Consider the following 57,671-nt stretch of genomic DNA (forward strand, 5'->3'; position numbering starts at 1 on the left):
AGTAGGTGATACCATGTCTATTGCCATGCGTGTAGAAGACGGTAATAAATGGTTTGGTGCTGCGCCACCTGATTTATCCGTTATTGCACGTGCTAAATCGGTAAACTTAGGTGCTAGCGGTACAGACTATATTTACTCCTACCTACGCACTTTCTACCGCGATGTTTCTCGCCCTACTGGCTGGAACAACTTGGTTTATCCAAGTGTGGCTATGCCTCACGTTATGTGGAAAGAGCAAGGTCCGGTTGCTATGCAAAACGTCAAAATTGCTAAAGAAGAACTTGATGGCAAAGAGCAATGGGTACGCACTACCACTACCTTTAACCAACATGGTTTCCAAGAGGTAGACGTAGAGCCGTTAAGTGACTACTCTGGTCCTGCCACTGAATCAAGTCTTATCGTGCCTTTAGATGAGGAGCGTCAATTACAATTTGATAAAGACGTAGCTGATCTAAGCAACTTTTTAGGCTGGATGGCTGAACCTGTACAAACACTGCGCAAACAGATTGGTGTAGGCGTGATGTTATTCTTATTTTTCTTCTTCTTTGTGGCTTGGCGTTTAAACAAGTCTTACTGGAAAGACGTTAAATAACATCACCTAAACACCCTTTCTTTTCATGTGCGTGCCTGCTCCTTTTTAGAGCAGGCCGCATTTCCGTTTAAGCCTTCTGGCTTTTTTGATTTTTTCACGACTGGAATCCATACTATGATGGTGCTCTACTCTGGAACCACTTGCCCCTTTTCACAGCGTTGTAGATTTGTGCTGTTTGAAAAAGGCATGGACTTCGAGGTTCGCGATATCGACTTGTACAACAAGCCTGAAGATATCTCGGTGATGAACCCTTACGGCCAGGTGCCTATTCTGGTCGAGCGCGAACTCATTTTGTACGAGTCTAATATCATTAATGAATACATTGATGAACGCTTCCCGCATCCGCAGCTTATGCCTGCAGATCCCACCATGCGTGCTCGTACCCGATTATTTCTATTTAGCTTCGAGCAAGAGCTCTTTTCCCAAGTTGCAGCCTTAGAAGACCGCAATCAAGCTGATGCTAAAACACAAGAGCAAGCGCGTCAAAAAATTCGTGATGGCTTGTCTTTAATTGCTCCTATTTTGGCAAAAAACAAATATTTACTCGGCGAAGAGTTCTCCATGCTAGATGTGGCACTGGCTCCTCTACTATGGCGCTTAGATCACTACGGCATCGAATTACCTAAGTCTGCTGCTCCTATTCAAAAATACGGTGAGCGTGTATTTTCACGCCCTGCCTTTATCGAAGCGCTCACCCCTTCTGAAAAAGTGATGCGTCGTTAATATGCCTGAAAGTTCTACCAAACCCTATTTATTACGTGCTCTACATGAGTGGTGTACCGACAAAGGCTACACCCCCCATATAGTGGTGCAAGTAGACGAAAATACGGCTGTGCCTGTAGCTCATATTCAAGATGGTCAAATCACCCTTAACATTGGTTTGTTAGCCACTAATCAATTAGTTTTAGGTAATGAATACATTGAATTTCAAGCAAGATTTAACGGCGTTACAGAAGATGTTTTTGTTCCTGTAGCAGCCGTTTCAGCCATATTTGCACGTGAAACCGGTACTGGCATGGGGTTTGAAGTTAGTCCCTCTGCAGCCTATGATGCTGATACCAACACAGAAGGAGACTCAGACCCTGATGATACGCCACCAGATAGAGGACACTTACGCATCGTAAAATAATGGTTGCTTTTTTCTAAAAGCCCACCTATAATATTATCTTAGTTAGCCGGCTTAGCTCAGTTGGTAGAGCAGCGCACTTGTAATGCGAAGGTCGAGGGTTCAACTCCTTTAGCCGGCACCAAAATTTAAAAAGGCCACCTATTTATTTAGGTGGCCTTTTTTTATGGGTATACTTCTGAAAACAACTTTTTAGATACCATTCCCATTTTCTTATGAAACGGTGCTGCTCAATCCCCCTTCTAGGCAATTATTTTGCACTTTTATTGTGTACTACTTTCAGTATCTTTTTGAGCAGCGGGGCAATCGCTTCACATAACACACAAAACATTCAATTACTGCAACCGGTAGAAATCAGTGCTGAGTTAAAAGCTGAACTTCAAACCCTGTTGCCCCTGAAAGTCCTATCCGTAAATGCACCGCCCTTATCTCGTTACGATGAAAAAACACAAACCTATCATGGTATAGGTATTGAGATTTTTCACTTTATCGCCAACGAGCTTGATTTGAGTTTTGAAATTATAGCGGGACGCGATCAAACCGTAGCCGATAAGATACGACAAGTCCAAGAAGGAGAGGCCGATGTATTTATCCCCTTGAGCTATTCACAAGCGCGCGCACAACATGGGTTATTCTCCGACCCTTACTACGAAAGCTACTATACCGTCATCGCTCCTAACGATAAAAACATATCTGTGCGTAATCCACAGGACTTAACTAAGTATCAAGTAGGATTTATAGAAGGCGTCTCTTTTCAACCTATACTTGAATCCCTCGTTCCTTCCACTCAGCTACACGCTTATAACCAAACAACGAGCGATGGACTATTTCAAGCTGTACGTAAGGGTGAAATAGACATGGCTGTTTTTAATCAGCGCATTTTTACAGAAAAGCGCTATAGTCGAGAATACCTTGATCTTGAAGCTATTTATACCTTCCATGAGTATCCAAGAAGTTATGGTTATTACTTTAATCAATCACCGGCACATGAACGACTAGTCGAAGTCTTTAATCTTTATCTAGCAGCCATGGATATCTCTGCCTCTGTTATGTTTCACGAAAGAGGTGAACGTACTTTTTTTGAGCGCTACATAACACAACGTAATCAACGAGTCTTACTTTTAGTAGCTGTTGGGGGCACAGGGCAACCTCTCAGTTTACTCCTCTTAGATCTGGATCATTTCAAGTGTGTAAATGATCATTATGGTCATGCAGTTGGCGACGACTACTTGCGTACCATCGCTAATACTTTAAAAAAACATGTCGCTCGTTCAACAGATTTGGTAGCACGTCATGGAGGTGAAGAGTTCGCATGCTTGTTAACCGATACCAAACCTGATGGCGCTCTGAAGGTGGCCAAACGAATCAACCATGAAATTGCGAAACTAAGACTGCCTAATGTGGTGGCAGACCCTCCTTATGTCACGTTGAGTATAGGCGTAGCTACTGTGATTAACGGTGATCCCGGCATAAAAGAACTATTTACACAAGCAGACTCCCAACTTTACATAGCCAAAAACTTGGGCCGCAATAAAATACGCGCCATTGTCATTGAAAGCAACACAAAAAACTAACCCTCTTCCCCTGTCAGGAATCGTCAACTCCATTGCCTAAGCCCGTCAAAATACGCTATTGTGGATTAATCGCTTTCAAATTGATTTAGGTGCTTACAATGAATAAAAAACCTCCCTTTGAGGCTGTAGCATTACTTTTGCAAGGTGGCGGTGCGCTGGGCTCATACCAAGCCGGTGTGTATGAAGCCTTAGCTGAAGTGGATTTACACCCAAACTGGGTGGCTGGTATTTCAATTGGGGCTATTAACTCAGCACTCATCGCTGGTAATGCACCAGAAAATCGAGTGGCAGCTTTACGTGAATTCTGGGAGTTAATTACTACTCCTTCCTTAATTCCTTCTACCTTACTCACGTCTCTAACAAATCACTACGGTAGTGATGATGACCTGATTCGCGGCTGGATCAATCAAATGTCAGGCCTAAGCACCATGATGTACGGGGCCGCAGGTTTTTTTCGTCCACGTGCACTACCTCCCTTTTTGGCGCCAAATTCCACTAAAGGTGCCCTCAGTTTTTACGACACCAAACCCCTACACGAAACCTTAGAGCGGCTAGTGGATTTTGATCGTATTAATGACGGTCATATGCGTTTTAGCGTGGGTGCCGTTAATGTGCGTACGGGTAACTTCGAATATTTTGATACCACCACCCATACCATTGATGCCCGCCATGTGATGGCTAGTGGCTCCTTGCCACCAGGTTTTCCTGCGGTAGAGATTGATGGTGAATCCTACTGGGACGGTGGTGTAGTCTCTAATACGCCTTTACAGTGGGTGTTAGACAGCAAACCACGCCAAGACACCTTGGCTTTCCAAGTTGATCTCTGGAGCGCTATTGGCGACTACCCCCGAGACCTCACAAGCCAAGACGTCAGACTCAAAGATATACGCTTCTCTAGTCGTACGCGCCAAAACACGGATCAATTCCGTAAAGAGCAAACCTTGCGCCGCGCCCTAGCACACCTCGCTGAACAACTACCAGCAGATATCAGCTTCGAAAACAATGAAGAAATACAAAAGCTCTTAGCTGAGGCTGATGACAAGGTTTATAACATTGCCCACCTCATCTATAGAGCCAAAGGCTATGAGGGTGATAGTAAAGATTACGAATTCTCCCGTGCCAGTATGGAAGATCATTGGGCTGCAGGTTATGAAGATACGGTAAAAACACTCAAACACCCCGAGGTGCTGCAGCGCCCTACAAGCCCTGATGGTTTGGGTATTTTTGATTTGTCAGAATTTAGATAATCAAAAAATCACAAATTCATAAACTCATAAAGGAGTTAACTAGATGAAAATCGCAGATGTACGTAATGCACTCGCTATGCCGCTAACAAATCCGGCTTATCCAAAGCCTCCTTATAAGTTCTATAACCGTGAGTTCTTTGTTATTACTTACCGTACAGACCCAGAACTGCTACGTGCTGTGGTGCCTGAACCATTAGAAGTAATAGGTGACACCGTCTCTTACGAATTTATCCGTATGCCCGACTCCACCGGCTTTGGTGATTACACAGAAACTGGACAAGTCATTCCTGTACGTTTCACTACCGAATCAGGGGAAGTACAAGAAGGCAGCTACGTACATGCTATGTACCTAGATGATAACGCCCCTATCGCAGGTGGCCGGGAGATCTGGGGCTTTCCCAAAAAGCTCGCTACGCCTGTTTTAAAACATGAACAAGAAACTTTAGTAGGCACATTACACTACGGCTCAGAGCTGTGTGTGACGGCTACTATGGGCTATAAGCATCGTGAGTTAGAGTTAGCACCGCTTGCCAAAGCCATGGAAAAACCCGCTTTCATGGTGAAAATTATCCCTCACGTAGATTGCACTCCGCGCATTTGTGAGCTAGTACGCTATTACATGGAAGACATTACCCTGAAAGGCGCATGGGAAGGTCCTGCAGCTCTACAGTTTTTTGACCATGTAATGTGTGATGTGGCTCGATTACCGGTACATGAAGTGGTAAATGCTAAGCATTACATCGCTGATATCACGCTAGGTTTAGGTGAAGTGGTTTTTGATTATTTAGCTGAAGAAAACAAATAAACATCTATAAGGAAAAAGTTATGGCTCGTTTTGACAAGCAAGTTGCTATTATCACAGGTTCTGCCAGCGGCATAGGTAAAGAGATCGCGCTCCGTTTTGCTGCTGAAGGTGGGATTGCTGTTATTGCCGACTTAAATCTGGCTGCTGCCCAAACTACTGCCGATGAAATCAAAGCCACAGGCGCTGAATCTTATGCGGTAGAAATGAACGTAACCGATGAGGCGCAAGTTAATAAAGCGGTAGACGAAGTCGCAGAAAAATTCGGTAAGATTGACATTCTAGTGAGCAATGCTGGTATACAAACCGTTCATCCACTCGTTGATTTCCCCTTTGATCAGTGGAAAAAACTGCTTTCTATTCACCTAGATGGTGCTTTTCTTACCACCCGCGCCTGCCTGAAACACATGTATAAAGCCAATTTTGGTCGTGTGATTTACATGGGATCCGTACACTCCAAAGAAGGCTCTAAACTAAAAGCCCCTTATGTGACGGCTAAACACGGCCTAATCGGTTTATCTAAAGTGCTTGCCAAAGAAGGCGCTGAGCATAACGTTACCTCAAACGTAGTGTGCCCTGGCTTTGTACGCACACCTTTAGTAGAAAAACAGATTCCAGAACAAGCTCAAGAGTTAGGTATTACTGAAGACGAAGTGATCAAAAACGTGATGCTTAAAGACACCATTGATGGCCAATTTACTACCACTGATGATGTGGCGGATGCCGTTTTATTCTTTGCCTCTGCGAAGAGCAATGTGATGTCAGGCCAATCACTGATTGTAAGTCACGGTTGGGGCATGGAATAACTATATAGTTTTACGTTTTATCAACTTATAATTTCAGTTGAATTAAAGGGCTTATGGTGCAATGCCATAAGCCCTTTTTTGATGTTATTGCAGAGCATTTTCCTCTTAGTGCTAATATAGTGACATGTCAGACTTAAACGCATCTAGTCCTACCGCTCAGGCTGCTATTCAACAAAACAGCCAAGCTATTCTCCATTTCCTACAGCAATACCCACCTTTTAACCAAATGGAAAAAGGTCATCTGTTAATGCTCATAGAAATGGCATGGTTACGATTTTACGGTAAAGGCACTCTTATTACTGGCCCAAATCACGAGGCCGAGCAATATTGGTTTCTAATACGCCAAGGCTTGGTACAAGGTGAACGCCCTAATCCCACCCTGCCTGATGATATAGAACGCTTTACACTCACCACGGGTGATCAATTCCCCATTGCCTCCATCATGAGTCAGCGCTCCACGCGTACTACTTATACCGCTGAAGAAGATACCTTTTGCTTAGTGCTTAGCGCCACCGACTTTATTAAATTACTGCGTATTTCTGAATCCCTGCGCTCTTTTGCGATTAGCGGCATCAGTAGTCTGCTAGGTGAGCTACAAGAGCAAGCTCAAGCACGTGCTTCAGCGCACTTAGGAGCAGATTACTCCATACACGACTCCTTAGACAGCTTAGTGGTACGTAAAGCCATTAGCTGCGCTCCAGACCAGCCCTTACAAGAGGTGCTACAAACCATGCAGCAGCATCAAATTGGCAGCATGGTAATTACTGATGATTCACAAGCACCTTTAGGTATTTTCACACTCAGTGATTTACGTAGGGTACTCGCTGTAGATCCCCAAAACCTTTATGCACCTATTGGCGATCTGATGATGCAAGAGCCCTTAACGGTTAACATTTCCGCCACTGCCTTTGATGCGGCACTACTTATGACGCAATACCACATTGGTCATGTATGTGTAGTGAAAGATAACAAATTAGTAGGTGTGGTTTCCGAGCGGGATTTATTCTCCTTACAGCGTGTAGATTTAGTGCATTTAGCCCGCGCTCTGCGTCAAGCCAAATCCATAACGACCTTGGTTAATTTGCGCTCAGACATTCATCGCTTGGTAGACAGTATGCTGGCACACGGTGCGAATGCTAACCAAATCACCCTTGTTATCACTCAACTCAATGACCACACCACCTCGCGCGTTATTGAGCTGGTGTTAAAGAAAATGGGCAATCCTGGCATCCCATTTAACTGGTTAGTTTTTGGCAGTGAGGCCAGAGGCGAGCAAGCGCTCATGACAGACCAAGACAATGGCATATTATTTATTGCTGAAAGCCCTGAGCAAGCTGAAGCTTATAGAATCCAATTACTTCCCATTGCCTCCGCCATTAACCACGCCTTAGATAAATGTGGCTTAACACTGTGCAAAGGCAATATCATGGCAAGTAATCCAAAAATCTGTTTGTCTTTAATTGAATGGCAAGCCCGCTTTGCAGAGATTATGTCCAATCCCGACCCCAAGCATCTATTACAAGCTTCGGTGTTTTTTGATATACGCTCAGTGTGGGGTAAAGACTTGGGGTTTAAAACCATGCATCAACAACTGCTAAGCCAAATTCAACAACGCAAACGCTTTTTACGTCAATTAGCACGTGCTGCGCTCAATTACCCACCACCACCTAGCCAATTACGCCGCTGGTTTGCTAAAACGGTGGGCTCCTCTAGCGGTGCTTACGTAGATTTAAAACGTCATGGTTTAGGCCCATTTGTAGATGCTACCCGGGTTTTGGCCTTATCCGCTGAAATCCCTGAAGCCTCCACCCAAGAGCGCCTCACTCAACTGGCAGCTAAAGGTATTATTAGTCATAAAGATGCTGAAGTTTGGATTGATGCTTACCGCTATTTACAGCTTTTACGCCTGCAATTGCATCAACGCCAAGAAATAAATGAGGAGCCTTTGTCGAATACCTTAAAGTTAGATCAACTTAACCAGCTACACGCGCATATGCTGCGCGAAGCCATGCGCCAAGTGCGTTATATGCAAGCACTTATTACCTACCGGTATAGAATTTAAGCTATTTATTTATGAAATGGAAATGGCATTGGTGGCAAAATCTTAAGCAAAAACTCGGTATAGGTGTTTTGCAAGCGGCGGTAGAACTAGACCAGAAAACTCAGCTGCGTCTTACTGAAGCTACGCCGCTAGTGCCTGCTGAACAACCATTAAGCTCAACTCCCACCATGGTTTTCGATTTAGAAACCACAGGCTTAAATACGCGTACCGATACTGTACTTTCTATAGGCGCGGTAAAAATCCTACCTAATAAGGGCATTGATTTAGGAAATAGCTTCTATCAAGTGCTGGATATTGCCGTTGATTTAGCAGGTGAAAGCCAATTGATTCATGGCTTAACCCAAAAAGACTTAGCCGCAGGCTGCGCCCCCCGGCAAGCGCTTTTAGATTTCTTCACCTATAGCAAAGATCATATTTGGCTAGCTTTTCATGCCGAGTTTGATAGACGCATGATAAAAAATGCGGCTCTGCAGCATTTAGGGCTTATTGTAGACCCTCAACCTATTGATGTGGCTTATATGGCCCCTTTGCTATTTCCTGAGTTTTACAAACCCAAAATAGGCCTAGATCATTGGTTAGAAGTGTTTAACTTACCCATGTTAGGGCGCCATAATGCCACAGCGGATGCCTTGGCCACCGCAGAGTTACTTATGATATTAATAAATAAAGCTCAGGAAGTGGGTTATAAGACTTGGGGAGAGCTAGGGCAAGCCTGCTTACAGCAGCGCCAGTTACAACGCATGCTTTAAAGTCCCTACTATTACACCAATTATATTTTACGTTGTAAGCTTTCTACATAACCCGCTTCCAACTCATCCACTAACTCTGCGGCTGTATAAAGCGATTTAATCTGGCCTACACCTTGACCGGCAGACCAAATATGTTTCCACGCTTTAGTTTCAGCAGCCATATTGCCTGAAAAATCAATTTCTGCTTTATCAGCGGTTTTCACATCAAAACCGGCACGAGCTAAAGAAGGTTTGAGCCAGTTCGCCAACACGCCACTAACCTTATTGCTAGGTATTACGTCTTCCATTGTCACTTCTAACAACATCTGACGGTACTCATCAGACACCATGCTTTCAGTAGCAGGAATTAAGCGGGTCCCTACTAAAACGAAATCATACCCAAGTACCCGTGCAGCATGAATATCAGCGCCATTTGAAATACCACCAGCTAAACCAATAGGGCCATCCCAAAACTCACGGACTTCATTAATGAAAGAAAAGGGATTATAGGTACCTGTATGACCGCCCGCACCATTACAAACTAAAATAACGCCATCAACCCCCGCCTCTACCGATTTACGAGCCATAGCTGGCGTAATCACATCAGCCATCACTAAGCCACCGTATGCATGCACTGTGGACAAAACCCGTTTAGGTGTACCTAAAGCGGTAGTAACTAAGGCAGGTTTATAACGTTTTACTAATTCTACTTCATCATCAAAACGGTTATACGTAGAGTGCACAATCATATTCAATAACCATGGATAGCTTTTACCGTTGTTTTTTTCCGAACCAAGCTCTGTGGATATTTGGTGTAACCACTCATCTAATTGCTCTATGGTGCGTGCATTAGGTGCGGGAATACTTCCTACAATACCTGCTTTAGAGCACGCAATAGTAAGTTCGGGGCTGGAAACCAAAAACATAGGGGCAGCAACCACGGGAACACGCTGCGATTTTAAAAGCTGCAATAACTGCTCACGCAGCTCTGTACGACTTAGCGTGTTTGAATTAACACTCATGGAGACTCCTAATAAATACAATGAATACAAAAAGATACATTAGCTATTATATTACGGAGCGCGTAAAATGCGCCATTTACCTTAATTCAACTACGCCATGAGTCAGCCTCCTTTTCATTATCCGTGGTACAAACGCGAAGATACCGATGCGTTTTTTGCCCTTTTTCAAAATAACATCGCTAACTTCATTGTCATTGCCTTAGCCATGCTTGGCATGGGTTTTAGTCAAGAAATTGTCTTTGCTAGGGTTCTACCCGGTGCAGCCGTGGCGGTGATGGTGGGTAATTTTTATTATGCCTATATGGCAAAACGTTTAGCTGTACGTGAGCAACGCACTGATGTAACAGCTTTATCTTATGGCATTAGTACGCCCGTGATGTTTGTGTTTTTATTTGGAGTTTTACTCCCTGCCAAAACCATCACCGGTGATGCTAACCTCGCGTGGAAAATTGCGGCAGGGGCTTGTTTTTTAAGTGGCCTCATAGAAGTATTAGTCTCATTCACTGGCCGTTGGATGCAGCGTAATTTACCACGTGCCGCCATGCTAGGTGCCGTAGCGGGGGTGGCTATTACTTTTATTGGTGGTGAAATGCTCTTTAAAACCTTCGAGATGCCTATTTTAGGTCTAGTGGTTTTGGGCATTATTATTGTGGGAATTATTGGCCGTGTAGTGATGCCATTTAGATTGTCACCTACTTTTTTTGCTATTTTAATAGGGACGATCTTAGCCTACACTCTACGCCAAGCCGACCCAAATAATATCCATGATGGCTTAGAGCACTTAGGTTTTTACCCGCCATTATTTACCACGGTTGCCTTTGAGGGCATGGGCCTACTATTTACTACTATGGTAGGGGTACTCACTGTGGTGCTACCCATTACCTTATACAATGCTATTGAAACCATGAATAACGTCGAAGCCATGAAAGTACTAGGCGACGAATACGATGTGCGTGAGTGTCAAGCCGTAGATGGTGTGGGCACTATGCTAGGAGCGTTATTTGGCGGCTTGTTTCCCACTACTGTCTATATTGCCTCCGCCAGCTCTAAGTGGATGGGTGCAGGCCGTGGTTACAGTATTGCTAACGGTGTGGTCTATATACTTGCTACCGCTAGTGGGCTGATTGCTGCTATGGCAGCTATTATTCCTGTAGCAGTGGTATCGCCGATTTTAGTCTTTGTGGGTATCTCAATGGTGGCAACCGCTTATCAAGCCAATGCTAAGCGTTATTATCCTGCTGTGGCTATCGCCATGCTACCTTATTTTGGTAATTACCTCATGACACGCTTCGCTAATAAAGCCGGCGATGTGGTGGAAGGCATATCCAGCGGTATTATTCCTTTAGGCCAAGGTGCCATGTTTACCGCTATGATGTTAGGAGCTATTACGGTGTGCATTATTGATCATAATTTCCGCCGCGCCTCGGTATTTAGTTTTATTACCGCATTTTTATCATTTGTAGGCCTAATTCATGCGCCAAAACTTGGCTGGAATGCGGCACCCGATTTTGCTTTAGGTTATGTAATTTTAGGACTGTTTTTCTTCTATTTCACTTTAGTGAAACCAAAAATACTGCCTGCACCCCCTGCTTTATTTAGCTTACGCAGCGATGATGATCAACCTCAAAGCTCCCCACGTCATGACTAATCCTTGATCAATTCTCATCATCGTCATCTAAGTGCATACGATGCACAATACGGTGTATGACTGGCGCCAGTGATACACCGATTACCGCGGCAAATATCAGGCCTACAAAAATTCCGTAGGCCGCAAAAAACACTTTTCCCGCTATACTTTCAGGCATTACCGTAGTACCAATACCACCCACTATGAGTGCGGTATTTAAAAAAGCATCATGGAAGGGAATATTTTCAAAATAAATATGCCCTAAAGCACCCATCACTAAGGTCACGGCAATTATCAACAAAGCCGCTAACAAATGCCAAACAAAGCGTAAGATAAACTGTTTGCGGCTTAATAGTTCTTCATTCTTCTTTTCATACATAGCTGGATTATCGTATTGAAAATTGTTATTCAAAGCGGACAAATTTATGTTTAGCCCAGCCTTTTTAATTCTTACTATATTATTCATCACCATTGCCTTATTTTTATATGGGCGCTGGCGGCATGATATTGTGGCGGTGACGGCCTTATTACTTTGTAGCTTTTTGGGCCTAGTGAGCCCTCAAGACACTTTTGTAGGGTTTAGTCACCCAGCCGTTGTTACAGTAGCTTGTATTTTGATTTTAAGCTATGCCTTACAGCAAACCGGTGTAGTAGACGTGATTGCAGATCGGGTATTACCTAAAAAGGGCTCAGCCCTAATGGCCATAATCGCACTCACGGCTTTGGGCGCTTTTTTATCAGGCTTTATGAATAATGTAGGCGCCCTAGCATTACTCATGCCGGTGTCTTTGCAAATGGCAAATAGACATCAATTAGCCCCCGGTCAAGTCTTAATGCCTCTGGCCTTTAGTACTATTTTAGGCGGTATGACTACGCTTATAGGTACGCCTTCAAACTTGATTGTATCGAGCTTTAGATCGCAATCGGTGGGCGAAGGCTTTGCCATGTTTGATTTTAGTCCTGTAGGCGTTTCCTTAGCCGTAGTGGGCGTATTATTTATTTCCTTACTCGGTTGGCGCCTCATCCCTGTACGCGAACGTGCTGGTAAAGAGACCTTTGATACAGCCGCCTATCTCACTGAAGCCCGCGTACCTACTGATTCTAAAGCCATAGGTATGCGCTTAGCCGAAGTACAAGCCACCTTAGATGAAACCGATAGCCAAATTTTAGGTTTTATACGTAGGGACATACGCTTAAATGCACCTAATCCCGCCTTAAGTTTAGTTGTAGGTGATGTGCTCATCATTGAGGCCGAACCTGCCTCATTAGCTAAAACTCTAGGCACCTTAGGCTTAGTCTTTCATGAAGACCAAACCGTAGAAGATAAGGATAAAGATAAAAACAAAGAAAAAGACAAGGAAAAAGAAGAAAAAAGTAATAACAACGACTCCGTTGAGCTATCTGAACAGGTGATCTTACCCGGTTCTAGCCTCATAGGCCGTAGCGCTGCAGATTTACGCTTACGCAGCCTTTACCGTATTAATCTTTTAGCTATATCGCGCCAAGGGACCAGCTCCCGAAATCGCTTACGTAAAACCCGTTTACGCGCAGGTGATGTGCTGCTGTTGCAAGGCTCAGCAGAAAATATCAGCAACTTTGCCTCAGCCACCAGCTGTGCCCCCTTAGCTAGTCGCCCTCTACGAGTACCCGATCGTCGTAAAATGGTATTAGCCAGCAGTATTATGGTGTTTTCTGTGGCTTTAGCGGCTTTTGGTATTTTATCTGCTGCTCTGAGTTTTATGCTTGGCGTACTGTTATTATTATTACTCAATGTCATTGCTATCCGCAATGTGTATAAAGCTGTGGATTGGTCTGTAATCGTGCTGCTGGCCGCGCTAATTCCTGTGGCACAAGCCATGGAAAGCACAGGTGCGGCCTCGCAAATTGCCACTCTTTTATTGGATTACGTGGCTCAAGGTAACGCCATCTGGGCGCTAGGTATTATGATGGTGGCCACCATGATGCTGTCGGATTTAATGAATAATGCGGCTACAGCAGCAGTGATGTCGCCCGTGGCTATAGGTACCGCCCATCAGTTAGGCGTAAATCCTGATAGCTTTTTAATGGCCGTAGCTGTGGGGGCCTCTTGTGCTTTCTTAACTCCTATAGGCCATCAAAACAACACGCTAATTCTGGGTCCTGGCGGCTTTAGATTTAGTGACTATTGGCCTATGGGTCTACCTTTAGATATTATTTTAGTGGCTACTACTATTCCGTTGCTGTTGGTTTTTTGGCCTCTTTAATATCAACATCACTTTTCTTACCGGCTAATAAATCAGCTAATGCGGTTACTGCTTGGTCGCGCCGCAAACTCGAGGCATATTTACGATCTAACCCAGACCACTGCGGAAAGGCCCGAGCCTGTTGTAAGGGTTCAGGTAAAGGGCCAGAACGCCAATTAATAGCTGCTTTAGCTAACCCTTCATTGTCTATCTCATTAGCTGCTCCAGTGTCCTCTAAGGCGACTTTAGATCGGGGAATTGCAATGGGGGTTTGGGACGCATGACCCCGCTTTGCTAAAGCTTCAATTAAAGCGGTTTGGCGTAGCGCCAACACTCGGATCACACTATCGTCTACCGTCAGTTCAGACTCGCCGCGCCATTTTCCCACTAGGCGCTGCCCCCAGTTATCAACTCCTTGCCAAAGACCACCCGCTGCTGCACCCACCAAAGTGCCTGTGCCTAAACTAAGCCCTGCGGTAAGTAAATCAAAAGTGGCTCCTGCCATGGCGCCCGCAGCCACGCCTTTACCTACCTGAATGCCTAGTTCTTTCATTACCTCGGGGTGAAATAAATCCGTCTCCCACTTACACCCCTCCAAGGCAATATGATCGGGAAGATAATCACGCAAGCTAAAATTAAAACGGCGCAATAATGATTTCACACAGCTTTCTTCACGTATGCGTATGGCATCATGTAAGGCTTTAACATTTTTATCAAGAATCGCCTTTTGGGAGGGGCTAATTAAACGCCAAGCCGCCACATCAATAAGTAACTCTGCCAATAAACGCCACGCATCAGCTAAGCGCTGCTGACGCTGCTTTTCTACATCAACACTTAAACGCCGTAATTGCTCACTGTGTTGCTCTGAGACTAACAGTGCCAATTTTTCATATAATTGTGCTTCGCCATTTAAGGCCGGTGCTACGGTATCGAAGTCTGCCGTGGCATGTAAGCCTAGATTAGCTAACGATCGACGCCATTCATCGGTGCGTTGATCTGGACTACGGATGAAATTAAGCACAGGCAACAAAGGCTTCCCACAATACGACAGTACGCGCAGTTCATCTTTATGTTTGGCCAAGACGGGATCACGTACATCTATTACATACAGGGCTGCATCACTTTGTAACAACTGGCGTAAAACTCGTCCTTCCTGTTCAAAACGCTCGTTAGCTTCTGGTGTTTGTAAAAATAAAGCGATACGCTCTGGTTCATCCATGCGCTCTTCACTGCCATCTTCAGAATTCAGACGTAACAGGTAATCTAATAACGCCATGCTATCTTCCATACCTGGCGTATCAAAGAGCTCCATTAACTCATTTTCTGCTAAGTTAACACGCACTCCTTCCACATGCCGTGTAGTACCTGGACTATTACGCACCTCTCCAAAATTAGAATCGCGGGTAAGAGTGCGTAACAAGGAAGTTTTACCTGTATTGGTATGCCCCACCACCGCCAAGCGTAAGGGCGCTACAGGCGTTACTTTAGTGGCAGTGATAGGTGTAGGTGATTCCATGACAATTTTAAAATTTCAATTTTAATTTTAATTTCAATTAAATTTATTAATCCAGTTTATTAATTCAACTCTTCAATTCAGTAAGCAACTGATTAAAATCTGTGTATACAGCCTTAAACCCCGCTTTACGTAAACGCGCAAACCACGCATCTAGTAAATCCGTGCTTGATAATGATTGTAACTCTTCTTTATGGGCATTCATTAAATACACGGTACAGTACTTACCATAAGTGGCTAGCTCGGCTAACCATGCCACCACGCCTCGGTCTGGGGTTTGTGCGCTATTAACACAGAGCACCACATGTTCAAACTGCCTTTGACTAAGTTGCTCTAATAATTCAGCTCGCTGCTTTCGACTATCTATTAAACCTGCATCTTGCCATGTAGAGGGCAGGGCCACGGGTGGCCAGACATGATCTGTGGGTAATTCCACCCCTATAACCACTGTGGTGGCGCTTATGGATGGCCGTTGATCAAGCACATGGGCCTCTGGCACTTGATCGGCTCCTGCGACGGCGTCTATGCCCACTGGCTCAGTCTGAGACTGCAAACGATGCCGTAATTCAATTAAACCTAGTTGATTATGATCTACATGCAAACGACGCTGACGTTTTTTAAATAAAAATAAACTAAAGGCTAAAGCCAGCAATCTAGGTAATACACCATAAACAATTAAACAGCCCACTAACCAACTAGACCATTGGATTTGAGCTGCAACGGGTAAAAGCTGTAAGCCATCACTTTGACGAATCACAGCCTCTGTGGGAACGGCAAACCCAAAATAACTAGGTAATACGCCCAAAGTTTGCACTAGAACCACAAAGCTATCAGCACCTAGCAATGTGGTTTCCCAGTTAAAGCTATAACGTTTGGCTGCCAGTAACGCCAGCACAGTAAAAGTAGCAAAGACTAAAGCTAACAACCAAAGCCAATGGTTAACCGCACTAAACCCCCAACGTAATAAACGTTGACGACTGCCAAAACTAAATAAAGCATTAAATAATAAGCCCTGATCGGGGCCTTTAACGATGCGTTGACTTAACCATAGCCAAAGCTGACTCCAGCCAAAGCCGTTATTATCGCCACTTCCCTTTAAAAAAAACGAAAGCAACCACAGCAGCAAGCTTAAAGTGGGTACCGCTAATAAGGCCACTAAAGCCATTAAGACATTAACGCGACCATCTAAAGTAGCTAAAGCGCCTACAGCCACCCCTACGCCAATAGCCATAAAGAGCACACTCAGAGCAATTAAACTAAGACGCAAAGCACGTAATATACGCTGTTGTAAAAGCAACCAACCAGCGCGTTGCCCTAAAAGTTGGGCACGTAGTAAAAGTCGCTCATCAAACCCTCCGCCTGCGGCTATGACTCTACGTACTTCAACCGCATCTTCTATGGGTCCCCATTGGCTTTCCTTAAGACGTACGGCTTCCAATAACCAATGTTGTTGCCAATCAACTTGTGTTTGCATAAGACGCTTATAAAACAACTGGCTCATTAGGGAGCACATTGGCTTCGTTATCCCCTACGGGAGCGTGGACTTTTAAAAGGGCTTGAATACCATCAACGGTATCCATCAAGGCATCGATATAATCAGCCTGAGCAAACCGTGTCTGTAAATCAGTGCAGATTTGCTGCCATTGACTATCGCTGACGCTTAAACCTCGGTCCGCAATAATTTCAATAGCTTGTTGATCTAAAGCTAAATACAAAAGCACACCACTGTTTAAAGGAGTATCCCATACTCGTAATCGACCATACACCTCTAAAGCGCGTAAATACGGCGAGCTTTCATGATTGGGCATTACCGCTTCCACTGCTACCACCAATTCACCCGTGTGCATGGTTTCATTTTGTTTTATGCGTTCTGCCACATGCGCTAGCACCTCTTCGTCAAAATAACGCCTACGCAACAGGTGGCCCTCTATGGCTGCAACCCCTGTGAGTTGTTTAAATTTACTCTTCATCTGCCTACTCCTTTACCAACCGCCCGAAGCGCCACCGCCGCCACTACTTCCGCCCCCACCGCTGACACCACCGCCACCACCGCCCCCTCCAATACCGCCCCCTCTGCCAAAGCCACCACCAAAACCGCCGCCTAAGCCACCTAAAGCCGCACCTCTACGAGAAGCCCGACCCGAACTTCCTTTAGCTCCGGCACCAAATGCTTTACCCACTAAAGATAAAATCAAAGCGATGAAGCCTACTCCTACAGCTATAGGAATACTCCAAAAGATAAAGAAGGAAAAAAACCCAATAATTAAAGCCGCTGCTAAGGGGGGCAATACAAAAGCGAAAAATGCCATGGGCAACAGCATTGCTAGGGGCCCATCCTCATCCGTGTTCACCGCTAAATTTTGTGCTGGGGGCGGTAATTCTTCGCCTTCTACTAAGTCCATAATTTTATCTACACCGGCATTAATACCCGCTACGTAATCATCGTACATAAAGTAAGGCGTTATAAACTCCCGAATGATACGCCCTGCCTGTAAATCGGTAACGGCCCCTTCTAATCCATAGCCCACTTCTATACGTAAGCGGCGGTCATCTTTAGCCACTACTAGCAACACACCATCATCTACATTTTTACGCCCTACTTTCCATTGGTCATAAACGCGTCGAGTGTATTGAGCAATCTCTTCAGGCTCTGTGGTGGGCACCATCAACACAAAAATCTGTGCGCCTTTATTTTTCTCAAAAGCGGCCAAGCGTGCAGAGAGCTCTTGTTTTTGAGCAAGGTTAAACGTATTGGTGGTATCCACTACCCAATCATCAAGCATAGGAATGGGTTGCTCTTGAGCCCAAGTGGGCACAGTCAAAAATAGTGACAATAACAAAGTAGCCACTACGAATAACCACCGTTGAACTCCAGCTTTTTCACGTCTAATGTGTTGATAAACCGCTGCCATATTCCTGCTCCTTATACCTACTAGCACTAGTACTAGTATTAATTAGCCGCACTACCCGGCATATCAAAACGTACTTCTGGGTTGCGCATAATCTCAGACTGACGATCTACGCCATAATTTTCTTTCACTTTATAACCCAGCACTTTGGCAGTGATCACGGCTGGAAACTGGCGTATGTATTGATTATAAGCTTGAACAGCTTGCACAAATCGCCCACGCTCTGTGGCGATACGATTTTCAGTACCTTCTATTTGTGTCATTAAATCACGCACTACCCCATCACTTTTAAGCTCTGGATAGCTTTCTGACACTGCCATTAAACGCGATAAAGCCGAAGACAACTCGCCTTGAGCTTGTGAAAATCGTTGCATTAACGCGGGATCATCTAAATCATTCACATTTAGATTGATTTGACCTACTTTGGCTCGAGCTTCGGTAACATCAGTAAGCACCGTACGCTCTTGGGTCATGTAAGCACTGACCGAACTGACTAGCTTTGGTACTAAGTCTGCTCTGCGCTCGTATTGATTTAAGGTTTGAGACCAGGAGGCTTTGACTTGTTCATCCAACTGCTGAATTTCATTATAGCCGCAGCCGCTTAACACTAAGGCCGCAAAGGTAATCAGCAGCCAACGTAGGTAGGTTCGCATTTTTATATTCCATAAAAGTTGTGCTTAATTTAGTCACAAGATTAAACGGCAGCCCTTACTACTGCAAGTTTATTCTGCGTACCTCACTACTTTAACGCTATAATAGAAATATACATGTACACGTAGCCTACCAATCGTTGCGTGCTGTAATTTAAGCAGGCTATTCGCCCTGCACTGGCATATTCGCCTTCACCCTTATACTCTGTCAGCCTAAGATTGGTATTACTAATACGTAATAGGCTAGCCGCTGGAAATACCTTGAATACTACTATTACTTTTGCCTCTTTAGCTTTGGCAGAACCTTTATTGCGTGCCATTAATGACACTGGCTACACCACTCCCACTCCCATTCAAGCGCAAGCCATACCCCCCGTACTACAAGGTGGTGATGTGTTGGCAGCCGCCCAAACTGGCACGGGTAAAACCGCTGGATTTACACTCCCTATACTGCATCAGCTTTTAACAAATCAATTAAAAAAACAAGAAGCCGGTAAACCGCGAGTTTTAATTTTAACCCCCACTCGGGAGTTAGCCGCTCAGGTCGAAGCCTCGGTACGTCTTTACAGTAAACACACTAAACTGCGCTCCATGGTGTTATTTGGCGGCGTAAACATAAATCCTCAAATTAACGCCTTACGTAAGCCCATAGATATAGTGGTGGCTACCCCAGGTCGCTTATTGGATCACGTAGGCCAAAAAACCATTGATCTTAGCGCTGTAGAAACCGTGGTTTTAGACGAAGCTGACCGTATGCTAGACATGGGTTTTATTCGTGATATACGGCGCATTTTGAAGCTTATTCCTGAGCAGCGCCAAAGTTTGCTGTTTTCAGCTACTTTTTCTGATGAAATTCGTGAGTTAGCTAATAATTTTCTTCGTAAGCCCGTTGAAGTATCAGTTGCCGCGCGTAATACTGCCTCCGAACTTATTACGCAAAATGTCGTGTTTACTGAGCAACGCCACAAACGCGATCTAGTTAGCCATATTATTCGTCAAAGCAGCTGGCATCAGGTGCTCGTCTTTTGCCGAACCAAACACGGGGCTAATCGTTTAGCAGAAAAGCTCACCAAAGATGGTCTAAATGCTGCCGCCCTACACGGTAATAAAAGCCAAGCGGCTCGTACTAGAGCTTTAGATGGGTTTAAAACTGGTAAAGTGGTGGTTTTAGTTGCTACAGATATCGCCGCCCGTGGCCTAGATATTGATCAGCTCCCTCACGTAATTAACTTTGAACTCCCACAAGTCGCTGAAGATTACGTGCATCGCATAGGTCGTACCGGCCGTGCCGGTAGCGAGGGCAATGCGCTCTCCCTAGTAGACCCTTCTGAAGTGCGTTTGCTTAAATCCATAGAGCGTCTTATTAAGCGCACTATAGATCCCATAGAAATAGAAGGTTTTGTGCCTCCGGCCATTGATCCAAATGCCGAACCTGAACGCCGAGAACGTCCTTCACGTCCTCATAGTGGCGGCCGCCGTAATCAAGCGCCTAGAGCGGCTAAAAACACTAGAAGTCGCAGCAATACAGGCCGTGCCCCCCGTAGTTCGGGTGCAGCTCCTCGAAATAAGTAGTAGTTCTGTATAACGCTAACCTTATTTAAAAAGGTTGCTGAGCACAAGCGAAGTTTATGCCTTTATCAAATAAAAAAATAATTACTATTAATTTACTTGTTGCGGCCCTTTATGTGGGTTTGGGTGGCTTTACCTTTGCCGCTGCAAATGAATTAAATAATTTAGTATTTGCTCCTGCTGGTGTTTGGTTAGCTTTTGGCATTTTATACGGTCCAAAATCCACCGTGCTAGGCATTGCTATAGGGCAAATTGCACTATCAAATTGGTTTGACCATTCCTTTGCAAATAGCTTAATCATTACTTTTTTTAATATACTGGCATGCATAACAGGGCACTCTCTTTTTCACCGCTGGAAGCTCAGCCCAGCCTTTAATAAATTAAGAGATGTGGCACTATTTTGTGCCATGGTTTTATTTATAGTACAGCCCATTAGTAGCAGCAGCCTACTTACATTTTTTGCTTTAGGTAACCTTTCTTTTAATGAATTACCTGTAACTTGGCTTAACTGGTGGCTAAGCAATGTGGTGGCGCAGTTATTGTTTGCGCCTTTGTTTATTGTCTGGCTAAGCCCTTCCACACGCAGTAAAACCCCTATACCTATCAGCGATCTTATAGGCAGCTTTATTGGTATTACTGTTATTGCGTTGATTAGCATCTCTAGCATTCCCGCTGCACAGCTTCTAGTACTAGCGATTACTTACCCTCTGTTAGTCTGGTCGGGTTTACGCCGAGGCATACGCTACACCACTTTTAGTAATGCTTTTATTGCCCTAATTATTATTGCTATTGCGGCCTCTGGGCATGGTTTTTTAGCCAATTTATCCATAAAAAATTGTTTTTATTACATCAACTTTTTTATTATTACGGCCACGTTATTTTCACTGACACTATTTGCCATGTTTGATGAGCGACGCCAACTTATTCAACAGCTAACAGCATTAGCAAGTACTGATCATTTAACTCAGCTGGGCAATAGAGCTTACTTTATGGATAGAGGCGAACAAGCCATTGCCCAAGCTAAACGCCATAATATGCCTTTAAGCTTAGCAATTCTAGATATAGATAAATTTAAAAAAATTAATGATACTTACGGCCATCCAGCAGGTGATGCTGTGATTACAAGTATTGCCAAGCAATGCAAAAAACTCTTACGTACCGAAGATATCTCTGCTCGTATTGGCGGTGAAGAGTTTGCTTTTATATTCCCAAATACCACTAAAGAAAATGCCTATAACGTGGTGGAACGCTTGCGCTTAGCAGTAGAAAGCCAGCCTATAAAAATAGATAAAACCACATCTATCTCTATCACCTTTAGTGCTGGTATAGCTCAATTAAATCAAGATGATTCACTGGTGGACTTGTTACAATTAGCAGATAAAATGCTTTATAAGTCAAAGAAAGCAGGACGCAATCAAGTTCATGTTTTTCGTAATGAATACAGCAAATAAAGTTTAATACTTATGGGTGCCCCAGCATAAAGCCAAACTAAGGCATACTGGCTTTGTATTGTGTGTTTCTCTAATCCAAGCCAATCTAGCACCGGAAAAGATAGGCCTACTGCCAATGCCAGCGCTAGTTTAGTTAACATACCCCAGATGCCAAACATCAGCCCACTTACAGCACCATTTTCAGCACTTAAATCTTGGGCAATATCGGCTTGTATGGACGAAGGCAAGGCCACATCCGCTCCCACACTTAGCCCTGTAAAAGCACTAATAACCGCAAATGCCCATACATTCCCTGCTTCTAAAAAAAACACCCAAATAAAGCCAAAGCAGGCCATCATCATGGATAAACGCCAGGCGGGGTATTTGCCTATTTTTTTGGACAATTGCACCCAAAAAGGCAGCGCCACTACCCCAGATAAAAAAAACACTAAGAGTAATAACCCCGTATAGTCCGATGCTTTTAGGCATTTATCTATAAATAATAAAAACAAAGTGGCAGATAAACCATTAGCTAAACTATTTAAAAAATAGGCCGGAAGTAGCCTTCTGCTTGCTGCATCACGCCAAATAACACGTATAATTTTTACGCTGAATTTAGATCTAAGCTTAGCCTTGGCATTGGCAACGCTAGATGTATCCACTAAACGCAAATGCCATATCATTAACAATAAACTTAAGCTCAAGCTCACCGCTAATAAGGGATAAAGCAGCGCAAACACCGCCCTATAATCTTGCGGATCTGGCAGCAAAAAAGGCAGCACTAATACCGCCACCACTCCTATCATAGAAAAGGCTTCACGCGCTGCGGTGTAATAGGTTTTAAGGTGATGCTGCTGACTCACCTCCGCACTCAGGGCTTGGTAGGGAATCATAATTAACGTCCATGCCAAATACACCCACATAGCCCACAGTAATAAGTGCAAAGCGCCCACATCACCATTAGGTAAGAGTAATTGCCAGAGCCCGATCAATAACAGAAACCAGCCCACAATCATTAAACCATAGCGCCCCCTAGGGCCGCTGTAATCACGCAGCCAGCCTATTAACGGGTCTGAAAACACATCGCTAATACGTGCCAGTAATAGCATCGCTCCCACTACGCCTAGTTCCACCCCTAATTGATAATAATAAGTGGGTAAATAAATGTATAAAGGGATGCCTAGCATAGCTAAGGGTCCGGCTGGCATTCCATAGAGTAATGCTTGCCCAAACGATGTGTTTTGTTTCATGACACCGCTATTTTTTTATTGATGAAACGGATTACACTGCTGAGTACCGGGATTTTGCTATAAACGAATTCACCACTATCCCAATAATCAATATGCGAACAAACCTGCTGCTTATCGTTAATTAATATACGGCTCACCCCTTTAATTTGTTGTGTCTCCGCCACTGTATTTGATTTTAATTTGAAATAAAGCACCCATTCTAAATAACCACTGTTATCGGCTCCTGCCACATGCAATACATGGAAGTAGGGCTCATGCAGAGTGTTAAACATCTGCTGAAAAACCGCTTGTACCGCACTCAAACCACGCACCGCATTAAACGGGTCTTTGAAATAAATGTTGCTATCAAATATTTGGGGGAAATCCACCTCTACGGATTGAGGAGTTAAATTTTCAAAGAGGTTTTTGTATTTTTCTAAAACCACATGAATTGTCATCGGCGTATTTCCTTTATTTCCTTAGCGTTTTTTTCGTTAAGGCTAATGACCAACTATAGGGCAAACACTTCAACAAGCTAAGTGCTATACGCAGCTTAAAGGGGAAACGTATCTCAAACCCTTTGGCAGTATCAATTCCATCAATAATAAGCCTTGCAGCCTGCTCTGGTTCTAGTAGCCCAGGCATCTCAAAGGGGTTTTTCGCCGTAAGCCTAGTACGCACAAAACCATGATTAATAATCTGCAGATGAATGCCTTGCTGCTTGAGCTCAGGCTGCAAAGACTCTGCTAAATTAACTAAAGCCGCTTTGGGTGCTGAATAACCGCCGCCGTAGGGCAAACCAAAATACGCCGCCAAGCTTGCGTTCCACACCCAACGGCCACCCCCTTGCTGCTGAAAGCGGTGATGCAAGGGCAGCATCAATGCGACTACACCTAAATAATTCGCTTGATTCATCGCCAAAAAGCTTTCCCAGCTCCACTCCTCACTAGGCATATGTTGATAAGCGCCCACATTGTAAAACCAAATATCAATGCCATTAAAAAAAGCCCAGGCTCGCTCTACTTTTAGTGTGCAATCTTTAGGATCAGACACATTAAGGTTAAGACACTCAAGCTGATCAGGGTATTTTTTCTTCAGTATTAACAACGCCTCAGACTGCTCAGCTTGCCGCGCTGAAGCAATTACTCGATGACCCGCTTCTAGCCACTGCTTAGTGAGCGCTAAGCCTATGCCTTGTGATGCCCCTACTACCCAAATTCGTTTTTTATGTGCCTTTTTCTGTGGTTTTTTCATTTTTCTCTTGCTCTTTTGTATAGGTTATGTCTAAATAATATATAAGTATTTACCTAAGCGCAAGGCATGATAAAAAACTATGTTTACTCCTGAAAAAAAATACAAAGTGGCTGTGGTAGGCAGCGGTATTAGTGGCATTAGCACCGCCTGGTTTCTGAGCCAGCGGCATGAGGTGACTTTATTTGAAAAAAACCTCACCCTTGGCGGTCACACCAATACGCTAGACGTCACTTTACCCAATGGTGAGCACACAGCAGTAGACACTGGCTTTATTGTTTATAACGAGCCGAACTACCCACTGCTCAAAGCCATGTTTGCCCACCTAAATGTAGACACCTACCCCACCGATATGAGCTTTGCCGTTTCCATTGATCAGGGGCGTTTGGAGTACGCCGGCAACAACCTCAACACCTTATTTGCTCAACGTAAAAACTTAGTGTCAGCACGCCATTGGCGCATGATTCTGGATATTTTGCGTTTTAATAAGCTGGCTAAAGCCGATCTAGTACGCGGTTTAGACCCAAAGCTCACGCTAGGTCAATACCTTAAAAACAATGGCTTTGGGCTCACTATGCAGCAAGATTATTTGCTGCCTATGGCGGCGGCGATTTGGTCTTGCCCTACAGCCACCATGAGCAAGTTTCCTGCACAAAGCTTTTTGCAGTTTTTTGCGAATCACGGCCTGCTCAGTGTGGATGATCGTCCACAATGGCAAACCGTAGTGCAGGGTGCGCGCACTTATTTAAATAAAATTTTGGCCCTCAATGCCTTTCAGGTAATGCATCAAGGCATCACACAGGTGCAGGCTGCTAGCAGCGTAAAAGATTCGGTGGTATTAAGCACAGCAAATGAGGAGCACCATGAGTTTGATCAGGTCATATTTGCCTGTCATGGCGATGAAAGCCATGACTTATTAAAAGGTCAGGGCTTCGATCTCTTAGAAAACTTTAGTTATCAATACAACGAAGCGTGGTTACACACCGATAAAACCCAAATGCCCAAAGTGCGTTCGGCCTGGGCCTCCTGGAATTACCTCAGTGGCAAAAGCCGCCAAGCTGAGCGTGAAGTGGCCGTAACCTACTGGATGAATAAATTGCAGCCCTTAGGCATTACAGAGGAATTATTTGTCACCCTAAACCCTATAACTGAACCACGCGCTGATTTAACACTGCAAAAAATCGACTACTCCCATCCGGTATTTGATCAAAAAGCCATACAGGCACAAAGCCAACTACACACCATTCAAGGTCATAGAAAATGCTGGTTTGCGGGTGCTTACACCGGCTACGGTTTTCACGAAGATGGCTTAGCCAGTGCGGCCCGCATCGCCAAGATGTGGCACTTAGCCTTACCTTGGGAGGCGCAATAATGGGATCTCAGCTTTACGTGGGAAAGGTGATGCATGCGCGTAAAAAACCGGTGGAATACCGTTTTAATTACGGCACCCTTAGCATCAATATTGATATTGATCAGATTGAAAAAGAAACCAAAGCTTTGCGTTGGTTAAGCCTTAATAAATTCAATTTAGTCAGCCTTAACTACAAAGATCACGGTCCACGTGATGGCACACCTTGGCGCATCTGGATAAATGCTTTTTTAGCACAATACGGTATTGCAAAACCCGCACGTGTGGAGCTGCTTTGCTATCCCAAAGTGCTGGGCTACAGCTTTAACCCACTAGCTATGTGGTATGCCTACGATGCAAACCACGTCTTAATCGCCATCGTTGCTGAGGTAAGTAATACCTTTGGGCAATGGCACCATTATGTGCTGAATGTGACTGAGCCAGTCAGCGACATCATTCATGCCGAAGCCGATAAGGTATTTCACGTCTCGCCTTTTATAGACATGGAAGCGCGCTACCACTTTAAACTGCGCCTGCCCACCGATCAGGTCTACACCTACATACGTGAAACCCGTCATAACGAGGCTTTTTTCTACGCCAGTCAAACGGGTAAATCCATAGCACTCAACGATAAAAACCTCTTAACACAAGTAGGCTTTGCGCCGCTGCACATGCTCAAAGTCATCGCCCTCATTCATTGGTGGGCGTTAAGAATTTGGCTCAAAGGCGGTAAATTTCATCGCACGCCTAAGCACTTGGAATCCATTCAATACAGTCACTCAGAAATGAAATTATGCTCATAAGAACTCAAACTCAAACCCAGGCTAAACCTGCCTCCCTCTCCCCCTCTAAGGTCCCTTTTTATGGCGCTTGGCTGCTTAGGCATCTGCCTTTTAAACACATTCAACATGGCACATTAACGGTAAAAATAGGTGAGCATCAGCGCCACTTCACTGGCTCTGAATCGGGTCCCCATGCAGAGCTGATTATCAATGAACCACTGCGGTTTATATGGCGTTTTAGCACTCAGGGTGAATTGGGCTTTGCTAAAGCTTATGCTGATAACAGTATAGACACCCCTTGCCTGTACACCTTATTACAGTTGGGGTTAGCGAATGAGCAAGCGCTCAGCCACACCACTCAAGGCTATAAATGGTTTTATCAGCGCTTTTTACAGCAGCATCGCAATAATCATAACTCCCTAGAAAATAGTCGCGAAAACATCAGCGCCCATTATGATTTGGGTAATGATTTCTATCAGCTTTGGTTAGATGACACCATGAGCTATTCCAGTGCCCTATTCAAAACACAAACCACGCCTTTAGCTGAGGCGCAAATCGCTAAATACAACGCCATATTGCATGAGCTAAACCTCAAGCCGAATCAACGTATTTTAGAAATAGGCTGCGGTTGGGGTGGTTTTGCTGAGCAAGCCGTCAAACAAGGTGCTGAAGTTACAGGCATTACCCTTTCTGCTGAGCAATTAGCCTTTGCCAAAAAGCGCCTAGCCAAGCAGGGTCTAGCACAGAAAGCACAGCTCAGTCTTACTGATTACCGCCACCAAGAAGGACAGTTTGATCACATTGTAAGCATTGAAATGTTTGAGGCGGTGGGCAAAGAGTATTGGGATGAGTATTTCACCCAGCTCAAGCGTTTATTAAAAAAAGACGGTAAAGCCATTCTGCAAATTATCACTATAGATGAAAGTAGAGCAGTAAATTATCAAGATAATGTGGATTTTATCCAAGCCTTTATTTTCCCGGGCGGCCTACTGCCCTCCAAAGCGCAGCTATTGCAGTTAGCCGATGAACACGGTTTTTTAGTGAATAATGAGCTGTGCTTTGGCCAAGACTACGCCAAAACCCTGCTCTGCTGGCAGCAACAATTTAATGAGCATAGCGAAACACTGCTAGAAATGGGCTATGACAACCATTTTCAACGCATTTGGAATTATTACTTTGATTATTGCCGCGTCGGTTTTGAAACACAATGCACCGATGTCATTCAACTGAGCCTCAGTCATAAATCATGAAAACACGCACACTATTTATCGCTTTTTTAAGTCTATTTATGTTGACTAGCTGCAGCTCCACCAAAGTACAGGACTATGCCCACACCGAACCCGTGCTAGATCTATTTGCTTACTTTGAAGGTAAAACTCAAGCTTATGGTCAGTTCCAAGGCCGCTTTGGTGATGTCAAACGCCGTTTCAGCGTAGATATTACTGGCAGCATAGAAAAAAACATACTCACCCTAAATGAGCATTTTCTTTATGACGATGGTGAAACAGAACAGCGTATTTGGGTGATTGAACGCTTAGAGAATAACCAATATCGCGGCACGGCTGGCGATGTGATTGGCTACGCCCAAGGCCATAGCGCCGGCTCTGCCTTTAATTGGCGCTACACCCTAGACTTACCTTATAAAAACAGCAGCATTCATGTGAGTTTTGATGATTGGATGTTTTTACAAACCAATGGGGTCATGCTCAACCGCGCAATAGTCACTAAATGGGGCTTCAAAGTCGGTGAGGTCACCTTGTTTTTCACTAAAGAGGCAACAGAAAAATGAAAGTCATTATTTTTTTAACTAGTCTACTACTCACTACATTTTCGGCTTCAGCAAATACGAACTTAGTCAAAGTGGGCTCAGGATCGGCTTATTGGGGTATATTTAAGATATACGATGCACAGTTTCACACTGAGCCAACGCTTGATTTAACTATGGCTTTAGCAGACAACACTGCTGCTAAATTGGAATTATGCTATGACTATAAACTAACAGTAGATAACTTTATTAAAGGCGCAAATAGTGCTCTGCCTCAGTCATTATCAAGCGAACTACAGCAAGCTGTAGACACGTTACACGCTGCCTATCAACCGGTGAAAAAAGGTGACTGCTACCACTTAGACTATACGCCTCAAACAGGTACCCAACTCATACTCAACGGTCAGACTCTAACGCGAATAAATACGCCACGCTTTAAAGCATTATACTTTGGTATCTGGGTGGGTGATAATCCTTTATCTAGTAAACTAAAGCAAGACTTAACTCAACATCTAGTATCAAAATGACCACTCCAATCGACCAAAACGCCCTTTATCCCATTCGCGAAGTGGCGAGGTTGACGGGGATTAAGCCCATTACCTTGCGAGCCTGGGAAAGACGTTATGACTTGATAGAGCCTGTACGCACTGAGTCGGGTCACCGGCTTTACACGCAAGAGCATATAGACTTTCTCAACGAAGCCTTGCGCTTAATGGATGAAGGTATTCCAATTAGCCGAGTTAAAGCCGTCATCAGTGAGCCCCAAGTCCGTACTAATAATGAGTTATTGAATTCGGAAAGTGAGTCATCAGAGCTCATAAAAAAAATCAGCCTAGCTGTTAGCCAGTTTCATATTCAAAACCTCGAACGTTTATTGGATCGTTTTTTTGCGGACTATAGCCTACAGGCTATGTTGAGTCACTTAGCTGAAATTGAACAACATATAAAAAAGCAAAAATCCAGCTCTATTGCGCTTAGCTTTTGGCATACCAGCTTGATACGGCGCTTAAACGTAAGACTGCATTCATTACAAACGCAACCCATACTGCCTAGTAAACGTATATTTATTCAAAAAGCGAGTCAAACGCCAGAATGGGCGGCAAAAATTGTGGCGCTATTTTGCTTTGAGCAAGGTTATCAGCCTATACAACTTGATGAAAGTATAGCCTTAGAAAGCCTCATAGAAGTCACGAAACCCCTAGGATTTACCACCATGATTTTTATTGATTTTACGGGATCTGCCACACGAGAGTGGCAGCTTTGGTTTAAGCACTACTCTTCGCTGCGCACGTGGGTATTTGGCAACAACACCTTAGAAGAACAAAGCACACCTAGTGTAAACTGTGAGCTGCGCGCCTGGCCGCAGTGGTTTAGCCCACTACAGCTTTAAGCCGTTTAATTTCAGCTTGTGCTTCTTCTAATTGCATAGCAAGCTTAACTTGGGCGCTTACATCTTTTTGAATGCCGATGTAATACGTAATTTGGTCTAACTCATCAAAAAAAGGTGTTACGCTTAGCTCATTCCAAAAAATAGAGCCGTCTTTGCGGTAGTTTTTTAAGATGGTGCGCACAGCGGCCTCATCCTCAATGGCTTTTCTGATCACGCCAACAGCAGACTGATCGGTATCATCACCTTGTAAAAACCTACAATCTTGATACAAAATTTCATCTGAGCTATAGCCTGTAAGCACTTCAAAAGCTGGGTTCACGTAAACCAAAATGGTGTCGTCGCCCTCTTTTTCAGCCACTACAATACCATCCTGGGCTGACTCCACTAATTGGAGTAGTATTTCATTACGCAAAGTAAATCGTTTCATTTATATAACCCATTCAACTAAAAACATTCATGTCTAATATAGCAAAAGAAGTAGCCAAGCGACGCACGTTTGCCATTATTTCTCACCCCGATGCCGGTAAAACCACGCTAACTGAAAAACTACTGCTGTTTGCAGGCGCTATTCAAATCGCCGGTAGTGTTAAATCACGCAAATCCGAGCGCCACGCTTCTTCAGACTGGATGGATATTGAAAAACAACGCGGTATCTCCGTGGCCTCTTCAGTGATGCAGATGGAATACCGTGATTGTGTGATTAATTTACTGGATACCCCTGGCCACCAAGACTTCTCTGAAGATACTTATCGCGTACTTACCGCCGTAGATGCCGCGCTCATGGTAATTGATGCCGCTAATGGTGTGGAACCCCAAACCTTACGTTTATTACAGGTTTGTAGAGCCAGAAACACCCCTATTATTACCTTTATCAACAAACTAGACCGTGAAGTCCAAGAGCCCTTAGATTTAATCGCTGAAATCGAAGAGCACTTAGGCATGGAGGCCATCCCCTTCACTTGGCCGGTAGGTATGGCACGGCGTTTTGGTGGTGTATTTAATATACGCAAAGATCAAATGCATGTATTTGATAGCAACGTTAAAGACCACCGCGCTGAAAATGAAGAGCTCATCCCTGGCCTACATAACCCCGATACCGAAGCCCGCTTTGGTGAGGAATTCACTAAAGCTCAAGAAGAAATAGAGCTCATAGAAGCCGCCACCGCTGATTTTGATATAGATGCCTTTTTGGCTGGTAAACAAACACCAGTCTTTTTTGGCTCAGCCTTAAACAACTTTGGCGTTCAAGAAGTTTTAGATGCCCTAGTAGATATGGCCCCCCCTCCAGGCCCACGCGAAGCGGTGCAGCGTGAAGTGCAACCTACTGAATCCAATTTTACGGGTATGGTGTTTAAGGTTCAGGCCAATATGGATCCGGCTCACCGTGACCGCGTGGCCTTTGTACGAGTGAGCTCCGGCCATTTCACTCGCGGCATGCGCCTACGAGTAGCGCGTACAAATAGAGAGATTCGCCCTAATAACGTGGTGTCTTTTCTATCCCAACGCCGTGATTTAGTGGACGATGCCTTTGCGGGTGACATTATTGGTATTCCTAATCACGGTATTTTGCAATTGGGTGATGTACTAACTGAAGGAGAAAGCTTGCAGTTTACCGGCTTACCTTTCTTTGCTCCTGAACTATTCCAAACAGTAGAAGTCAAAGACCCTTTACGCACCAAACAATTACGCACCGGTCTCACACAGCTAGGTGAAGAAGGCGCGATTCAAGTATTTAGACCCTATTTAGCCAGTGGTAGCCTGCTGTTAGGTGCAGTAGGGCAACTGCAATTTGAGGTGGTAGCGGATAGACTTAAACATGAGTACGGCGTAGAAGCTCGTATGTCGCCTTCGCGTTATAACTTAGCGCGTTGGGTTACGTCCAAAAACGAAGCCGCTTTAAAAAAATTTATTGATACGAACTCCGTTAACATTGCTTATGATGTAGTGGATGCCGTTGCTTTTTTAGCCAGCTCACCGGCTCAGCTGCGCGTAGCTCAAGACTTACATCCTGAAATTGAATTTCACGATATGCGTGAACACAGTGGGCAACTATTTAACTAAGGGTTAGATTCTGTCACATGCTGCGAAGCGCAATTGGGTACAATACAGTTTGTCTTTAACGACTCACTATTTAGTATTTATTTTTATACAAATTAATTATATATGTCTTGGCGTATTCTTATCACTGCCTTATTGCTGGGTCTAGCCGCCGCCGCATGGGGTGGCTTACAACTTGGCTACTGGCTAATAGAGCATGGTCCTCTAAAAACTGAGGTGATTGATGCCTATCAAGACCTGTACACCATGCCCACTTTAGGTGCAGATGGTAAACCTTATATACCTAGCCCTCCCCAACCTTTAGTAGATGGGCGATTAGCTGTGCCTCAAGCACCTGAAGGCTCTGAATGGGAAATTGTCCCAGCAAACCTCCTTGCAGAGCGTCCTCCTATAGCTTTAGGCACCGCATCAGGCGGTAGTACTGCTGGCAATATAGAACGCACTCACGTAAGCCGCAGCGGTCTTAGAGGCATTGCACAAATTGGGACGCAAAACAATCAAGCCATCACCACCAGCACGCCTAATGAAAATGTTTTACAACCTATTGATTTAGGCAGCACCCCACCCCCGCCCTCTCAAGAGGTTGAGGTATCGGGCATGCCTATAGCCTCAAACCCCAACTGGCAAATTGATTTTCAGCGCGAACTTAAAGCTTGTGATGCCTTAAGTTTCACTCGCACTCCTAGTTGTAAGTGGGACGCGCGTAATAAATACTGTGGCCCAAATAATGCGTGGGGTAAGGTGCCTGGTTGCCCAGCTAAAGCGTTTTAGTTTTTAGAGCAAAACCAAAACAAAAAACCGCCAGAGCGGTTTTTTGTTTTCATGAGCAGAACTATTATTGGGCTGGTGTGCTGCTTTGACTTTGCAAGTAATTTTGCAAACCCATTTTTTCTACTAATTCTTGTTGAGTTTCAAGCCAATCTATATGCTCTTCTGTATCTTTTAAGATATGCAATAATAGATCACGCGAAACAAAATCACCCACCGATTCACAATGCTTAATGCCGTCTACTACCGTGGTATGCGCTGCTCTCTCTAGCGCCAAATCGCAAGCTAACAGTTCGGGCACATCTTCACCAATATTTATTTTATGAAGATCTTGTAAATTCGGTAAGCCATCCAGTAGCAAAATACGGTCTATAAGCAAATCTGCATGCTTCATCTCACCTATAGACTCGTCATACTCAACCTTGCCTAACTTGTCAAAGCCCCAATGCTCTAACATGCGTGCATGCAAAAAGTATTGGTTAATGGCCGTCAATTCATTTTTAAGCTGCTGATTTAAATAAGAAATAACCTGTTTGTCGCCTTTCATCTTCTATTCCTTTTCTTTAGTGGTATCGTGATTCTTAATTCTACTTCATTATGCCGATTTAAGACGAGGCGCTCGGGTTATTTCTGTAACAACTAACGTATGATCTATAGTGGGCGTGGGCAACAACTGTAAAGCACTCTCCAAGCACGTGCCACAATCTGTAGCAACTCCCAACTCATGCTGTAAATCAGCTAAGGTGGTGGCTCCATTGGCTACCGCTTCATTAATTTGACGATCAGTAATTGCATTGCAGATACAAATATACATGAGAATCATTATCATTTAGTGAGTGAAATTTAACCATATCATTAAAATTCACTTTAAACAAGAAGTAAAAGTACGCCCCCGTATCAATCTAATCATGACTAACACCTTGTTGTATAATTCACCCCATTATGCGATCAGAACCTTTACCTCCTCCTACTGTTAAAGACAGAATCACCATTCATCAAACCATTCTGCGTTTGACTGCTATCTATAAAGGCATTGCTACCGCAGTGGTTATAATAGTGGCGTTGATTTGGTTAACGATTATTAATCGCATTTTACATTTTGGCCGTACCTTAGATTACTCGGGGCTAGAAGCCTTAGGCCTAGATGCAGAACTCATCAAGCAATACAATCCGTTTTTCTGGTGGACAGTAGTTGTTATTTGTACAATTTTAATCACTTATTTATTATTTAATTTTGTGCAATACACTAGAAAAAAGGCTAGTCAGAAAATTGTAGCTGAAGCAGATTTAAAAGAGTTGCTGCGGAAAATCTCCCCTGCCGCTACACATGTGATGGCATGGGCTTGGAATAGTCGTAAACATCCCATCACCGTAGGTGTTTTACAACAAACCACTGCACAATTAGGAGCCAACCGTTACGCCTTGATTTGTTTAGCTAAAAAGCAAGAGTCTCTGATAGAAAAACATAAAGAGCCGGGTAAAATAAACCTAGAACCTAAAGAAACCTTGCATCACCTTTGATTTTATGTTTTATTAATACCATGCATATTTTCCGCACAGCCCCATCTCATCAAGAGTCTGCCTCTGAGTTAACTCTCAGCAGCATGGCCTGTGCGCGTGTATTATCCTTCTCTTTACTGTCCTTACTGCTAGCGCCCGGTTGTCGGCCCTAGAGTCTAGTGGCAGTCCGGCAGCCATATACACAGCCACCTATTTGAACGCCGTCACCGGCACTTCAAGTATTGATCAGTGGTTAAGGTGGCGGCGGAAAATCTTACTTTTCTGTCCCACAGGTGTATTTAATGATTACCAATCCCGCTTCAAAATACGTACCCTTTAGTCCTTTTATTAAAGATTTCTCTGATCGCACATGGCCATCAAAAAAAATCACGCATCCTCCTATCTGGATGAGTACTGATTTACGCGATGGGAACCAGTCTTTGATTGAGCCCATGAGCGTGGCCAGTAAGCTACGTTTTTTTGATCAACTGATTAAAATTGGCTTCAAAGAAATTGAGGTTGGTTTTCCTTCGGCTTCCGATACGGACTTTAATTTTGTACGTAAACTCATTGAAGAAAAACGTATTCCTGATGACGTCACCATCATCGGCCTAACCCAAGCTCGTCAAGACCTCATTGAGCGCACCGCTGAAGCCATGGCTGGCGCCAAAACCTCCATGATTCATATGTACAATGCTTGTGCACCTTCTTTTAGACGTATAGTATTTAATATGGAAAAAAATGAAGTGTTGGATATTGCGGTTAAAGGTACGCGTATGGTGAAAGAAGCCATTAAAAAGTATCCTGAAACCAAATGGCGTTATCAGTATTCACCAGAGGTGTTTAGCACCACTGAACCCGAATTTGCCTTAGATGTAAGTAATGCGGTAATCGCTGAATGGCAGCCTAACCCCGCAGATCCCATTGTTTTAAACTTACCCGCTACTATTGAAGCCACCACCCCTAATCTCTATGCAGACCAAATTGAATGGATGCATCGTAATCTAGATCAACGTGATAGCGTAATCATTAGCTTACACCCTCACAATGACCGTGGTACTGGAGTAGCCGCTGCTGAGCTTGGTTTAATGGCAGGCGCAGATCGCGTTGAAGGGTGTTTATTTGGTAATGGTGAGCGCACCGGTAATGTATGTTTAGTCACCTTAGCACTTAATTTATACACTCAAGGCATTCACCCCGGTTTGGATTTTTCCGATATAGACGAAGTACGCCGTACGGTAGAAGAATGCAATCAATTACCGGTACACCCCCGTCACCCTTATGCCGGCGATTTAGTTTTCACCGCGTTCTCTGGCTCACACCAAGACGCCATTAAAAAAGGCTTTGTAGTACAAAAAGAGGATGCGGTTTGGGAAGTCCCTTATTTACCTATCGATCCCGCAGACCTAGGGCGCAATTATGATGCCGTTATTCGTGTCAATAGCCAATCCGGTAAAGGTGGTGTTTCTTATCTCTTAGAACAAGAGCACGGTTTAGTGTTGCCACGCCGCTTACAAATTGAATTTAGTCGTGCTATTCAGCGTGAAACAGACTCTTCTGGTAAAGAAGTGAATCCAGAGCAGGTGTACGGTATTTTCGAAAAAGAATACTTACGTACCGAAGGGCCTTGGAAGTTAGTTACTCACCAAATTTCCAGCAAACCTAAAGCCGAAGACGGCACACAGGAATTCAATATCGAAGTAGAAATGATAGAAAACGGGGAAAAAACCATCAAATTACAAGGTAAAGGCGAAGGAGCTTTAGCAGCCTTTATTGATGCCCTTGATATTCCTATCCGCGTGATGGAATACACCGAGCATGCCATTGGTATAGGCACCAACACCCGCGCTGCCACTTACATTGAAGTACGCATCGGTGATAATGCACCCGGATTCGGCGTAGGCATACACCAAGATATTCTGACCTCTTCCTTTAAAGGCATCCTAAGTGCCATTAATCGCCATGCCTTGCAAAATGGTGGGGAAATTAAAGTGTAATGCGTAATTTTTAATTCCTTATTTATTTGCACTAAAAAGCCACTTCAAGGAGTGGCTTTTTTATTAATCCCACGCCGTGCGTGTAGGCTCCCACATTACATCATCGCCAGCGGCTTCTGCTTCCACCAGCATTTCATATAAAGGATAGGCGCGCTGCTTGAAACTGACGGGCTGATTTACCGCATGCACCTTTTGATCATCGGGCTGATCTTCATTCACTTCATCATTTAAAGGTGGCGCATCATCCATCGCCTGTTTTAGCTTAGCAACCGCTTCTGCTAACTGAGGAGCGGTAAAGACACCACGCTCGGTGAGCTGCCCACCCTCAAACTTTTTACCAGCGGCTTCTAGCACCGGTAAAGCATGCTCATCTAGCATCAAAATAGAACCAGAAACATTAGATGTAAATTTAATTAGCATGTGGTTTTCCCTATTAGATAATTGGCTCACATTAGCCACAAATACACGCGTTATTGAGTGAAGATAACACATAAAGACATTCAATAAGGATACCCCATGCGTGTATTGTTTGCCCTTATCTGCACCATTATAATCGTAGTTAGCCACCCAGTGATCGCTACGCCAAACAGCTGCTCTGCCCCAAAAATAAACAATCAATGTAACAGCCAAGATGTGGATCAATCAGGCGCAACTGGCGCTCTTATACCCACAAACGCCCTTAATCCTGTTGATTTATTTAGTGGTAACAAATACTTGCGTGAAATCGACCTATACGCGCACCCAGAGGCCCCTGAGCTTGAAATTGTGCGTCATTATAACGCCATGAGTACCCATTATGGGACATTAGGGGGCTCTTGGACGCTTTCCTATCAAAGCCGTCTAATAACCAATAATTCCGCTGCCTTAACGTTACAGCAGGCCAATGGCACCCTGCGTACACTTAATGCAACTACGGGGCGTTTAGAAAAACAACCTGAACGGTTTATTTGGCATTATCACAATGGTGATATATGGCACTTTAATAAAGCGGGCTGGCTTATTCAACTACAGCGTCAAGGTCAGACTCCTTTGATCATTACTAGACATGCCGAAGGCAGCCCTTTACAACATTTAATTGATAGTGTTCACCAAGGGCAGCGCCGCTTACAGTTTAGGTATCAACAGATAGGCTCACAGTTATTGTTACAACAGATTCATAGCCCTAACGGGACCATTATTTATTATTACGAACAAGCTGAGAATTCTGTACTACAACGCTTAAAGCAAGCAGAATATCCCGACTATAGACGGGTTCACTATCATTATGAAAAGCAATATCAGCAACAAAATCCATGGGCCATAACGGGCAAAAGCATACAGCAAAGCGCACATAGCCCATTATTACGCGTACGTAGTTGGGTTTATGACCAAACAGGCCGTGCTATTTTTTATATGGCAGAACAGCCCCAGCACTGGGTGCGTATTTATTATCCACGCGCTCAGCAACAATCTGCTCAAACACAATTACACAGCCGCAATGGCATCACTTATATCAACTTTGCTTCCGCCACAGATAACCGTATAAAAACGATATCGGGTGCCACGTGTTGGGCCTGCCCGCCCCCTATAGAGCGCACGCCCACCTCTGTGCAGTTTGGTAATGCATTAACGGTGCACCATACTCTAAATGATGAAAAACGTATCCATAAAATCACCGGACAATTTGATGGTTGGCCAGATTTAGCCCTGCATTACACCCCACAAGGAAAGCTGACGGCTTGGCAAAATGCCCTGCAGCAACGCACAGAGCTATTCTATAAAAATAACAAAGCCCATCGTATACGTTTTGCAAACGGTGATGAGCAACAAGTGCATTACAACTCCCTACAACAACTGCAGCAGATTGAATATAAGAATGACCAGCAACAGTTCAGCACTCAGCTTGTACGCCCTAGCCCTCAACACTTGCATATTAAACATCCCAATGAAACGGAAAAACTGATTTTTAATGCTGACAGCAACATAACTCACCGACAAATAACCCGACAACTCCCTACCCCTTCGGGTGTGGTGCAGTGGCATTATAAAGAACGCTTTATCTATGATGAAAAATACCCGCAACGGCTCATAAAGCATCTATTACCTGAAGGTGGTGCTCTGCATTACATCTGGTCTACAGATAAAGATGATCTACAGCGTATTGAATGGGAAAATACCCAAGGTGCACGTCTGCTAGTGGTTAAAAATATATCGCAAGGTCAGGAATACGGTAATGGGCTACAACAAAAAACATTCTTTACAGGCAATCAACACTTTTTGCAGTTATATAACCCGCAATCTCAACAGCTGTGGTGGCGCCAGCGATTAAGTATGAACCAAGGTCTAATAACCGTAAAAGAGCAGCACCTCGCCATAATCCATGAACACAAATTTCAAACCATCAATTATGTCTATAACCCCCAGAAACAATTAGTTATCACAAAAAAAAACCAACAAAAGGAGGAGTTTTACCACTGGGATAACACTGGCGCTTTAGCCGCCCATAACAAAAACAGTCTGCCCGCGGTGCAACGTGACAGCTCCGGTTTAGTCAAACATTGGCAGCATAAAGATAAAGACTATATGCTGCGTTATAATTCCATGAGACAACTAGATCTTGTGTATAACTCTGTGGATACTGTGCAGAAAAACAGCCAAAATGCCGCTGGTTTTCGTATTTATACACAACATTATCCACAGGCTATACAACAGTTTTTTTTATACGATAATAAAAAAATAGTAGCGGAATATTCTGTTGGTTTTTCAGCCAAACTCCCTACTCATGCGGCTCACCCGGTAAGTAGACGCTACATATACCTACATAATCAGCCGGTAGGGCTCATTGACTACCACACAAATCCCGCTGGAGAACTACTAGTTATGCACAGCGATCACCTAGGGGCTGTGCATATCATTAGTGATGCCAATCAAAAGGTACGTTGGGCGGCCATTTACGACACCTTTGGTGCCGCTGAAAAAATAGCAGCTAACCCTGACTTTCATTTTCACTTACGGCGTGAAGGTCAGTATTACGATATGAGTACTGGTTGGCACCAAAATCTATTGCGCACTTATTTGCCCCAACAAGGTCATTATCTTGAGCCTGACCCCTTGGGACCAAACCCCACCACACAACTTTTAGGTTACGCCAAACAACAACCGCTGAATCACACTGACCCTTGGGGACTTATTTTGTTCTCTTTTGATGGTACCCGTTATGACAAAAGCAGTGGCGGAGTGGTGCATTTACTAAATAGAGCAGCCAAAGAGGATAGTTATTATGCTGCTGGACCAGGTAACACTGAAACCGTGGACTGGGACGCCATGGTGGCGCACAGCACAAACAACATCATCAATAAGCAATGGCAAACACTGCTCTATCATCTCACTTATATACAAGCTCAAATGCCTACCACTACTGTACCTATTGATATTATTGGTTTTTCTCGTGGTAGTGCCATTGCGCTACACTTTGCCAATCAAATTATTAAGCACACGCAAAACGGTTTGTTTAGTCACACAGACCGTTTTGGCAATCACATACAAGCCTGCATACAACCCCGTTTTATGGGTCTTTTAGACACCGTAGCCCAAATGGGTATTTTAGGGACTAAAAATTACCAATATAATTTTACCGTGGCACCCGCTTGGCAATGGGTAGTGCATGGGGTGGCCTTACACGAACACCGTGCTTTATTTCCACTTTATAGCTTAGGTACAGCTCATAATCTGCAAGAGGCAGGTTTCATAGGAGCGCATGGTGATTTAGGCGGTGGCTACCCCATGATTGATGAGAACGATTTTAAACCACTAAGTGACATAGCTTTACAATGGATTTTATGGAATGCTCGTGCTCAAGGTATGCAATTTGATGACATAGGCTTAAAAAAGCACGGTAACTATGCTTATGCCCATGACGAAAGCTCTTTTCTGGAGTTTGATCGTAATTTAGATAATCACGATTTACCTATGGATCTGACAAACCCGCTTAGAGGGAAGCAATCTCAACACCCTAGCTACGGTTATAAAGTACGAGCGCAAGTAGACCAATTCATGGATTACAAACTTAGTGCAAAGGAAAAAATTCATAACCGCAGCGCTAAAGTTGATCTAAATGCTTATTATCGCTGGTTAGATGAAACCATAAATTGGAGCCCAGACTAATTCACGGTATTATGTAAGCCTTCATTCTGATCTTTCTTTTTCGAAAAAATTATATGCTTGCTCAGCAACAACAACAGCTCAGTGCCTTAATTCAGGCAGCCGTCCAGTCCATCGTCCCTGATGCTACGCCCACTATTACTCTAGAGCGCCCGAATGTGGCCGCGCATGGAGATGTGGCCACTAACGTCGCTATGCAACTGGCACGCCCCGCTAAACGTAACCCTCGTGAATTAGCGCAAGGCATTGTTGATTTTATTTTGGCCGATGACAGCGCCAAAGGCCTTATTGCTAGTGCTGAAATTGCCGGCCCTGGTTTTATTAATCTGCGCCTAACGCCGGCGGCGCATCAAGCTGTATTAGCTCACATTTTTACCGAAGGCGCAGATTTTGGTAATCAACCTACGAACGGCGATAAGCTGATGGTGGAGTTTGTGTCCGCTAACCCCACCGGCCCACTACATGTAGGCCATGCGCGCCAAGCGGCTTTAGGTGACGCCTTATGTAGGTTGTTTGATAGCCAAGGCTATACCGTCAGTCGTGAGTTTTATTACAACGATGCCGGTAATCAAATTGATAATCTGGCCATAAGCGTACAAGCTCGTGCTAAGGGTATTGAGCCCGATAGCCCTGACTTTCCTGCTGATGGCTACAAAGGCGATTACATCTTAGAAATCGCGAATGCCTATAAAGATACCAAGGCCGGTAATATCGATGATATTGAAGCCATATGCCTATTTGCAGTAGCACATTTACGCAACGAGCAAGACCTTGATCTCAAAGCCTTTAATCTGGTTTTTGATAATTACTACTTAGAAAGCTCGCTGTACACAGATGGCCGCGTGGATGCTGTAGTCAAAGCCTTAACTGATGCGGGTCATACCTATGAGCATGAAGGCGCTCTTTGGTTGCGTACCACAGAACTTAATACTGGTGATGATAAAGATCGTGTCATGCGCAAGCGTGAAGGTGGCTATACCTATTTCGTACCTGATGTGGCGTATCACGTCACCAAATGGGAACGTGGCTTTACCCATGCTATTAATATTCAAGGCACAGACCATCATGGCACCATTGCACGGGTGCGTGCAGGTTTGCAAGGCTTAGATATGGGCATTCCTACTGATTATCCGGCCTATGTATTGCATAGCATGGTAAAAGTTATGCGCGGCGGGGAAGAGGTAAAAATTTCTAAGCGCGCAGGTAGTTATGTCACCCTACGCGAGCTAGTGGATTGGGTAGGTTTAGATGCGGTACGCTTCTTTTTAGTTCAACGCCGAGCAGACTCTGAGTTTGTGTTTGATATAGACCTTGCTTTGACTAAAGGCGAGGAAAACCCCGTGTATTACATTCAATACGCGCATGCACGTACCTATTCCGTTTTAAACCAAGCTGCTGTGGACGTCACCGCATTACAGACTGCAAATTTCAGTTTACTTACTGCACCTAGCGAAATAAAACTATTACAGCGTCTGGCTGAATATCCCGCTATGCTAACGCAAGCCGCCAACGATTTAGCTCCGCATCAAGTGGCTTTTTGGCTACGAGATTGTGCCGCTGATTTTCATACCTGGTATAACAGTGAGCGGGTCTTAGTGGATGATCAAGCCCTTAAAACAGCGCGTGCAGCCTTAGCAGCAGCCACAGCACAAGTGATTGCAGCCGGTTTAGCAAAACTCGGTGTTAGTGCACCAAACAAAATGTAGGTTTATTTTATATTCTATGGCAACCCGACGTCACCTCTCAGCTCAGTCCAAGTCCAGTCTAATTTTTGGCATTATTATTGGTCTTATTATTGGACTGGCTATTGCTGTAGCCGCTGCGCTTTATATTACTAAAGCTCCTGTTCCTTTTATGGATAAGCTCAGCCCTAACATAGAGGATATTCTATCATCGGGAGGTTACGGCGTTGATGAGACAGTGGGTATAGAGTCAGATCCTAATATTGGTTTATATGGTGGAGGTTTAAATACAGACCCTCCCATTTTTCAGGGTAAAGAGGCTCAAGTAGCTAGTGAGTTAGGCCGTATTGCTGCAACTTCTAGCGCTCCTCCCCCCTCCAGTAGCACTGTGCCAAAGGGTACAAAATCAGAAAATCTAGACACACTTATCGCGCAACTCAACGAACCCAACCCAAAGCCTTCTCAAGAGATCCCGGCACAGCCAAAAAGTGGTGATGCTTACTACTTACAAGCCGGGGCTTTTAGGTCTGCTAAAGACGCAGAATCTATACGGGCTCGTATTCTTTTATTAGGTTTAAACGCTAAAGTACAAGAAGGTGCTTATGATGGCGGTACGATTAATCGTGTACGAGTCGGGCCTTTTAATGGTGTAGATGCTATGAACCAAGCTCGCGCCCTTCTAGGTAAAGAAAAAATTGAAACTTCTGTGGTCCGTCCTTAGTCATAAGCATAGAGAGCTACATACATACACACATAATATATACATATAGATAGGAATCTTTCATGTCGTACTTAACTCTATTAGGCCGCTTAGCGGCCACTGCAACCTTGGCTGCTAGCGTGCTGCTCAGTCCACTAGCCTCAGCCCAAGCTCCTGCTCCCAGTTCTTATGTAACCTTAGGCCAAACTCAACCCTCTGACAGTATTGATAAAACTGAGGTATTGGAGTTTTTTGCCTACAGCTGCCCACACTGTGCTGTTATGGAGCCTTTAGTAAGCAAATGGTCTGAAGACTTTGATGAGAGAAACATAAGTCTTAAACGAGTGCCAGTGGCTTTTAACGCTGGTATGGGTGATTTGCAGCACACTTATTTTGTGCTGGAGTCACTAGACCGTTTAGATTTACACCCCAAGCTCTTTAACGCCATACACAAAGAAAAACGCCCTTTATTTGATAAAAAAGCGATTCGTAAATGGGCTGCAGACAATGGCATAGATGAAAAAGAATTCGATAGTGCTTTTAACTCCTTTGGCGTAAAAACCAAAGCTAATCGTGCCAATGACCTCATTCGCCTCTATCAAATTCAAGGCACACCCAGCTTAGCCATAGCAGGCAAGTATGTAACCTCCCCTGCTATGACAAATGGCTACGACGAAACCATTACTGTGGCTGATTTTTTATTAAAACAAGCCGCAGTAGAAAAATAACGCTACGACTCAAAGGATTGGGTGAAGGCGCTGCTTAAATCTGCAATCAGGTCTTCTGCATCTTCTAGACCTATATGTAAGCGCAGCAGTGCCGCCTCCCCATCTGCCCAATAAGAATGAGCTGCTATAGACGCAGGATTGACCAGCTGCACTAAACTCTCAAAACCACCCCACGAAAAACCAATACCAAACAGCTGTAAGGCATCCACAAAACGCCGCGCTCTGGCTTCGCTTATATCTAAGCTTACAGCGAGCATGCCATTCGATCCCATAGCATCCCGTTGCCACAAGTTGTGGTGTGCATCATTTTTCCAAGCCGGATGGTAAATGGTTTTCACTTCAGGCCACTGGGCTAAAGCCTCACATACACGCAAAGCATTATCCCCCGTTTCTCGCATACGCAGTGGCATGGTGCGTACACCACGTAAGGCCAGCCACACATCATCTGCACTGACTGAATAGCCCAAGGCATAATTACAAGCCTCTATTTTCTGGGCTAAAGCCTCATCTTTAACAACCACCGCTCCTAAAAGCAGATCTGAGTGCCCAGCTACATATTTAGTGCCAGCCACCACTGACACATCCGCTCCTAGACTCAGCGGCTGATAAATCAGCCCTGATCCCCAGGTATTATCCGTAATTAACACTAAATCATGTGCTGCTGCAAACTCAGCTAAAGCCGGCATATCAAGCATCTGCATAAGCAAAGAGCCTGGCGACTCTACATACAACACCTTAGTATTAGGTTGTAAAGCTGCTTTAAAAGCCTCTACCGTAGGAGCAGAATACGTGGTACTCACACCCATACGCTGTAATAGATTTTTATCTAAAGCATGCACCGGACCGTAGGCGCAATCCACCGCTAAAACATGATCCCCTTGGTTCACAAAACTCATCACCGCTAGGGTAATAGCAGCCATGCCTGAAGGTAGTAAAAAAGCATGGGTTCCGGCTTCTAATTCACAAAACACATCTTCCAAGGCTCGGTGTGTATCCATGCCAAAACGCCCATACACCACAGCACGCCCCCCCGTATCACGATCTTGCATGGCCTGATCTAAATGGGCTAGTGTTTTAAAGCGCACAGTGCTAGTACGCATAGAGGGTAATGCTACAGGTGCTGCTCCCGTTTTATCATTGAACTCAGCTTGCCCTGCGTGCTGCAAGAGGGTGTTTAAATGAGGTTTAGCGCGCATTTCGTTCCTTTAATATGAAATTCATCGTATGCTAGTAGAGTGTATAAGCGATTATAAGTAATATGTAATCAAACATAAGAAAACTGAGACAAAGTTATGAATAGCATGCCCTTCGCCTCTGATTACTCTGTTATTGAACCTGTTCAACGTCCTGTGCCAAGTGCCCAACACGTGGCACAAATAATACTTCAGGGCTTTGATAGACATTATGCTTTATTTCGTTACAGTGCCCAACGCGCTAAAGTATTATTTGAGTCGGCCGATTGGAATGGTATTCAGCAATTATCACGTGAACGTATTGAGTATTACGATACGCGAGTGCATGAATGTGCCGCCTTATTAGGCCCCGCTCTCAAAAACACCGCCCTCACACCACGCTCTGACTCTACCGAGTTAAGCCCCGAGCAACAGCAATTTTGGCAAAATGTAAAAACCAAATTTGCACATAACTTAGCTGGTCATCGTCAACCTGAGTGTGCGGAAACGTTTTTTAATTCGGTGTCATGCAGAGTGTTATCGCGTACGTATTTTAATAATGATTTCTTATTTGTACGCCCTGCTATTGCCACGGGCTATATAGACAGTTCTTTGCCTTCTTATAGAGCGTACTACCCTTTAGAGCAAGGGCTTATTGCATCACTCACACAGATGATTAAAGATTTTGGTTTAGCTCTACCTTATGCCAACTTAACATCTGATGTACGTATTTTGGCACGGCGTGCAGTAAGCGTATTGCGTAAGCGTTTACCCCGAGATCCAGGTTTACGCATTGGCCCTGATTGCCAAATACAGGTGCTAAATACTTTGTTTTTCCGTAATAAAGGCGCCTACATTGTGGGTAGACTCATCAATCACACCTCTATTCATCCATTTGCTATTGCTCTGGTACACACCCCCAGCCACACCATAGAGCTTGATGCACTTATCGATAACGCCGATGATATGAGTACCTTGTTTAGCTTTACACGTGCCTATTTTATGGTTGATATGGAGGTACCTTCAGCCTATGTCAGTTTTTTAGAATCGCTACTACCTCGCAAATCTGCCGCCGAGTTTTACAATGCGATTGGCCTACAAAAACAGGGGAAAAATCTTTTTTATAGGGATTTTTTACATCATCTAGGGCACTCCACAGATCAGTTTCAATTAGCGCCGGGTATTAAGGGCATGGTAATGACGGTATTCACCCTCCCTTCTTACCCGTATGTATTCAAAATGATTCGCGATAACATCGCCAAACCCGGCATGGATCACGCCACGGTTAAAAGTCGCTATCTTTTAGTAAAAAAACACGATAGAGCTGGCCGTATGGCGGACACTTGGGAGTATTCGCAAGTGGCTTTACCTAAACGCAGATTCTCCCCTGAGCTTTTAGAAGAATTGCGTAAAGAAGTGCCTAGCTTACTTGAAGAAAGTGGTGATTTAATTGTATTGCGTCATGTTTATATAGAACGTCGTATGTTGCCACTTAATATGTATTTAAGCCGAGCGTCTGGCTCAGCGCTTGAAATGGCCATCAAACAATACGGCGATGCCATCCGAGAGCTAGCTGCAAATAATATTTTCCCCGGCGACATGTTATATAAAAACTTTGGTTTAACACGTCTGGGACGTTTGGTATTCTATGATTATGATGAGATTCAATCCATGACGGAAATGAATTTCCGTTACATACCCGAAGCCCCAAACGAAGAGGCCGAAATGGCCAGCGAGCCTTGGTATCCCATTGGGCCTAACGATGTATTTCCCGAAGAATTTCGTTGGTTTTTACTGGGCGACAAACGCATACGAGACGCTTTTATGAAGTATCACGCTGAATTACTTGATGCCGACTGGTGGGCTAGGTGCCGCGACCAAGTCGCTCAAGGCCGCTTAGAAAACATTTATCCTTACGATTTATCAAACCGTCTGCCTAATCGTAGCGCAGATAATCTCACCACAGTTTTACCGCACTAGGAGTTAAACTATGTCAGATCCCGTTGTTATTGTATCCGCCGTTCGCACCCCCATGGGTGCCATGACAGGCAGTCTATCCCCATTGGCGGCACACGAATTAGGTTCCGTTGCCATTAAAGCTGCCTTAGAGCGTGCTGGTGTTAATCCTGATCAAGTGGATGAAGTGCTCATGGGTAACGTACTTCAAGCGGGCCAAGGTCAAGCGCCTGCACGTCAAGCCGCCCTAGGTGCTGGTCTGCCTAAAGGTGTACCTTGCACCACCGTACACAAAGTGTGTGGCTCTGGTATGAAAACCGCCATGTTGGGTCACGACATGCTTAAAGCGGGCAGTGCCAATATCGTAGTAGCCGGTGGCCAGGAAAGCATGTCTAATGCCCCTTACCTATTACTACAAGGCCGTACTGGTTACCGCTTTGGTGACTCCAAAATTTTTGACCACATGACCTTAGACGGTCTAGAAGATGCCTATGAGCATAAGCCCATGGGCATCTTTGCCGAAGCCACGGTAGAAAAATACGGCTTCACGCGTGAAGACCAAGATAATTACGCTATTGAATCATTACGTCGTGCAAATGCAGCCATTGAAGATGGTAGCTTTGCTAAAGAAATTACTCCTGTAACTATTAGCAGCCGTCGCGGCGATACCGTCGTCGATACCGATGAAGCCCCTGGCCGCGCTAAACCTGATAGAATCCCTAGCTTACGCCCTGCCTTCACCAAAGACGGTACCGTTACCGCAGCTAACGCCTCTTCTATCTCTGATGGCGCCGCTGCTATGATTCTCATGCGTGAATCCACTGCTAAAGAGTTAGGTCTTAAGCCTATTGCTAAAATTGTAGGCCACACCCAACACGCTCATGATCCTGAGTGGTTTACCACTGCTCCTGTGGGCGCCATGCAAAAACTCATGGACAAAGCCGGCTGGAAAGTAGAAGACGTAGATCTATTTGAGATCAACGAAGCCTTTGCTGTAGTCACTATGGCTGCCATGAAAGACTTAAATATTCCTCATGACAAAGTAAACATTTACGGTGGTGCTACCGCCCTAGGCCACCCCATTGGGGCGTCTGGTGCGCGCATCGTCACCACCTTACTTAATGCCTTACAAAATACAAACGGTAAGCGCGGTATCGCTTCCTTATGTATAGGTGGTGGTGAAGCCGTTGCCATGGCAGTAGAGTTAGTCTAAGTATTACTGCTTGTGCATTAAATATAGGCCCAATATACATTTTGTATATTGGGCCTATTGCTGTTTATTCCACTACATTTTTGTGTAGATCGTGTAGACTTATAGATTCATCTTTATGCGTTTTTTTAGTGGTAATACATACATGTTTGATATCTTGGTTTACTTGTTTGAAACCTACTACACGCCCGAAGCTTGCCCTAAAGCTGAGGTGTTAGCCCACAAACTCGCTGCCATTGGCTTCGAAGACGAAGAAATCAATGAAGCACTTAGCTGGTTACACGGCCTTAGTGAATCAGCCGCTATGCACCAACCATTAACTAATCAACATCACACAGACAGCATGCGTGTTTATACCCAGCACGAGCTTAATGCCTTAGGCCACGAAGCGGCTGGTTTTATTCGCTTTTTAGAAAACTCTGGCGTACTGCCTCCCGCCTTACGCGAGGTGCTTATTGAGCGCGCTCAAGCCATAGACGAAACACCAGTCCCTTTAGCAAAAATTAAAATTGTGGCTTTAATGGTGCTTTGGAATCACGAGGCTGAAATAGACCATCTCATCTTCGAAGAGCTGTTAACCGATGATGAAGATCGTCTATCTCACTAATCTCAAACCCTTCCCTTCCTTAATTAATTTATTAATTTATACAACAATGCCTGTCCTTTGGCATTGGTCTTAAACTCCCCAAAGCGGGCTTGCTCAACCGCAGCAGCCTGCCCTTCGGGGAAAAACCATGCGTCAATGCCATTTGGTAACCAACGCCCTTTATTACGCTGCATTTTTAATACCGCTAGGCTATCAAGCTCTTGCTTCGCCCCCTCTACCCAGTAAACATACGAATTAACGGGGTTTTGCAAAGCCACAAGCGTTGATGGGCTATCACTACTGCCCTTCATATAGGCGAGCACATTTGACGGTCTAGCAGCCGTCAAATTCGCCTCTTCAGCCATGATTTCTTCCACTTGCTCACTAAGCGTAAAGTTAAGTGCCATGTAATCACCTTGCATTAATGAGCGTGGATCTACTGGCGCTAAGCTAAGCACCACAGGCACGCCATGGGCTAAGAGGTATTCTTTACGTGCTACGTCTTGAGTACTCATTAGTAATACAGCGCCTAAACCTACCCATAACCCCACACCAATACGAGTGGGCCCTCGTGCCACTAATTGCTTAGCTGTTTTTGATGTTGATGGTGTTGCATTGTTAGGCTGTGTTTTTGTCTTAAAACGTTGTAACAATAAAGCACATAACCCCAAAAACAAGCCGCTCACTGCTAAGGCAACCGCCTTATGTAGTAAAGACCACTCCAATTGGTAATAATGCTGCCCCAAAGAAGCCGCTAATAATAAAACGGAAGACCAAAACAACACGCCATCACGCTGTGCATAAGCCCAAACCCAGCCAAGTAACGCCAATATGCCTAAAGGTGGTAAAGCCGCTGGCAGCAGATAATAAGGGGGTGCCCAAACGACTAAAGCCACCAAAGCTACTGTCCAAGCCCACCATAACGGTTTTAATGAAATCTTATAAGCGGATTTATAATGCATCACAGCAGCCAACATGACCACCCCCGCCAACAGAAAAAGCTGCAAATACCCTATGGTAAAAAAATAAGTAAACCACCAAACACCCGCTAAAGCGGTGGCAATAATCGCACTACAAAATCGTAATAACCAATCCTTAGGACTAAAAACATAAACCACTGTACTTAACAACAAAAACCAAGCGAACAACAAATCTTTATTAAGACTTACACCGCTTAACCCCGTCATCACTAAAGCCATGCTGCTAAGCAGTAAAAACAAGGGTAAATCTTGAAAAAATGCGCTTTTTTTACCTCGCTGTAACAACACAATTGCCACTACAGAACCAGCCACATACAGATGTATGACTACATCATTGAGCTCACCTATGACTAATAGGTAAACCAGCACAAAAAGCAGAGCCACCAAGCTCTGTATTAGCAAATACATCAAGCGTAAAAACCACGGCTCTTTAAGCACAGAATTTTGTCGCCAAAGGCGTCGTAAATCCCTGATTAACAAAAATCCTAGTGCTGCACCTACAAAAAATAAAACCAGTACACTTCCTGTCCCCATGCCCATACCAAAAGCAATTAATGCTAACAGCAGCACATACGCACCGGCATAAGACAAAACTGCCGTGAAAAAATCGGTGCTATAACGCGAATAATAGACCGCTAAGCCTATCAATATCGCCAAGTTCATAAAGCCTTGTAGCATCGCACCACTAAGACTTTCCATCCACGTCAGTGCTTGCCACAATAGCACCGTAACTACTAAAAACAACACAGCCATAGGCTGCAATACGCTATGTGTTTTCTTGTTTTTTGCCAAATAAATAGCCAATAAATTGAGGGCTACAAATAACAACGAAACAGGCTGCCCAGACGCAACTGTTATGCTATTAATAGCAAACAAAAACAACGCCACATTTGTTAATCCTAAAACTAACAGTATGATAAATAGAGAGCGCAGCGTAATTAGCCACGGTAAAAGCAATAGACCCCAGATAGCAAAAAGCCACCAAGGGTCGGCGCCCGTTTGATAACTTTGTCCTATCAGCGCCAATAATCCCCCTACGGCAATAGCCGCTAAATTTACGCTTAAGCTTGACAGGCTGTAAACACTAGCCCACTCTTTAGACTTTTGCTGCCCACGCTTCCATGCGAATAATACCAGTGCTGTTATAGTGGCCTGTATTAAGACCACTCGAAGCAGCTTAGGCCAGCTCAACCAATTAGCAGCGATTGCCATAATGAGCGCGCTGCCAAACAATACGGCAGCAATGATAATGCTGCTACGACTTAAAAACTGTGCCCAATCTGGTACGTTCAGAATGGATTGATTTATTTTTTTTACTTGCATAATGCGATTTTCACCTCGTATGATCTGCACTATTAATGCAGACTTGCTGTGACGGTACACCCATGACTAAAACTCTAATCATTGCCGAAAAACCTTCTGTAGCGCTCGATATTTCTCGTGCCCTAGGGGGCTTTACCCGTGAAGGGGACTATTTTGAAAGCGAAAACTTTGTACTAGCTGCCAGCGTAGGCCATTTGCTTAGTTTAATCGCCCCTAATGACCCAGTACGTGGCAAATGGAGCTTTAAGCAATTACCCGTAATACCGCCGCAATTTGAATTGAAACCTTCTGATAAAAAATCAGCAGAGCGTCTCAAACTACTGGTAAAGCTACTTAAACGTAAAGACGTAAGCGCCGTAATTAATGCCTGCGATGCGGGGCGTGAGGGTGAGCTTATTTTCCGCTACATCATGCAGTTTGCCAAGGTAGACAAACCTATCCATAGGCTATGGTTACGCTCCATGACACGCGAAGCCATACGTGAAGCTTTTGAGAATTTACGGGATGATGAAGAGCTTAAACCCTTAGAGGCAGCAGCACGTTCTCGCGCCGAAGCAGACTGGCTTATTGGCATTAATGGCACCCGCGCTATGACCGCTTTTAACAGCAAAGAAGGCGGTTTTTTCAAAACCCCAGTAGGCCGTGTACAAACTCCTACGCTCACCATTGTGCATCAGCGCGAAGAAGAGATTCGTCGTTTTGTTTCACGCGATTATTGGGAAATTCATGCGGACTTTACTGCGACAGCAGGTCAATACGCCGGCCGTTGGTTTAATCCTGAATTCAAAAAAGACGAAGACGATGCCGAAAAACGCGACTCCCGCGTCTGGACTGAAGCTGAAGCCCTGGCCATTGTAGAAGCTTGCGCTGGTCAAGACGGTATAGTGACAGAGCAGTCCAGACCTTCTAAACAACAGTCACCGGCTCTGTTTGACTTAACCAGTTTGCAACGTGAGGCCAATTCTCGTTTTGGGTACTCAGCCAAGACCACCTTATCGTTGGCTCAAACCCTCTACGAACGCCACAAAGCCTTAACTTACCCGCGCACGGACTCCCGTTATTTGCCTGAAGATTACTTGCAAACAGTTAAAGACACGATGCAAGCCCTAACGGATGCCGGCACCCCGGCTTCTGCCTCCGTACAGCCGTTTGCAAAGCAAGTGTGTGATAACGGCTGGGTCAAGCCCATAAAACGTGTGTTTGATGATAAAAAGGTCTCAGACCACTTTGCTATCATTCCTACACTACAAATTCCTAAAGAGCTGAGCGAAGCCGAATTCAAAATTTATGAGCTGATCACGCGCCGTTTTCTCGCCATATTTTTCCCCGTGGCGGAGTTTCGTGTTACCACGCGTATCACTAAAGTAAAAGAACACAACTTCAAAACGGAAGGTAAGGTATTAGTAAATCCGGGCTGGTTGGCTATTTATGGTCGCGAAGCCCAAGGCGGCGATGACACCCTCATTGCGGTAACTGAAAATGAAACCGTACATACCGAGCATATTGAAAGTAAAGCTCTGGCCACTAAGCCACCCGCACGCTACTCAGAAGCCACGCTGCTTTCAGCCATGGAAGGGGCTGGCAAATTGGTAGATGATGATGCCTTACGTGAAGCTATGTCTGAGAGCGGCCTAGGCACACCCGCCACTCGCGCCTCTATTATTGAAGGCTTGCTCAACGAAAGCTATTTACGCCGCGAAGGTCGGGAATTAGTTCCTACCGCTAAAACTAAACAGCTAATGACGCTCTTAAACGGTTTAGGTGTTAGCGAACTTACCTCCCCTGAGCTGACCGGTGAGTGGGAGCATAAGCTCAAACAAATTGAGCAAGGCGAGTTAGACCGCAAAACCTTCATGGCGAAAATAGAGAGCATGACAGATGCCATAGTCAGCAGCGCCAAGGACTACGAGCACAATGCAGTGCCAGGTGATTACGTCACCTTGGAGGTGCCATGTCCAGTCTGTGGCAGTGTGGTAAAAGAAACCTACAGACGCTATGCCTGCACCAACTGTGACTTCTCTATTGGTAAACATCCTGGTGGCAAAACCCTAGAGATACATGAAGTAGAGGAGCTGTTAACAAATAAAACCATTGGTCCTCTCACTGGCTTTATTAGTAAGATGGGGCGCCCTTTTGCCGCTATATTACGCATCAACGCTGAAAATAAGCTGGAGTTTGATTTTGGCCAAAACGAGGAGGAGGACAACGAGCCTGTTGATTTCTCAGGTAAAGAACCTGTAGGCCCTTGTCCTAAATGTCAAGCGAATGTGTTTGAGCATGGCGTAAGATATGTATGTGAAAAAGCCGTAGGCCCAGAGAAAAGCTGCGATTTTCGTAGTAATAAAATTATTCTGCAGCAAGAAATTGATGCTGAGCAAATGAAAAAGCTCTTGGTTGATGGTAAAACCGATTTACTTGAAAATTTTGTTTCCAACCGCACAAATCGTAAATTCAAAGCCTTTTTAAAGCGCGATGCCAAAGGCAAGGTCTCCTTTGAATTTGAGCCTAGAGCAGCAAAAAAAGGCGCAAAGAAGGCCGCCAAAAAAGCCGCGGCGAAGAAAACCGCTGTGAAAAAAACAGCAGCCAAAAAAGCGGCAAAGAAAGCCGTGAAAAAAGTCGCCAAAAAAGCGGTCAAGAAAGCAGCTAAAAAAACGACTACCCCAGAGGAGTAATCACCACCCATGAGCCAAACTACACGCTCACAACCTTGGCATGAGGTCCGCGAATCGGACCTACATGGCCATGGTGTATTTGCCCGTCGTCCTATCCCTAAAGGTACGTATATATTGGAATACGAAGGCGTACGCATTACGCCTGAAGAAGCCGATGCCCAAGAGTCTTCTGATCCTAATGATCCTTTTCACACCTTCTTTTTTGCCCTGAGTAACGGCATGATTATTGATGGGGGTCAAGAGGGGAATGACTCACGTTTTATCAACCATTGCTGTGAGCCTAATTGCGAAGGCCACGAAAGTGACAGTGGTGATAAGGTGTTTATTGTGGCCTTACGCGATATTGATGAGGGCGAAGAAATTCTGTATGACTACGCCCTCACTATAGACGAAAAGCTCACTAAAACACTCAAGCAGCAGTACGCCTGTTGGTGTGGTGTGCCTTCCTGCCGCGGCACTATGCTTGCTATACCCAAGCTCACCAAAAAACAACGTAAAAAAGCCAAACTAAAGAGATGGCTGAAAAAACAAATCCGCAAAGAAATACGTAAAGAACTACGTAAGCAACAAATAGCAGAAGAAGATTAAGTTCTAGTAAATTTTTTTACATATTACGTAAAAAAACCTACTGAAATGCTGTTTCTATAAAGCTACGTAGTTTTCGGGAGTGTAAACGTTCGGCTGGCATCTCTCTAACTAGCTCTAAGGCTTTAATACCTATATGTAAATGCTGCCCCACTTGTTTACTGTAAAAGGTATTTGCCATACCGGGCAGTTTTAACTCACCGTGCAAAGGCTTATCAGATACACATAACAAAGTGCCATAAGGCACTCTGAATCGAAAACCATTGGCAGCAATGGTGGCAGATTCCATATCTAAAGCGATGGCTCTAGATTGAGACAGCCTTTGTACCGGTTCATCATGATCACGCAACTCCCAATTTCTATTATCTATAGAAGCCACCGTGCCTGTGCGCATGATTTTCTTCAATTCCCACCCCGAAAGCCCGGCCACCTTAGCCACTGCTTGCTCTAAAGCAATTTGAATTTCTGCCAAGGGTGGCACCGGCACCCAAGTGGGCAGATCATCATCTAACACCTTATCTTGGCGCACATAACCATGGGCCAGTACATAATCGCCTAAACGCTGCGTAGTACGTAAACCCGCACAGTGGCCCACCATTAACCACGCGGAAGGCCGTAATACTGCCACATGATCCGTAATAGTCTTTGCATTTGAGGGGCCTACACCAATATTAATTAACGTAATACCACTGTGGTCATCGCGCATTAAATGATAAGAAGGCATTTGCGGTAAACGGTCCGATGAAGGCGTGATGAGCTGAGTATATCCACCCTTTCCTTCTGCCACCATCTTTTCGCCCCAAGCACAAAACTCATCCACATAAAACTGATAATTCGTAAATAAAATGAACTTCTGGAAAGCAGCGGGTGACGTGGCCGTGTAATGCTGTAGCCGCTGCAAGGAATAATCCACTCGGGGAGCGGTAAAAGGCGCCAAAGGTAGAGGTTCATTCGCTTGAGGCTTCCACGTGCCATTAACAATGGTGTCATCCATATATACTAAATCAGGCACATCAAAATGATCCCGCAGCACATGGCCCTCTGACTCCGGATACACTGGTCCATCCATTTCCGTATTTTTTAAGCAAAAATGCAAAGGAATAGGCTGACTAGATTCACCTATTTCTACCGGCACTCCATGGTTTTTAATTAATAGCCCGATTTGATCAACAAAATAATCATAAAACAAATCCGGTTGCGTAACGGTAGTAGCATAAAAACCAGGCTCCACCACATGGCCATAAGAAAGACGACTATCTACCTCTTGATGTGTATCGACTCGTATACGTATTACTGGATAATTGGCTCTGAAACGCTTGCCTTCAGGAAAACCATCACGCATGCAATCTAAAAAATGCTCCCGGATAAATTGGGTGTTACGTTGGTAAATAGTAAGTAAACGCTGCGTAGCGGCCACCGGATCTAAAAACCCTTCATAAGGTATGGTAGGAGGTAGCTGCGTCACAATGGTTGACTGCATATTATCCTGCATAAAAAGTATCCTGTAGTTGATTTTATTTTGATTTATTTGATTAATTATGCTTTTTATAAGCTAAGTAACGATATAAAGAGATATAACGACTAATAAATTATTGGTAGTCAATACTTAAAGTATGGATAAAGTAAACCTAAATCGCTCTTCATTAGTGCTTCATTAGCCACCATAATGAAACCATATTAATCATTCCATAGTATGACATTTATAGGGTAAATCATGACATCTCGCACCCAATGCCACAATCTTCAAGTTGATAAGCAGCTTTATGATTTCATCCAAAATGAAGCGCTACCCGGCACCGGTTTAGACGCTAATAAATTCTGGGCCGGTTTCAGTCAATTAGTCCATGATTTAGCGCCTCGTAACCGCGAACTACTCGCTAAACGCGATGCGCTGCAGCTAGAGTTAGATAATTGGCATAAAGCCAACCCTGGCCCCATCAAAGACATGGCCGCCTATCAAGCCTTTCTTAAAAATATTGGTTATTTAGTAGAAGAGCCTGCAAGCGCAGACGCAAAAATCAATACCACAAATATTGATAGTGCCATTACAGAGCAAGCTGGCCCACAGCTAGTCGTGCCCATTACCAATGCTCGTTACGCGTTGAATGCCGCTAACGCACGTTGGGGTAGCCTTTATGACGCACTGTACGGCACAGACGCTATCGCCACCACTGATGGTGCTGAGATCACTGCTAGCTATAACCCCGTACGTGGCCAAAGAGTCATAGAGTTCGGCCGTAATTTCTTAGACGAAGCTATTCCATTAGCTCAAGGCTCGCATAAAGATGCTGTTAAATACGCCATAACAAATAAAGCACTGGCCGTTACCTTAAATAATGACTCCACCACCAACCTTAAAGATAACAGTACTCTAATCGGATATCGTGGCGACGCCGCCAATCCTGAAGCCTTAATATTTGCCCATAACGGTTTGCATTTTGAAGTACAAATAGATACCAATCATCCCATCGGCAAAGAAGATGCCGCTGGTGTGAAAGACATACTAATGGAGTCAGCACTCACCACTATTATGGATTGTGAGGACTCGGTGGCCACCGTAGATGCTGAAGACAAAACCTTAGCTTACAGAAACTGGCTAGGTTTGATCACCGGAACCCTAACGGCGGAATTAGAAAAAGGCGGTAAAACCACCACACGCAAACTCAATGCAGACCGTGAATACACAGACTTAGACGGCACCTCTCAAAAACTAGCGGGCCGCTCATTGATGTTTATTCGTAACGTGGGTCACCTCATGACAAACCCCGCCATCTTAGACAAAGATGGGAATGAAATCCCTGAAGGCATCATGGATGCGGTAGTAACAAATCTCGTGGCTATGCGTGATCTAGAGCTCAAACAAAACTCACAAAAAGGCTCTATTTATATAGTAAAGCCAAAAATGCACGGCCCGGAAGAAACTGCTTTTGCTGATGAGCTATTTGCACGCACTGAAGATTTATTAGAAATCCCGCGTAACAGTCTCAAAATGGGCATTATGGATGAAGAGCGCCGTACTTCCGTTAACCTAAAAGCTTGTGTGGCCGCAGCTAAAGAGCGCGTTGCCTTTATTAATACGGGCTTTTTAGACCGCACTGGCGATGAAATCCATACGTGTATGCATGCCGGCCCAGTTGTGCGTAAAAATGACATGAAAACGTTGCCTTGGCTACCGGCTTATGAGCACAATAACGTACAAGTGGGCTTAACATGTGGTTTACGTGGGCACGCGCAAATTGGTAAAGGTATGTGGGCTATGCCTGACCTCATGGCCGATATGCTAGAGCAAAAGATTGGGCATCTTAAGGCCGGTGGTAATACCGCATGGGTCCCCTCTCCTACCGCCGCTACCTTACACGCCTTACACTATCACCAGCTAAATGTACAAGAAATTCAAAAAAGTATGGAAGGCCAACATAAGGAAGTATTAGAAGATATTCTCACCATCCCGGTGGCAGAAAATCCAAACTGGACTGCCGAAGAAATCCAGCAAGAGCTAGATAATAATGCTCAAGGTATTTTAGGCTACGTAGTACGTTGGATTGATCAAGGTGTGGGCTGCTCTAAGGTGCCCGATATTCATAATGTGGGCCTCATGGAAGACCGTGCTACTCTACGTATTTCCAGCCAGCACATTGCTAACTGGATGCTGCATGGCATCGTCACGCCTGAGCAGGTAGATGAAACCTTACAGCGCATGGCGGTAGTTGTAGATAAACAAAACCAAGGAGACTCTGCTTATCTACCCATGGAAAATAACTATAAAGCCTCTAAAGCTTATATAGCAGCCCGTGAGCTGGTTTTTAAAGGTTTAGAACAGCCTAATGGCTATACTGAGCCGTTACTGCATCACTGGCGTTTAGCTCTTAAAAAGGGCGGTTAAATCGCCATGTTTAATTTCAGCATGAACTTATTACCACCAAAACGGTTTTTCACTAAAGTTTCATGCTGATATTGGACGGAAAAGTTA

At 44.5% G+C, this 57,671-nt stretch carries 51 protein-coding genes and 1 tRNA gene (2 of these 52 cut by a window edge); 34 read left to right on the plus strand and 18 right to left on the minus strand.

All coding sequences use genetic code 11. The features are described from left to right. The 10 genes from AC2UZJ_RS05870 to AC2UZJ_RS05915 all read left to right on the plus strand — a co-directional run. A protein-coding gene (locus AC2UZJ_RS05870; RefSeq protein WP_486949188.1) for a cytochrome c1 crosses the window boundary here: on the plus strand, positions 1 to 592 show its 3' portion. It extends 260 nt beyond the left edge of the window; only the last 592 of its 852 coding nucleotides appear in the window; its start codon lies off the left edge, out of view; the stop codon is at positions 590 to 592. Positions 593 to 706: 114 nt separating this feature from the next. Next, positions 707 to 1,315 (plus strand): glutathione S-transferase N-terminal domain-containing protein, encoded by a 609-nt coding sequence (locus AC2UZJ_RS05875; RefSeq protein WP_486949189.1) that lies wholly within the window; start codon positions 707 to 709, stop codon positions 1,313 to 1,315. 1 nt (position 1,316) lies between these two features. Further along, positions 1,317 to 1,721 carry a ClpXP protease specificity-enhancing factor gene (locus AC2UZJ_RS05880; RefSeq protein WP_486949190.1) on the plus strand — a complete coding sequence of 135 codons (405 nt, stop codon included), beginning with the start codon at positions 1,317 to 1,319 and terminating at the stop codon, positions 1,719 to 1,721. Between the two features lie 45 nt (positions 1,722 to 1,766). After that, a tRNA-Thr gene (locus AC2UZJ_RS05885) sits at positions 1,767 to 1,842 on the plus strand. 166 nt (positions 1,843 to 2,008) lie between these two features. Further along, complete coding sequence (locus AC2UZJ_RS05890; protein WP_486949191.1) at positions 2,009 to 3,292, plus strand: GGDEF domain-containing protein; 1,284 nt, start codon at positions 2,009 to 2,011, stop codon at positions 3,290 to 3,292. A 98-nt stretch (positions 3,293 to 3,390) separates the two neighbouring features. Then, complete coding sequence (locus tag AC2UZJ_RS05895; RefSeq protein ID WP_486949192.1) at positions 3,391 to 4,539, plus strand: patatin-like phospholipase family protein; 1,149 nt, start codon at positions 3,391 to 3,393, stop codon at positions 4,537 to 4,539. A 43-nt stretch (positions 4,540 to 4,582) separates the two neighbouring features. Further along, the gene (locus AC2UZJ_RS05900; protein ID WP_486949193.1) at positions 4,583 to 5,344 is read left to right on the plus strand and encodes an acetoacetate decarboxylase; all 762 of its coding nucleotides are present in this window, start codon (positions 4,583 to 4,585) and stop codon (positions 5,342 to 5,344) included. Positions 5,345 to 5,364: 20 nt separating this feature from the next. Further along, positions 5,365 to 6,147, plus strand: coding sequence for a 3-hydroxybutyrate dehydrogenase (locus tag AC2UZJ_RS05905; RefSeq protein ID WP_486949194.1), 783 nt, complete (start codon positions 5,365 to 5,367; stop codon positions 6,145 to 6,147). 124 nt (positions 6,148 to 6,271) lie between these two features. After that, positions 6,272 to 8,209 (plus strand): DUF294 nucleotidyltransferase-like domain-containing protein, encoded by a 1,938-nt coding sequence (locus AC2UZJ_RS05910; protein ID WP_486949195.1) that lies wholly within the window; start codon positions 6,272 to 6,274, stop codon positions 8,207 to 8,209. Positions 8,210 to 8,220: 11 nt separating this feature from the next. Then, positions 8,221 to 8,958 (plus strand): 3'-5' exonuclease, encoded by a 738-nt coding sequence (locus AC2UZJ_RS05915; protein ID WP_486949196.1) that lies wholly within the window; start codon positions 8,221 to 8,223, stop codon positions 8,956 to 8,958. 20 nt (positions 8,959 to 8,978) lie between these two features. On the opposite strand, the gene AC2UZJ_RS05920 is transcribed toward AC2UZJ_RS05915, so the two are convergent. Continuing rightward, positions 8,979 to 9,959 carry an NAD(P)H-dependent flavin oxidoreductase gene (locus AC2UZJ_RS05920; protein WP_486949197.1) on the minus strand — a complete coding sequence of 327 codons (981 nt, stop codon included), beginning with the start codon at positions 9,957 to 9,959 and terminating at the stop codon, positions 8,979 to 8,981. Between the two features lie 97 nt (positions 9,960 to 10,056). Between AC2UZJ_RS05920 and AC2UZJ_RS05925 the strand changes: the two genes are divergently transcribed. Next, positions 10,057 to 11,607 (plus strand): hypothetical protein, encoded by a 1,551-nt coding sequence (locus tag AC2UZJ_RS05925; RefSeq protein ID WP_486949198.1) that lies wholly within the window; start codon positions 10,057 to 10,059, stop codon positions 11,605 to 11,607. A 7-nt stretch (positions 11,608 to 11,614) separates the two neighbouring features. Here AC2UZJ_RS05925 and AC2UZJ_RS05930 read toward each other — a convergent pair whose 3' ends face one another. Next, positions 11,615 to 11,998 carry a two pore domain potassium channel family protein gene (locus AC2UZJ_RS05930; RefSeq protein ID WP_486949199.1) on the minus strand — a complete coding sequence of 128 codons (384 nt, stop codon included), beginning with the start codon at positions 11,996 to 11,998 and terminating at the stop codon, positions 11,615 to 11,617. A gap of 13 nt (positions 11,999 to 12,011) precedes the next feature. Here AC2UZJ_RS05930 and AC2UZJ_RS05935 point away from each other — a divergent pair, with 13 nt between their 5' ends. Next, complete coding sequence (locus tag AC2UZJ_RS05935) at positions 12,012 to 13,829, plus strand: SLC13 family permease (RefSeq protein ID WP_486949200.1); 1,818 nt, start codon at positions 12,012 to 12,014, stop codon at positions 13,827 to 13,829. On the opposite strand, the gene AC2UZJ_RS05940 is transcribed toward AC2UZJ_RS05935, so the two are convergent. From AC2UZJ_RS05940 to AC2UZJ_RS05960, 5 genes are all read right to left on the minus strand, one after another. After that, positions 13,795 to 15,324: a GTPase/DUF3482 domain-containing protein gene (locus AC2UZJ_RS05940; protein ID WP_486949201.1), complete on the minus strand. Its 1,530-nt coding sequence runs from the start codon at positions 15,322 to 15,324 to the stop codon at positions 13,795 to 13,797. The two genes, AC2UZJ_RS05935 and AC2UZJ_RS05940, sit on opposite strands and share 35 nt — an antisense overlap. Before the next feature lie 64 nt (positions 15,325 to 15,388). Continuing rightward, a complete protein-coding gene (locus tag AC2UZJ_RS05945) occupies positions 15,389 to 16,795 on the minus strand; it encodes a DUF2868 domain-containing protein (protein WP_486949202.1) in 1,407 nt (468 codons plus the stop codon). Between the two features lie 7 nt (positions 16,796 to 16,802). After that, positions 16,803 to 17,291 (minus strand): TPM domain-containing protein, encoded by a 489-nt coding sequence (locus tag AC2UZJ_RS05950; protein ID WP_486949203.1) that lies wholly within the window; start codon positions 17,289 to 17,291, stop codon positions 16,803 to 16,805. A gap of 12 nt (positions 17,292 to 17,303) precedes the next feature. Further along, positions 17,304 to 18,233 (minus strand): TPM domain-containing protein, encoded by a 930-nt coding sequence (locus AC2UZJ_RS05955; RefSeq protein ID WP_486949204.1) that lies wholly within the window; start codon positions 18,231 to 18,233, stop codon positions 17,304 to 17,306. A 38-nt stretch (positions 18,234 to 18,271) separates the two neighbouring features. Continuing rightward, a complete protein-coding gene (locus AC2UZJ_RS05960; RefSeq protein WP_486949205.1) occupies positions 18,272 to 18,883 on the minus strand; it encodes a LemA family protein in 612 nt (203 codons plus the stop codon). A 258-nt stretch (positions 18,884 to 19,141) separates the two neighbouring features. On the opposite strand from AC2UZJ_RS05960, the gene AC2UZJ_RS05965 reads away from it, so the two are divergent. Together AC2UZJ_RS05965 and AC2UZJ_RS05970 are read left to right on the plus strand one after the other, a co-directional pair. After that, positions 19,142 to 20,452 carry a DEAD/DEAH box helicase gene (locus tag AC2UZJ_RS05965; protein ID WP_486949206.1) on the plus strand — a complete coding sequence of 437 codons (1,311 nt, stop codon included), beginning with the start codon at positions 19,142 to 19,144 and terminating at the stop codon, positions 20,450 to 20,452. Between the two features lie 56 nt (positions 20,453 to 20,508). After that, complete coding sequence (locus tag AC2UZJ_RS05970; protein WP_486949207.1) at positions 20,509 to 21,900, plus strand: sensor domain-containing diguanylate cyclase; 1,392 nt, start codon at positions 20,509 to 20,511, stop codon at positions 21,898 to 21,900. On the opposite strand, the gene AC2UZJ_RS05975 is transcribed toward AC2UZJ_RS05970, so the two are convergent. From AC2UZJ_RS05975 to AC2UZJ_RS05985, 3 genes are read right to left on the minus strand one after another with little or no spacing between them, the layout of a single operon-like run. Further along, the gene (locus tag AC2UZJ_RS05975) at positions 21,870 to 23,129 is read right to left on the minus strand and encodes an MFS transporter (protein ID WP_486949208.1); all 1,260 of its coding nucleotides are present in this window, start codon (positions 23,127 to 23,129) and stop codon (positions 21,870 to 21,872) included. The two genes, AC2UZJ_RS05970 and AC2UZJ_RS05975, sit on opposite strands and share 31 nt — an antisense overlap. After that, positions 23,126 to 23,566: a nuclear transport factor 2 family protein gene (locus AC2UZJ_RS05980; RefSeq protein WP_486949209.1), complete on the minus strand. Its 441-nt coding sequence runs from the start codon at positions 23,564 to 23,566 to the stop codon at positions 23,126 to 23,128. The genes AC2UZJ_RS05975 and AC2UZJ_RS05980 overlap by 4 nt, the downstream gene beginning before the upstream one ends. Before the next feature lie 13 nt (positions 23,567 to 23,579). Beyond that, a complete protein-coding gene (locus tag AC2UZJ_RS05985; RefSeq protein ID WP_486949210.1) occupies positions 23,580 to 24,362 on the minus strand; it encodes an SDR family NAD(P)-dependent oxidoreductase in 783 nt (260 codons plus the stop codon). A gap of 79 nt (positions 24,363 to 24,441) precedes the next feature. On the opposite strand from AC2UZJ_RS05985, the gene AC2UZJ_RS05990 reads away from it, so the two are divergent. Genes AC2UZJ_RS05990 through AC2UZJ_RS06015 form a run of 6 tightly spaced genes read left to right on the plus strand, consistent with a single transcriptional unit; the run spans position 24,442 to position 29,644 of the window. Next, complete coding sequence (locus AC2UZJ_RS05990) at positions 24,442 to 25,731, plus strand: NAD(P)/FAD-dependent oxidoreductase (protein ID WP_486949211.1); 1,290 nt, start codon at positions 24,442 to 24,444, stop codon at positions 25,729 to 25,731. Beyond that, complete coding sequence (locus AC2UZJ_RS05995) at positions 25,731 to 26,510, plus strand: DUF1365 domain-containing protein (protein WP_486949212.1); 780 nt, start codon at positions 25,731 to 25,733, stop codon at positions 26,508 to 26,510. Before AC2UZJ_RS05990 ends, AC2UZJ_RS05995 begins: the two co-directional genes overlap by 1 nt. Then, complete coding sequence (locus AC2UZJ_RS06000; protein ID WP_486949213.1) at positions 26,501 to 27,739, plus strand: class I SAM-dependent methyltransferase; 1,239 nt, start codon at positions 26,501 to 26,503, stop codon at positions 27,737 to 27,739. Before AC2UZJ_RS05995 ends, AC2UZJ_RS06000 begins: the two co-directional genes overlap by 10 nt. Continuing rightward, positions 27,736 to 28,278 carry a DUF3833 domain-containing protein gene (locus AC2UZJ_RS06005; protein ID WP_486949214.1) on the plus strand — a complete coding sequence of 181 codons (543 nt, stop codon included), beginning with the start codon at positions 27,736 to 27,738 and terminating at the stop codon, positions 28,276 to 28,278. The genes AC2UZJ_RS06000 and AC2UZJ_RS06005 overlap by 4 nt, the downstream gene beginning before the upstream one ends. Next, a complete protein-coding gene (locus AC2UZJ_RS06010; protein ID WP_486949215.1) occupies positions 28,275 to 28,781 on the plus strand; it encodes a chalcone isomerase family protein in 507 nt (168 codons plus the stop codon). Before AC2UZJ_RS06005 ends, AC2UZJ_RS06010 begins: the two co-directional genes overlap by 4 nt. Next, entirely contained in the window at positions 28,778 to 29,644 is an 867-nt protein-coding gene (locus AC2UZJ_RS06015) for a MerR family transcriptional regulator (RefSeq protein WP_486949216.1), read from the plus strand. Before AC2UZJ_RS06010 ends, AC2UZJ_RS06015 begins: the two co-directional genes overlap by 4 nt. Here the strand turns inward: AC2UZJ_RS06015 and AC2UZJ_RS06020 are convergent. Then, on the minus strand, positions 29,625 to 30,071 hold the full coding sequence (locus AC2UZJ_RS06020) for a PAS domain-containing protein (RefSeq protein WP_486949217.1): 447 nt from the start codon (positions 30,069 to 30,071) through the stop codon (positions 29,625 to 29,627). The two genes, AC2UZJ_RS06015 and AC2UZJ_RS06020, sit on opposite strands and share 20 nt — an antisense overlap. A 29-nt stretch (positions 30,072 to 30,100) precedes the next feature. On the opposite strand from AC2UZJ_RS06020, the gene AC2UZJ_RS06025 reads away from it, so the two are divergent. Together AC2UZJ_RS06025 and AC2UZJ_RS06030 are read left to right on the plus strand one after the other, a co-directional pair. Next, positions 30,101 to 31,705 carry a peptide chain release factor 3 gene (locus AC2UZJ_RS06025; RefSeq protein ID WP_486949218.1) on the plus strand — a complete coding sequence of 535 codons (1,605 nt, stop codon included), beginning with the start codon at positions 30,101 to 30,103 and terminating at the stop codon, positions 31,703 to 31,705. A gap of 102 nt (positions 31,706 to 31,807) precedes the next feature. Then, entirely contained in the window at positions 31,808 to 32,473 is a 666-nt protein-coding gene (locus AC2UZJ_RS06030; RefSeq protein ID WP_486949219.1) for a hypothetical protein, read from the plus strand. Positions 32,474 to 32,537: 64 nt separating this feature from the next. On the opposite strand, the gene bfr is transcribed toward AC2UZJ_RS06030, so the two are convergent. Next, on the minus strand, positions 32,538 to 33,017 hold the full coding sequence (bfr, locus tag AC2UZJ_RS06035) for a bacterioferritin (protein WP_486949220.1): 480 nt from the start codon (positions 33,015 to 33,017) through the stop codon (positions 32,538 to 32,540). 48 nt (positions 33,018 to 33,065) lie between these two features. Continuing rightward, positions 33,066 to 33,284, minus strand: a complete 219-nt coding sequence (locus AC2UZJ_RS06040; protein ID WP_486949221.1) for a (2Fe-2S)-binding protein — start codon at positions 33,282 to 33,284, stop codon at positions 33,066 to 33,068. Positions 33,285 to 33,412: 128 nt separating this feature from the next. Between AC2UZJ_RS06040 and AC2UZJ_RS06045 the strand changes: the two genes are divergently transcribed. Further along, positions 33,413 to 33,991, plus strand: a complete 579-nt coding sequence (locus AC2UZJ_RS06045) for a hypothetical protein (protein WP_486949222.1) — start codon at positions 33,413 to 33,415, stop codon at positions 33,989 to 33,991. A gap of 281 nt (positions 33,992 to 34,272) precedes the next feature. Continuing rightward, positions 34,273 to 35,967, plus strand: a complete 1,695-nt coding sequence (gene leuA / locus AC2UZJ_RS06050) for a 2-isopropylmalate synthase (protein ID WP_486949223.1) — start codon at positions 34,273 to 34,275, stop codon at positions 35,965 to 35,967. Between the two features lie 63 nt (positions 35,968 to 36,030). On the opposite strand, the gene AC2UZJ_RS06055 is transcribed toward leuA, so the two are convergent. Further along, positions 36,031 to 36,387, minus strand: a complete 357-nt coding sequence (locus AC2UZJ_RS06055) for a DUF1840 domain-containing protein (protein WP_486949224.1) — start codon at positions 36,385 to 36,387, stop codon at positions 36,031 to 36,033. A 96-nt stretch (positions 36,388 to 36,483) separates the two neighbouring features. Here AC2UZJ_RS06055 and AC2UZJ_RS06060 point away from each other — a divergent pair, with 96 nt between their 5' ends. From AC2UZJ_RS06060 to AC2UZJ_RS06075, 4 genes are all read left to right on the plus strand, one after another. Next, positions 36,484 to 40,110 (plus strand): phospholipase effector Tle1 domain-containing protein, encoded by a 3,627-nt coding sequence (locus tag AC2UZJ_RS06060; protein ID WP_486949225.1) that lies wholly within the window; start codon positions 36,484 to 36,486, stop codon positions 40,108 to 40,110. 53 nt (positions 40,111 to 40,163) lie between these two features. After that, positions 40,164 to 41,813 carry an arginine--tRNA ligase gene (argS, locus tag AC2UZJ_RS06065; RefSeq protein WP_486949226.1) on the plus strand — a complete coding sequence of 550 codons (1,650 nt, stop codon included), beginning with the start codon at positions 40,164 to 40,166 and terminating at the stop codon, positions 41,811 to 41,813. Positions 41,814 to 41,829: 16 nt separating this feature from the next. Then, entirely contained in the window at positions 41,830 to 42,510 is a 681-nt protein-coding gene (locus tag AC2UZJ_RS06070) for an SPOR domain-containing protein (RefSeq protein ID WP_486949227.1), read from the plus strand. Positions 42,511 to 42,572: 62 nt separating this feature from the next. After that, a complete protein-coding gene (locus AC2UZJ_RS06075) occupies positions 42,573 to 43,217 on the plus strand; it encodes a thiol:disulfide interchange protein DsbA/DsbL (RefSeq protein ID WP_486949228.1) in 645 nt (214 codons plus the stop codon). A gap of 2 nt (positions 43,218 to 43,219) precedes the next feature. On the opposite strand, the gene AC2UZJ_RS06080 is transcribed toward AC2UZJ_RS06075, so the two are convergent. Continuing rightward, the gene (locus AC2UZJ_RS06080) at positions 43,220 to 44,413 is read right to left on the minus strand and encodes a trans-sulfuration enzyme family protein (protein ID WP_486949229.1); all 1,194 of its coding nucleotides are present in this window, start codon (positions 44,411 to 44,413) and stop codon (positions 43,220 to 43,222) included. A gap of 105 nt (positions 44,414 to 44,518) precedes the next feature. Between AC2UZJ_RS06080 and aceK the strand changes: the two genes are divergently transcribed. From aceK to AC2UZJ_RS06095, 3 genes are all read left to right on the plus strand, one after another. Continuing rightward, positions 44,519 to 46,369, plus strand: coding sequence for a bifunctional isocitrate dehydrogenase kinase/phosphatase (gene aceK, locus AC2UZJ_RS06085; protein ID WP_486949230.1), 1,851 nt, complete (start codon positions 44,519 to 44,521; stop codon positions 46,367 to 46,369). A gap of 10 nt (positions 46,370 to 46,379) precedes the next feature. Next, complete coding sequence (locus tag AC2UZJ_RS06090) at positions 46,380 to 47,558, plus strand: acetyl-CoA C-acyltransferase (protein ID WP_486949231.1); 1,179 nt, start codon at positions 46,380 to 46,382, stop codon at positions 47,556 to 47,558. A gap of 142 nt (positions 47,559 to 47,700) precedes the next feature. Further along, on the plus strand, positions 47,701 to 48,162 hold the full coding sequence (locus tag AC2UZJ_RS06095) for a Smg family protein (protein WP_486949279.1): 462 nt from the start codon (positions 47,701 to 47,703) through the stop codon (positions 48,160 to 48,162). A 23-nt stretch (positions 48,163 to 48,185) separates the two neighbouring features. On the opposite strand, the gene AC2UZJ_RS06100 is transcribed toward AC2UZJ_RS06095, so the two are convergent. Further along, positions 48,186 to 50,444 carry a GDYXXLXY domain-containing protein gene (locus AC2UZJ_RS06100; protein ID WP_486949232.1) on the minus strand — a complete coding sequence of 753 codons (2,259 nt, stop codon included), beginning with the start codon at positions 50,442 to 50,444 and terminating at the stop codon, positions 48,186 to 48,188. Between the two features lie 62 nt (positions 50,445 to 50,506). Here AC2UZJ_RS06100 and AC2UZJ_RS06105 point away from each other — a divergent pair, with 62 nt between their 5' ends. Together AC2UZJ_RS06105 and AC2UZJ_RS06110 are read left to right on the plus strand one after the other, a co-directional pair. After that, positions 50,507 to 53,116, plus strand: coding sequence for a DNA topoisomerase III (locus AC2UZJ_RS06105; protein ID WP_486949233.1), 2,610 nt, complete (start codon positions 50,507 to 50,509; stop codon positions 53,114 to 53,116). A 9-nt stretch (positions 53,117 to 53,125) separates the two neighbouring features. Further along, positions 53,126 to 53,704 carry an SET domain-containing protein gene (locus AC2UZJ_RS06110; protein WP_486949234.1) on the plus strand — a complete coding sequence of 193 codons (579 nt, stop codon included), beginning with the start codon at positions 53,126 to 53,128 and terminating at the stop codon, positions 53,702 to 53,704. A gap of 37 nt (positions 53,705 to 53,741) precedes the next feature. On the opposite strand, the gene AC2UZJ_RS06115 is transcribed toward AC2UZJ_RS06110, so the two are convergent. Beyond that, the gene (locus tag AC2UZJ_RS06115) at positions 53,742 to 55,193 is read right to left on the minus strand and encodes an AMP nucleosidase (RefSeq protein ID WP_486949235.1); all 1,452 of its coding nucleotides are present in this window, start codon (positions 55,191 to 55,193) and stop codon (positions 53,742 to 53,744) included. Positions 55,194 to 55,415: 222 nt separating this feature from the next. Between AC2UZJ_RS06115 and AC2UZJ_RS06120 the strand changes: the two genes are divergently transcribed. Beyond that, complete coding sequence (locus tag AC2UZJ_RS06120; protein WP_486949236.1) at positions 55,416 to 57,584, plus strand: malate synthase G; 2,169 nt, start codon at positions 55,416 to 55,418, stop codon at positions 57,582 to 57,584. On the opposite strand, the gene AC2UZJ_RS06125 is transcribed toward AC2UZJ_RS06120, so the two are convergent. Beyond that, positions 57,581 to 57,671, minus strand: partial view of a SphA family protein gene (locus AC2UZJ_RS06125; protein ID WP_486949237.1) — the end only. 605 nt of this gene lie beyond the right edge of the window; only the last 91 of its 696 coding nucleotides appear in the window; its start codon lies off the right edge, out of view; it ends in the stop codon at positions 57,581 to 57,583. The two genes, AC2UZJ_RS06120 and AC2UZJ_RS06125, sit on opposite strands and share 4 nt — an antisense overlap.

It is taken from the genome of Paenalcaligenes sp. DL 309 (genome assembly GCF_057475285.1).

Excerpts from the sequence above, each read along its gene's own strand:
- AC2UZJ_RS05980 (WP_486949209.1), bottom strand. The coding sequence starts at position 23,566 with ATGACAATTCATGTGGTTTTAGAAAAATACAAAAACCTCTTTGAAAAT.
- AC2UZJ_RS05915 (WP_486949196.1), top strand. The coding sequence starts at position 8,221 with ATGAAATGGAAATGGCATTGGTGGCAAAATCTTAAGCAAAAACTCGGT.
- AC2UZJ_RS05910 (WP_486949195.1), top strand. The coding sequence starts at position 6,272 with ATGTCAGACTTAAACGCATCTAGTCCTACCGCTCAGGCTGCTATTCAA.
- AC2UZJ_RS06020 (WP_486949217.1), bottom strand. The coding sequence starts at position 30,071 with ATGAAACGATTTACTTTGCGTAATGAAATACTACTCCAATTAGTGGAG.
- AC2UZJ_RS06080 (WP_486949229.1), bottom strand. The coding sequence starts at position 44,413 with ATGCGCGCTAAACCTCATTTAAACACCCTCTTGCAGCACGCAGGGCAA.
- AC2UZJ_RS05905 (WP_486949194.1), top strand. The coding sequence starts at position 5,365 with ATGGCTCGTTTTGACAAGCAAGTTGCTATTATCACAGGTTCTGCCAGC.
- AC2UZJ_RS06120 (WP_486949236.1), top strand. The coding sequence starts at position 55,416 with ATGACATCTCGCACCCAATGCCACAATCTTCAAGTTGATAAGCAGCTT.
- AC2UZJ_RS06015 (WP_486949216.1), top strand. The coding sequence starts at position 28,778 with ATGACCACTCCAATCGACCAAAACGCCCTTTATCCCATTCGCGAAGTG.
- AC2UZJ_RS06115 (WP_486949235.1), bottom strand. The coding sequence starts at position 55,193 with ATGCAGGATAATATGCAGTCAACCATTGTGACGCAGCTACCTCCTACC.
- AC2UZJ_RS06060 (WP_486949225.1), top strand. The coding sequence starts at position 36,484 with ATGCGTGTATTGTTTGCCCTTATCTGCACCATTATAATCGTAGTTAGC.
- AC2UZJ_RS06090 (WP_486949231.1), top strand. The coding sequence starts at position 46,380 with ATGTCAGATCCCGTTGTTATTGTATCCGCCGTTCGCACCCCCATGGGT.
- AC2UZJ_RS05895 (WP_486949192.1), top strand. The coding sequence starts at position 3,391 with ATGAATAAAAAACCTCCCTTTGAGGCTGTAGCATTACTTTTGCAAGGT.
- AC2UZJ_RS05960 (WP_486949205.1), bottom strand. The coding sequence starts at position 18,883 with ATGCGAACCTACCTACGTTGGCTGCTGATTACCTTTGCGGCCTTAGTG.
- AC2UZJ_RS05920 (WP_486949197.1), bottom strand. The coding sequence starts at position 9,959 with ATGAGTGTTAATTCAAACACGCTAAGTCGTACAGAGCTGCGTGAGCAG.
- AC2UZJ_RS05875 (WP_486949189.1), top strand. The coding sequence starts at position 707 with ATGATGGTGCTCTACTCTGGAACCACTTGCCCCTTTTCACAGCGTTGT.
- AC2UZJ_RS05925 (WP_486949198.1), top strand. The coding sequence starts at position 10,057 with ATGAGTCAGCCTCCTTTTCATTATCCGTGGTACAAACGCGAAGATACC.
- AC2UZJ_RS05975 (WP_486949208.1), bottom strand. The coding sequence starts at position 23,129 with ATGAAACAAAACACATCGTTTGGGCAAGCATTACTCTATGGAATGCCA.
- AC2UZJ_RS06040 (WP_486949221.1), bottom strand. The coding sequence starts at position 33,284 with ATGTATATTTGTATCTGCAATGCAATTACTGATCGTCAAATTAATGAA.
- leuA (WP_486949223.1), top strand. The coding sequence starts at position 34,273 with ATGATTACCAATCCCGCTTCAAAATACGTACCCTTTAGTCCTTTTATT.
- bfr (WP_486949220.1), bottom strand. The coding sequence starts at position 33,017 with ATGAAAGGCGACAAACAGGTTATTTCTTATTTAAATCAGCAGCTTAAA.
- AC2UZJ_RS05970 (WP_486949207.1), top strand. The coding sequence starts at position 20,509 with ATGCCTTTATCAAATAAAAAAATAATTACTATTAATTTACTTGTTGCG.
- AC2UZJ_RS06030 (WP_486949219.1), top strand. The coding sequence starts at position 31,808 with ATGTCTTGGCGTATTCTTATCACTGCCTTATTGCTGGGTCTAGCCGCC.
- AC2UZJ_RS06005 (WP_486949214.1), top strand. The coding sequence starts at position 27,736 with ATGAAAACACGCACACTATTTATCGCTTTTTTAAGTCTATTTATGTTG.
- AC2UZJ_RS06045 (WP_486949222.1), top strand. The coding sequence starts at position 33,413 with ATGCGATCAGAACCTTTACCTCCTCCTACTGTTAAAGACAGAATCACC.
- AC2UZJ_RS05950 (WP_486949203.1), bottom strand. The coding sequence starts at position 17,291 with ATGAAGAGTAAATTTAAACAACTCACAGGGGTTGCAGCCATAGAGGGC.
- AC2UZJ_RS05945 (WP_486949202.1), bottom strand. The coding sequence starts at position 16,795 with ATGCAAACACAAGTTGATTGGCAACAACATTGGTTATTGGAAGCCGTA.
- AC2UZJ_RS05940 (WP_486949201.1), bottom strand. The coding sequence starts at position 15,324 with ATGGAATCACCTACACCTATCACTGCCACTAAAGTAACGCCTGTAGCG.
- AC2UZJ_RS06025 (WP_486949218.1), top strand. The coding sequence starts at position 30,101 with ATGTCTAATATAGCAAAAGAAGTAGCCAAGCGACGCACGTTTGCCATT.
- AC2UZJ_RS06070 (WP_486949227.1), top strand. The coding sequence starts at position 41,830 with ATGGCAACCCGACGTCACCTCTCAGCTCAGTCCAAGTCCAGTCTAATT.
- AC2UZJ_RS06075 (WP_486949228.1), top strand. The coding sequence starts at position 42,573 with ATGTCGTACTTAACTCTATTAGGCCGCTTAGCGGCCACTGCAACCTTG.
- AC2UZJ_RS05995 (WP_486949212.1), top strand. The coding sequence starts at position 25,731 with ATGGGATCTCAGCTTTACGTGGGAAAGGTGATGCATGCGCGTAAAAAA.
- AC2UZJ_RS05955 (WP_486949204.1), bottom strand. The coding sequence starts at position 18,233 with ATGGCAGCGGTTTATCAACACATTAGACGTGAAAAAGCTGGAGTTCAA.
- AC2UZJ_RS05935 (WP_486949200.1), top strand. The coding sequence starts at position 12,012 with ATGTTTAGCCCAGCCTTTTTAATTCTTACTATATTATTCATCACCATT.
- argS (WP_486949226.1), top strand. The coding sequence starts at position 40,164 with ATGCTTGCTCAGCAACAACAACAGCTCAGTGCCTTAATTCAGGCAGCC.
- AC2UZJ_RS06095 (WP_486949279.1), top strand. The coding sequence starts at position 47,701 with ATGTTTGATATCTTGGTTTACTTGTTTGAAACCTACTACACGCCCGAA.
- AC2UZJ_RS06110 (WP_486949234.1), top strand. The coding sequence starts at position 53,126 with ATGAGCCAAACTACACGCTCACAACCTTGGCATGAGGTCCGCGAATCG.
- AC2UZJ_RS06100 (WP_486949232.1), bottom strand. The coding sequence starts at position 50,444 with ATGCAAGTAAAAAAAATAAATCAATCCATTCTGAACGTACCAGATTGG.
- AC2UZJ_RS05985 (WP_486949210.1), bottom strand. The coding sequence starts at position 24,362 with ATGAAAAAACCACAGAAAAAGGCACATAAAAAACGAATTTGGGTAGTA.
- AC2UZJ_RS06105 (WP_486949233.1), top strand. The coding sequence starts at position 50,507 with ATGACTAAAACTCTAATCATTGCCGAAAAACCTTCTGTAGCGCTCGAT.
- aceK (WP_486949230.1), top strand. The coding sequence starts at position 44,519 with ATGCCCTTCGCCTCTGATTACTCTGTTATTGAACCTGTTCAACGTCCT.
- AC2UZJ_RS06055 (WP_486949224.1), bottom strand. The coding sequence starts at position 36,387 with ATGCTAATTAAATTTACATCTAATGTTTCTGGTTCTATTTTGATGCTA.
- AC2UZJ_RS06000 (WP_486949213.1), top strand. The coding sequence starts at position 26,501 with ATGCTCATAAGAACTCAAACTCAAACCCAGGCTAAACCTGCCTCCCTC.
- AC2UZJ_RS05990 (WP_486949211.1), top strand. The coding sequence starts at position 24,442 with ATGTTTACTCCTGAAAAAAAATACAAAGTGGCTGTGGTAGGCAGCGGT.
- AC2UZJ_RS06010 (WP_486949215.1), top strand. The coding sequence starts at position 28,275 with ATGAAAGTCATTATTTTTTTAACTAGTCTACTACTCACTACATTTTCG.
- AC2UZJ_RS05880 (WP_486949190.1), top strand. The coding sequence starts at position 1,317 with ATGCCTGAAAGTTCTACCAAACCCTATTTATTACGTGCTCTACATGAG.
- AC2UZJ_RS05900 (WP_486949193.1), top strand. The coding sequence starts at position 4,583 with ATGAAAATCGCAGATGTACGTAATGCACTCGCTATGCCGCTAACAAAT.